At 51.5% G+C, this 56,098-nt stretch carries 59 protein-coding genes and 1 tRNA gene (2 of these 60 running past the window's edge); 7 read left to right on the forward strand and 53 right to left on the reverse strand.

The window, feature by feature from the left end; translation table 11 throughout:
• From B9Z32_RS02525 to B9Z32_RS02560, 8 genes are all read right to left on the reverse strand, one after another.
• A protein-coding gene (locus B9Z32_RS02525) for a hypothetical protein (RefSeq protein WP_108419795.1) crosses the window boundary here: on the reverse strand, positions 1-1,295 show its 5' portion. The gene continues 382 nt to the left of window position 1, outside the view; only the first 1,295 of its 1,677 coding nucleotides appear in the window; the start codon lies at positions 1,293-1,295; its stop codon lies off the left edge, out of view.
• Complete coding sequence (locus tag B9Z32_RS02530) at positions 1,288-1,734, reverse strand: hypothetical protein (RefSeq protein WP_146179442.1); 447 nt, start codon at positions 1,732-1,734, stop codon at positions 1,288-1,290. The genes B9Z32_RS02525 and B9Z32_RS02530 overlap by 8 nt, the downstream gene beginning before the upstream one ends.
• A 71-nt stretch (positions 1,735-1,805) precedes the next feature.
• Positions 1,806-2,219, reverse strand: a complete 414-nt coding sequence (locus B9Z32_RS02535) for a YkgJ family cysteine cluster protein (protein ID WP_108419797.1) — start codon at positions 2,217-2,219, stop codon at positions 1,806-1,808.
• Between the two features lie 10 nt (positions 2,220-2,229).
• Entirely contained in the window at positions 2,230-2,613 is a 384-nt protein-coding gene (locus B9Z32_RS02540) for a VOC family protein (protein ID WP_108419798.1), read from the reverse strand.
• Between the two features lie 34 nt (positions 2,614-2,647).
• The gene (locus tag B9Z32_RS02545) at positions 2,648-3,631 is read right to left on the reverse strand and encodes a Bug family tripartite tricarboxylate transporter substrate binding protein (protein ID WP_369909347.1); all 984 of its coding nucleotides are present in this window, start codon (positions 3,629-3,631) and stop codon (positions 2,648-2,650) included.
• A gap of 26 nt (positions 3,632-3,657) precedes the next feature.
• Positions 3,658-4,536, reverse strand: a complete 879-nt coding sequence (locus B9Z32_RS02550; protein WP_108420940.1) for an oxaloacetate decarboxylase — start codon at positions 4,534-4,536, stop codon at positions 3,658-3,660.
• A gap of 57 nt (positions 4,537-4,593) precedes the next feature.
• Entirely contained in the window at positions 4,594-5,907 is a 1,314-nt protein-coding gene (locus tag B9Z32_RS02555) for an aminotransferase (RefSeq protein ID WP_108420941.1), read from the reverse strand.
• 123 nt (positions 5,908-6,030) lie between these two features.
• A tRNA-Phe gene (locus B9Z32_RS02560) sits at positions 6,031-6,106 on the reverse strand.
• A gap of 88 nt (positions 6,107-6,194) precedes the next feature.
• Here B9Z32_RS02560 and B9Z32_RS02565 point away from each other — a divergent pair.
• A complete protein-coding gene (locus B9Z32_RS02565; protein ID WP_233248032.1) occupies positions 6,195-7,442 on the forward strand; it encodes an MFS transporter in 1,248 nt (415 codons plus the stop codon).
• A gap of 80 nt (positions 7,443-7,522) precedes the next feature.
• Positions 7,523-8,128, forward strand: a complete 606-nt coding sequence (locus B9Z32_RS02570) for a hypothetical protein (protein WP_108419801.1) — start codon at positions 7,523-7,525, stop codon at positions 8,126-8,128.
• Between the two features lie 6 nt (positions 8,129-8,134).
• Here B9Z32_RS02570 and B9Z32_RS02575 read toward each other — a convergent pair whose 3' ends face one another.
• Complete coding sequence (locus B9Z32_RS02575; RefSeq protein WP_108419802.1) at positions 8,135-9,436, reverse strand: carbonic anhydrase family protein; 1,302 nt, start codon at positions 9,434-9,436, stop codon at positions 8,135-8,137.
• Between the two features lie 64 nt (positions 9,437-9,500).
• Positions 9,501-10,445: a hypothetical protein gene (locus tag B9Z32_RS02580; RefSeq protein WP_108419803.1), complete on the reverse strand. Its 945-nt coding sequence runs from the start codon at positions 10,443-10,445 to the stop codon at positions 9,501-9,503.
• Between the two features lie 46 nt (positions 10,446-10,491).
• Here B9Z32_RS02580 and B9Z32_RS02585 point away from each other — a divergent pair, with 46 nt between their 5' ends.
• Positions 10,492-10,947 (forward strand): surface-adhesin E family protein, encoded by a 456-nt coding sequence (locus tag B9Z32_RS02585; protein ID WP_108419804.1) that lies wholly within the window; start codon positions 10,492-10,494, stop codon positions 10,945-10,947.
• Positions 10,948-10,961: 14 nt separating this feature from the next.
• On the opposite strand, the gene B9Z32_RS02590 is transcribed toward B9Z32_RS02585, so the two are convergent.
• From B9Z32_RS02590 to B9Z32_RS02720, 27 genes are all read right to left on the reverse strand, one after another.
• The gene (locus B9Z32_RS02590; RefSeq protein ID WP_108419805.1) at positions 10,962-11,681 is read right to left on the reverse strand and encodes a hypothetical protein; all 720 of its coding nucleotides are present in this window, start codon (positions 11,679-11,681) and stop codon (positions 10,962-10,964) included.
• A complete protein-coding gene (locus tag B9Z32_RS02595) occupies positions 11,678-12,136 on the reverse strand; it encodes a flagellar export protein FliJ (protein ID WP_108419806.1) in 459 nt (152 codons plus the stop codon). The genes B9Z32_RS02590 and B9Z32_RS02595 overlap by 4 nt, the downstream gene beginning before the upstream one ends.
• The gene (locus B9Z32_RS02600) at positions 12,133-13,461 is read right to left on the reverse strand and encodes a FliI/YscN family ATPase (RefSeq protein WP_108420942.1); all 1,329 of its coding nucleotides are present in this window, start codon (positions 13,459-13,461) and stop codon (positions 12,133-12,135) included. The genes B9Z32_RS02595 and B9Z32_RS02600 overlap by 4 nt, the downstream gene beginning before the upstream one ends.
• Positions 13,454-14,497 (reverse strand): FliH/SctL family protein, encoded by a 1,044-nt coding sequence (locus tag B9Z32_RS02605; RefSeq protein WP_108419807.1) that lies wholly within the window; start codon positions 14,495-14,497, stop codon positions 13,454-13,456. The genes B9Z32_RS02600 and B9Z32_RS02605 overlap by 8 nt, the downstream gene beginning before the upstream one ends.
• Positions 14,490-15,545 (reverse strand): flagellar motor switch protein FliG, encoded by a 1,056-nt coding sequence (gene fliG, locus B9Z32_RS02610; protein ID WP_108419808.1) that lies wholly within the window; start codon positions 15,543-15,545, stop codon positions 14,490-14,492. Before fliG ends, B9Z32_RS02605 begins: the two co-directional genes overlap by 8 nt.
• Positions 15,546-15,554: 9 nt before the next feature.
• Positions 15,555-17,450, reverse strand: a complete 1,896-nt coding sequence (gene fliF, locus B9Z32_RS02615; protein ID WP_233248034.1) for a flagellar basal-body MS-ring/collar protein FliF — start codon at positions 17,448-17,450, stop codon at positions 15,555-15,557.
• 50 nt (positions 17,451-17,500) lie between these two features.
• Positions 17,501-17,872, reverse strand: coding sequence for a flagellar hook-basal body complex protein FliE (gene fliE / locus B9Z32_RS02620; protein WP_108419809.1), 372 nt, complete (start codon positions 17,870-17,872; stop codon positions 17,501-17,503).
• Positions 17,873-17,881: 9 nt separating this feature from the next.
• On the reverse strand, positions 17,882-19,375 hold the full coding sequence (locus B9Z32_RS02625; RefSeq protein WP_108419810.1) for a sigma-54-dependent Fis family transcriptional regulator: 1,494 nt from the start codon (positions 19,373-19,375) through the stop codon (positions 17,882-17,884).
• A 132-nt stretch (positions 19,376-19,507) separates the two neighbouring features.
• Positions 19,508-21,805 (reverse strand): flagellin, encoded by a 2,298-nt coding sequence (locus tag B9Z32_RS02630; protein ID WP_108419811.1) that lies wholly within the window; start codon positions 21,803-21,805, stop codon positions 19,508-19,510.
• 98 nt (positions 21,806-21,903) lie between these two features.
• On the reverse strand, positions 21,904-22,374 hold the full coding sequence (locus B9Z32_RS02635; RefSeq protein WP_108419812.1) for a M48 family metallopeptidase: 471 nt from the start codon (positions 22,372-22,374) through the stop codon (positions 21,904-21,906).
• Positions 22,375-22,620: 246 nt separating this feature from the next.
• On the reverse strand, positions 22,621-24,387 hold the full coding sequence (locus tag B9Z32_RS02640; RefSeq protein WP_108419813.1) for a flagellin: 1,767 nt from the start codon (positions 24,385-24,387) through the stop codon (positions 22,621-22,623).
• A 135-nt stretch (positions 24,388-24,522) separates the two neighbouring features.
• Positions 24,523-24,921 (reverse strand): flagellar protein FlaG, encoded by a 399-nt coding sequence (locus B9Z32_RS02645; protein WP_108419814.1) that lies wholly within the window; start codon positions 24,919-24,921, stop codon positions 24,523-24,525.
• 226 nt (positions 24,922-25,147) lie between these two features.
• Positions 25,148-25,510: a hypothetical protein gene (locus B9Z32_RS02650; protein ID WP_108419815.1), complete on the reverse strand. Its 363-nt coding sequence runs from the start codon at positions 25,508-25,510 to the stop codon at positions 25,148-25,150.
• Positions 25,507-25,809: a DUF6516 family protein gene (locus B9Z32_RS02655; RefSeq protein ID WP_108419816.1), complete on the reverse strand. Its 303-nt coding sequence runs from the start codon at positions 25,807-25,809 to the stop codon at positions 25,507-25,509. Before B9Z32_RS02655 ends, B9Z32_RS02650 begins: the two co-directional genes overlap by 4 nt.
• Positions 25,810-25,894: 85 nt before the next feature.
• Positions 25,895-27,754 (reverse strand): flagellar filament capping protein FliD, encoded by a 1,860-nt coding sequence (gene fliD, locus B9Z32_RS02660; protein ID WP_108419817.1) that lies wholly within the window; start codon positions 27,752-27,754, stop codon positions 25,895-25,897.
• Between the two features lie 18 nt (positions 27,755-27,772).
• Complete coding sequence (flgL, locus tag B9Z32_RS02665; RefSeq protein ID WP_108419818.1) at positions 27,773-28,696, reverse strand: flagellar hook-associated protein FlgL; 924 nt, start codon at positions 28,694-28,696, stop codon at positions 27,773-27,775.
• A 22-nt stretch (positions 28,697-28,718) separates the two neighbouring features.
• Complete coding sequence (gene flgK, locus B9Z32_RS02670) at positions 28,719-31,490, reverse strand: flagellar hook-associated protein FlgK (RefSeq protein ID WP_108419819.1); 2,772 nt, start codon at positions 31,488-31,490, stop codon at positions 28,719-28,721.
• Positions 31,487-32,005: a rod-binding protein gene (locus tag B9Z32_RS02675; RefSeq protein WP_108419820.1), complete on the reverse strand. Its 519-nt coding sequence runs from the start codon at positions 32,003-32,005 to the stop codon at positions 31,487-31,489. The genes flgK and B9Z32_RS02675 overlap by 4 nt, the downstream gene beginning before the upstream one ends.
• Before the next feature lie 108 nt (positions 32,006-32,113).
• The gene (locus B9Z32_RS02680; RefSeq protein WP_108419821.1) at positions 32,114-33,250 is read right to left on the reverse strand and encodes a flagellar basal body P-ring protein FlgI; all 1,137 of its coding nucleotides are present in this window, start codon (positions 33,248-33,250) and stop codon (positions 32,114-32,116) included.
• 62 nt (positions 33,251-33,312) lie between these two features.
• The gene (locus B9Z32_RS02685; protein WP_108419822.1) at positions 33,313-33,996 is read right to left on the reverse strand and encodes a flagellar basal body L-ring protein FlgH; all 684 of its coding nucleotides are present in this window, start codon (positions 33,994-33,996) and stop codon (positions 33,313-33,315) included.
• Between the two features lie 11 nt (positions 33,997-34,007).
• Positions 34,008-34,790, reverse strand: coding sequence for a flagellar basal-body rod protein FlgG (gene flgG / locus B9Z32_RS02690; RefSeq protein WP_199219925.1), 783 nt, complete (start codon positions 34,788-34,790; stop codon positions 34,008-34,010).
• A 49-nt stretch (positions 34,791-34,839) separates the two neighbouring features.
• The gene (locus B9Z32_RS02695; RefSeq protein WP_108419823.1) at positions 34,840-35,607 is read right to left on the reverse strand and encodes a flagellar basal body rod C-terminal domain-containing protein; all 768 of its coding nucleotides are present in this window, start codon (positions 35,605-35,607) and stop codon (positions 34,840-34,842) included.
• Positions 35,608-35,659: 52 nt separating this feature from the next.
• On the reverse strand, positions 35,660-38,164 hold the full coding sequence (locus B9Z32_RS02700) for a flagellar hook-basal body complex protein (RefSeq protein WP_108419824.1): 2,505 nt from the start codon (positions 38,162-38,164) through the stop codon (positions 35,660-35,662).
• A 53-nt stretch (positions 38,165-38,217) separates the two neighbouring features.
• Positions 38,218-38,961 carry a flagellar hook assembly protein FlgD gene (locus tag B9Z32_RS02705; protein ID WP_108419825.1) on the reverse strand — a complete coding sequence of 248 codons (744 nt, stop codon included), beginning with the start codon at positions 38,959-38,961 and terminating at the stop codon, positions 38,218-38,220.
• 40 nt (positions 38,962-39,001) lie between these two features.
• A complete protein-coding gene (gene flgC, locus B9Z32_RS02710) occupies positions 39,002-39,427 on the reverse strand; it encodes a flagellar basal body rod protein FlgC (RefSeq protein ID WP_108419826.1) in 426 nt (141 codons plus the stop codon).
• Between the two features lie 5 nt (positions 39,428-39,432).
• Positions 39,433-39,816 carry a flagellar basal body rod protein FlgB gene (gene flgB, locus B9Z32_RS02715; RefSeq protein WP_108419827.1) on the reverse strand — a complete coding sequence of 128 codons (384 nt, stop codon included), beginning with the start codon at positions 39,814-39,816 and terminating at the stop codon, positions 39,433-39,435.
• 274 nt (positions 39,817-40,090) lie between these two features.
• Positions 40,091-41,335, reverse strand: coding sequence for a hypothetical protein (locus tag B9Z32_RS02720; protein ID WP_158268165.1), 1,245 nt, complete (start codon positions 41,333-41,335; stop codon positions 40,091-40,093).
• Between the two features lie 34 nt (positions 41,336-41,369).
• On the opposite strand from B9Z32_RS02720, the gene flgA reads away from it, so the two are divergent.
• The 3 genes from flgA to B9Z32_RS02735 all read left to right on the forward strand — a co-directional run bounded on the left by flgA (position 41,370) and on the right by B9Z32_RS02735 (position 43,078).
• A complete protein-coding gene (gene flgA, locus B9Z32_RS02725) occupies positions 41,370-42,239 on the forward strand; it encodes a flagellar basal body P-ring formation chaperone FlgA (RefSeq protein ID WP_158268166.1) in 870 nt (289 codons plus the stop codon).
• Between the two features lie 142 nt (positions 42,240-42,381).
• Complete coding sequence (flgM, locus tag B9Z32_RS02730; RefSeq protein WP_108419830.1) at positions 42,382-42,705, forward strand: flagellar biosynthesis anti-sigma factor FlgM; 324 nt, start codon at positions 42,382-42,384, stop codon at positions 42,703-42,705.
• Positions 42,698-43,078: a flagellar protein FlgN gene (locus B9Z32_RS02735; RefSeq protein WP_108419831.1), complete on the forward strand. Its 381-nt coding sequence runs from the start codon at positions 42,698-42,700 to the stop codon at positions 43,076-43,078. Before flgM ends, B9Z32_RS02735 begins: the two co-directional genes overlap by 8 nt.
• Before the next feature lie 3 nt (positions 43,079-43,081).
• On the opposite strand, the gene B9Z32_RS02740 is transcribed toward B9Z32_RS02735, so the two are convergent.
• The 5 genes from B9Z32_RS02740 to B9Z32_RS02760 are packed head-to-tail and all read right to left on the reverse strand — an operon-like array spanning position 43,082 to position 46,736.
• Entirely contained in the window at positions 43,082-43,435 is a 354-nt protein-coding gene (locus tag B9Z32_RS02740; protein ID WP_108419832.1) for an EscU/YscU/HrcU family type III secretion system export apparatus switch protein, read from the reverse strand.
• Positions 43,432-44,484, reverse strand: a complete 1,053-nt coding sequence (locus B9Z32_RS02745; protein ID WP_146179443.1) for a flagellar hook-length control protein FliK — start codon at positions 44,482-44,484, stop codon at positions 43,432-43,434. Before B9Z32_RS02745 ends, B9Z32_RS02740 begins: the two co-directional genes overlap by 4 nt.
• A complete protein-coding gene (locus tag B9Z32_RS02750; protein ID WP_108419834.1) occupies positions 44,466-44,906 on the reverse strand; it encodes a hypothetical protein in 441 nt (146 codons plus the stop codon). Before B9Z32_RS02750 ends, B9Z32_RS02745 begins: the two co-directional genes overlap by 19 nt.
• Positions 44,907-44,925: 19 nt before the next feature.
• Positions 44,926-46,254, reverse strand: coding sequence for a hypothetical protein (locus tag B9Z32_RS02755; RefSeq protein ID WP_108419835.1), 1,329 nt, complete (start codon positions 46,252-46,254; stop codon positions 44,926-44,928).
• A 2-nt stretch (positions 46,255-46,256) separates the two neighbouring features.
• A complete protein-coding gene (locus B9Z32_RS02760; RefSeq protein ID WP_199219926.1) occupies positions 46,257-46,736 on the reverse strand; it encodes an LPP20 family lipoprotein in 480 nt (159 codons plus the stop codon).
• A gap of 203 nt (positions 46,737-46,939) precedes the next feature.
• On the opposite strand from B9Z32_RS02760, the gene B9Z32_RS02765 reads away from it, so the two are divergent.
• The gene (locus B9Z32_RS02765) at positions 46,940-48,127 is read left to right on the forward strand and encodes a sigma-54-dependent Fis family transcriptional regulator (protein WP_108419836.1); all 1,188 of its coding nucleotides are present in this window, start codon (positions 46,940-46,942) and stop codon (positions 48,125-48,127) included.
• Positions 48,128-48,138: 11 nt separating this feature from the next.
• Here the strand turns inward: B9Z32_RS02765 and B9Z32_RS02770 are convergent, their stop codons facing one another.
• The 11 genes in view from B9Z32_RS02770 to B9Z32_RS02820 are tightly spaced (at most 57 nt apart) and all read right to left on the reverse strand, a layout consistent with a single transcriptional unit that may run on beyond the window.
• Positions 48,139-49,005, reverse strand: a complete 867-nt coding sequence (locus tag B9Z32_RS02770) for a hypothetical protein (protein ID WP_108419837.1) — start codon at positions 49,003-49,005, stop codon at positions 48,139-48,141.
• A gap of 11 nt (positions 49,006-49,016) precedes the next feature.
• Positions 49,017-49,556, reverse strand: a complete 540-nt coding sequence (locus B9Z32_RS02775; RefSeq protein WP_108419838.1) for a hypothetical protein — start codon at positions 49,554-49,556, stop codon at positions 49,017-49,019.
• A gap of 22 nt (positions 49,557-49,578) precedes the next feature.
• A complete protein-coding gene (gene flhB, locus B9Z32_RS02780; protein WP_108419839.1) occupies positions 49,579-50,727 on the reverse strand; it encodes a flagellar biosynthesis protein FlhB in 1,149 nt (382 codons plus the stop codon).
• 12 nt (positions 50,728-50,739) lie between these two features.
• A complete protein-coding gene (gene fliR, locus B9Z32_RS02785) occupies positions 50,740-51,510 on the reverse strand; it encodes a flagellar biosynthetic protein FliR (protein WP_108419840.1) in 771 nt (256 codons plus the stop codon).
• 1 nt (position 51,511) lies between these two features.
• A complete protein-coding gene (gene fliQ, locus B9Z32_RS02790; RefSeq protein WP_108419841.1) occupies positions 51,512-51,781 on the reverse strand; it encodes a flagellar biosynthesis protein FliQ in 270 nt (89 codons plus the stop codon).
• 14 nt (positions 51,782-51,795) lie between these two features.
• The gene (fliP, locus tag B9Z32_RS02795; protein WP_108419842.1) at positions 51,796-52,563 is read right to left on the reverse strand and encodes a flagellar type III secretion system pore protein FliP; all 768 of its coding nucleotides are present in this window, start codon (positions 52,561-52,563) and stop codon (positions 51,796-51,798) included.
• Entirely contained in the window at positions 52,553-52,903 is a 351-nt protein-coding gene (fliO, locus tag B9Z32_RS02800; RefSeq protein WP_108419843.1) for a flagellar biosynthetic protein FliO, read from the reverse strand. Before fliO ends, fliP begins: the two co-directional genes overlap by 11 nt.
• A 36-nt stretch (positions 52,904-52,939) precedes the next feature.
• A complete protein-coding gene (fliN, locus tag B9Z32_RS02805; RefSeq protein WP_108419844.1) occupies positions 52,940-53,248 on the reverse strand; it encodes a flagellar motor switch protein FliN in 309 nt (102 codons plus the stop codon).
• Between the two features lie 17 nt (positions 53,249-53,265).
• The gene (fliM, locus tag B9Z32_RS02810) at positions 53,266-54,255 is read right to left on the reverse strand and encodes a flagellar motor switch protein FliM (RefSeq protein ID WP_108419845.1); all 990 of its coding nucleotides are present in this window, start codon (positions 54,253-54,255) and stop codon (positions 53,266-53,268) included.
• A 54-nt stretch (positions 54,256-54,309) separates the two neighbouring features.
• Positions 54,310-54,885 (reverse strand): flagellar basal body-associated protein FliL, encoded by a 576-nt coding sequence (gene fliL / locus B9Z32_RS02815; RefSeq protein WP_108419846.1) that lies wholly within the window; start codon positions 54,883-54,885, stop codon positions 54,310-54,312.
• Positions 54,886-54,942: 57 nt separating this feature from the next.
• Positions 54,943-56,098 carry the 3' portion of a flagellar hook-length control protein FliK gene (locus B9Z32_RS02820; RefSeq protein ID WP_108419847.1) on the reverse strand. Its footprint extends 305 nt past the window's final position, so the window shows 1,156 of its 1,461 coding nt (coding positions 306-1,461); its start codon lies beyond the right edge, outside the window; it ends in the stop codon at positions 54,943-54,945.

Raw genomic sequence — 56,098 nt, forward strand, 5'->3', positions numbered from 1 at the left:
CGCAAAAGCATGAGCTCACTTTCTAGGTCGGCTTGCATGCGCGCGGCCGCACGCCAAGCTTGGTCTTCTAAAGACTTTTGCGGCGTTTCCAAAGGCGTGTTCATGGTTTCTTGCAACAACTTTGACTGCTCAAGCAGTCGGTTGAATTCTGCAATGAGCTCTTCTTGCTGGGTAATTGAGGTGGCCAGAGGTTGGGAGGCCTCGCGCAAGGTGTTCTCTAATTGCTGAGTAAGAGCCAGCCATTTTTGAGACATGAGCTTCAAATGCCGCTGGCCAGAAATGTGAGTTGCCAACAGCACGGAGAGACCAACAATTAAAAGTGCCATGGCACCCATCAGGCCCTCTGCCGCATTGCCAGGAAAGGCCAATTGAGACCAAGAAAAAGGTGCTGGCGGCACAAACACTTTGGGCACCGGTGGCAACTGCTCAAGCGATGCCAACAAACGCTCGTGAGCCACCCAAACTTTGCTCATTTGTTCATCAGTCGATCGAATTGTTTGCGTCAAGTTATTGGCATTCAAGGCCGTCAAAAGAGTTTGAGCCGCTTTGGCTTGTGCTGCCGTGGTGTTGTCGGTGAGTTTGGACTCGGCCTCTAAGGCATCCACTTGGACATTGATTTGGCGCAAAGGCACTTTGGAACTGGCAACAAAGCCCCAAGTGATGGGGGCAGAGATTGCAGGAGACTTTGCAGCACTTGCAGCACTTGCAGTACTTGCACCGACGCTGCTACTGGCGTTAGGCGTTGTGAGCTTCACCCACTCGGCCACGCCTGTATTGAACTCACGAAACGCTGAGAGTGGCACGGATGCCTGAGGAGAAACAGGGCCCTTGGGTTTGTACAGCGCGCTCAAACTATCGCGGGTGCTCATCAAATTGAGCGTGGGCTCTTTGGCCAAGATGAGGGTGTTGAGGTCGTCCAATATCAAATTGGCGCGGCCCGGCCAAATTTGTGGATCGCGAGAATCGGCTGCTGCCTGAGTGGCCTTGGCTGAGGCTTGCGCAAAGCCATCTAGCAAAGGAACCAATTCAGCCAGTTCTGCAAAGAGCTCAGGGCTAAGAGTTTGATCGGCAGCCAAGCCGCTCTTTAGTTTGTTAACACCTTCAAGAACTTTGTCATGTGCTTGCGCCATGTTGTCTTGCGACTTGTCGGGCGCTGGTGGCGCAATGGTCAAGCCAATCCACAGGCTGGCCAGCAGACTCACACAGCCTATTCCTATGAGCAAAGAAAGAGTTGTCCAAACGCGGCTGTTGCTGTCGCGCTGCATCTCAAGGCTGAGCTTTCGGCCTTCAAGCATGCGACTCTCCAGACATATCGCCAGACCGATAAACCACCGCCCATGCTTGGCCGTCGTGGTCTAAAGTGGCCAAGCCGGCCTTGGCCCAAAACGGACCCACCACCGATTGCACGCGGCATCCTGTGGCAGACGAAATAGGCGGATTCAACACAATGGCCCATTGAGTTAACTCACTTGAGTTTTGTAAGTGGCCGTTTGGCGGAAGGGCAAAACAATCAGAAAAAGACTTCATGAAGATGGCGTTGCCATCGTGCACAGCCACATCCAACTGAATAGAAGACGCGCTGGGAGCTGCTGCTTGAGTGCTTTTAAAAACAGCTGAAATGCTGTTGAGAGAAATGGCGTAGTTGGCACCCTGCCATTGCACGCCTAGCCATTGAAACAAAGGCCCGTTTGAAAGGGGCCTGTTGTCAAATTCAGATGGTGTGTTTTCAAGCATGGTTGAGCGCCATTTTAAGCGATGGCTTTCACTTGGCGCAAAAAATCACTTAAAGGCAAACATCTTGCGCATCACAATTTAGAGCGGCTTTGCGCCAAAGCGCCATAAGGGCAAAAGCCAGGCTTGGGCCCTACCTGCGGATGCGTTCTGCAGGTATTGGGCCGATTGTCATACACCGTGCAATGCCGGCCCTTGGCATCTAAAAACTGACAATCGCCGCTGCTGCGCCTGGCCAGCGTGAAAATGCTGTTCTTGAAATTGAAATGGTCAATCAAGCCTGCTTTGCTCAGGCGCTTGGCTATTTGTTTGGGCTCTTCGTTCTCTGCTTCAAACGTACTGACCAAGTTCAGCCGAATAAGGTCGGGCATTTTGACCTCCACCGGCATCGTGCAACAGTTGGCCGCGCAGGTGTCGCACATGCCCGCTTTGTAGCGGGTCCAGCTTTCTGGGCGATCAACATCAACGATGTTGATGGGAGATTTCATGCGGGAGATTTCATGTGCTGCTTGGACGGTGCAGCGCGCAAATTTTGTTGCCGTCTGGGTCGCGCAGGTAAGCCAAATAAAGCTTGCCTGCGGGGCCTTCTCTAAATCCGGGTGGGTCTTCGCAGGTGGTACCGCCATTGGCAATGCCCGCTGCATGAAAGGCATCGCCTTGTTCGGGTGACTTCACGGTAAAACCAATGGTGCTGCCATTGCCGTGGTTGGCAGGCTCACCATTGATGGGCGTGGAAATGGCAAAGGTGCCGGTGGGGCTGCGATAAAAATAACGGTTTTTGTTGGCCACGCCAGGTCCATAGCCCAGTGTGCCCAACAAGGCGTCGTAAAACTTTTTTGAAACTTCAAGGTCATTGACCCCTAGCATGACGTGACTGAACATTTTGATTTCCTTGATTGTGAAAGCTGTGATTGGATTATTCTGCTTTGATGCCAGCCGCTTTGACCACGGGGCCGTACTTCGAAAGATCTCTACTGAGTTCGGCCCCAAAACTCTCGGGCGTGCCGGGTGCGGCTGTAATGCCCATGCCGTTGAGTCTTTCCCTCACTTCAGGGTCGTTAAGGACAGCATTGAGCTCGGTGTTGAGGCGCGTCACAATGGCGCGCGGTGTTTTGGCAGGTGCTAGCAATGCAACCCATGAGCTGGCTTCAAAGTCTGAGACGCCGTTTTCTATGAATGTGGCCACATCGGGCAGAGAGCTGGCGCGCTTGCTGCTAGACACTGCAATGGGCAACAACTTGCCCGACTTCACATGGGGAATGGCACCGGCAATGGCGGTGTAGACCAAAGGAATGTTGCCACCCAAGACATCGGTCAGAGCTTGCCCGCCACCCTTGTAAGGCACATGAACTAAATTTGCGCCTGTTCTTTGGCGCAACAACTCGCCCGCAATGTGTGGTGTGCCGCCCGTGCCTGAAGTGCCATAAGACAAGCCGCCCGCTTGGGTTTTAGACAGGGCAATGAGGTCCTTGAGGTTCTTGGCGGGAAAGCTGGGGTTGGCCACCAAAATTAGAACGGCATCACCAATTTTGCCGATGGGCGCAAAATCTTTGAGGGTGTCAAAGCCTGTTTTGGGAAACACATGCGGGTTGATGACCAAGGTGCCGTCAAAACCCAAAAGCAAGGTGTAGCCATCGCCTTCAGCGGCGGCCACTTGCTGTGTGCCTATGTTGCCCGATGCGCCTGGCTTGTTGTCCACAATCACTTGTTGGCCCAAGCGCTTTGACAATTGCTCTGCAATTAATCTGCCGCTGGTATCGGTCACGCCACCAGGGGTGAAGGGCACCACCAAACGGATGGGCTTGCTGGGATAGCTTTGGGCAATGGCCGAGCCCATCAAGGTGAGTGAAGCGCCCAAGAAGGCAGCTTGTAGCCATTGCCTGCGAAAAATTTTGCTCATCATTTTGTCTCCAGTTAGATTTAAATTCAGTTTGGTTCAGCGTATCTTTTTTCAAATTCCCAGACGTCTTCAAAGCCCATTAGCTTGGTGAGATCGGCAAAATCATAGAGCTCGGTAGCGCCCTGGCTAGAAGAGCCTTGCGCCTGAAACTCTTGATACACGCGCTGCATGGCATGAACGCCCGCCAACAACGCAGTGACAGGAAAGATGGCCAGTTTGTAGCCAATCGACTCCAGCTCGGCACGCGACAACACAGGTGTGCGGCCACGCTCCACCATGTTGGCCAGCAAAGGCACATCAAACGATCGGCCAATTTGCCGCATCTCTTCCTCCGATTCAGGCGACTCCACAAACAAAATGTCGGCGCCTGCTCGCGCATAAGCTTCTGCGCGGTGCAAGGCTTCATCTAAGCCCAGCGTGGTGCGAGCATCGGTGCGGGCAATGATGAGAAAGTTGGGGTCGGTACGTGCATCAACAGCCACCTTGATTTTGCGCACCATGTCTTCCATGGCAATCACCCTGCGCCCTGGTGTGTGGCCACACTTTTTGGGAAACTCTTGGTCTTCCAATTGAATGGCTGCGGCGCCTGCGGCTTCATAGCCACGAATGGTGTGGCGCATGTTGAGGAGGCCGCCATAACCTGTGTCGGCATCTGCAATGAGCGGCGTTTTGGCCATGCCCGCCATGGCAGTCACGCGGCCTACCATGTCACTGTAAGTGGCAAGCCCCGCATCGGGCAAGCCCATGTGCGAAGCCACCGTGCCGTAGCCTGTCATGTACAGAGCATCAAAGCCAAATGAATCGGCCAAGCGAAGTGAGACCATGTCAAAAACGCCGGGTGCCACAACCAGGCCAGGTTCTTGTAGGCGTTGGCGCAGCCTTGCGCGAAGCGTTGTTTCTTTCATATCGGCAATGTTAGATGTTTGAGTTAGGGTTTTGGCCAAAGTCAAGAATTCAAGATTTCAAAGTCGGTTGAGGGCTTTTGTAAATCGTGCCAACAATTCTTGAATTTCAGCCTCAGAAATAATCAGGGGTGGACAAAAGGCAATGGTGTCACAAATGGCGCGCACAATCAGCCCCTCTTCTTCTACCAGCTTGGCGCATTCACGGCCATGGTTGGCTGTGAGCTCAACGCCCGCCAGGAGCCCAATGCCACGCACTTCTTTGACTTTTGGGTGGCTTTCCAATTGCTTCAAGCCATTCACAAGGCACGGGCCCACTTGCCTTACGTGTTCAACAATGTTGAGTTCTTCGTAGATATTCAGTGTTTCCAATGCCACCGCAGAAGCAACGGGATGTCCCGAATAAGTCATGGTGAGGCCAAACATGCCCAGCTCACCACTTTGTCTTGCAATGGGCTCGTAAACTTGCGGCGAAATCATGAGTGCAGAAATGGGGATGTAAGCACTCGACAAAGCTTTGGCACATACCAATAGATCGGGCTGAAGCTTCATGGTGGTTGAACCAAACATCTCACCCGTTCTGCCAAAAGCTGTAACCACCTCGTCGCAAACCAACAAGATGTCGTACTTCTTTAAAAGCCGCTGCAATTTATCGTAGTAAGCCGCGGGCGGCACAATGATGCCCCCAGCCGCCATGACCGGCTCTACAAAAAAAGCTGCGATGGTGTGCGCGCCTTCGGCCAGAATGCGCTGCTCAATGTTCGCAATTAGCCGATCACAAAATGCTTCTTCTGTTTCACCTGCTTGCCCATTTTTGGTGAAGTGAGGCGTGGTGAGATGGATAAAGCCGGGCAGCGGCAAATTGAATTTGTCGTGCGCGTAGCTGGCACCAGTTAAGCTGGCTGCGGCAATGGTGTTGCCGTGGTAGGCCAACAAATGCGACATGAACTTCTTCTTTTCTGGCTGGCCTACAGCGTTCCAGTAATACCAACACAAACGGGCCGCACAGTCGATTGCCTCTGAGCCTGTGCTGGCAAACCATATTTTGGACATGGGAGCGGGCGCCATCGACAACAATCTTTCGGCCAAAGCAATCACAGGCTGGTGGCTTTTGTGGTTGGTAAGCGGGTAATAGGCCAACTCCAACATTTGCTTGTGGGCTGCATTGGCCAAACGTTCATTGCCATAACCCAAGGCAATGCACCACAAACCAGACATGCCCTCAATGTAGTCGCGGCCATGAATATCCTGAACCCAAACACCCTTGCCAGATTGAATAACGCTGGCGCCGCGCTGCGCATGAAGGGACAGATTGGTTAAGCCGTGAACCACAGCTCTGGCGTCTCTCAAGGGAAGAGAGTTGATGTCTGACATGTATGACTCCTTCAATGTCGCTGTTTGCAACATCTTAGGGGATTCTTTAAAAACCTCGGACATCAGGTAAATGACACTACAAACTAAAACACCGTAAGCACTTGCGTACTTACGGTGTAAATTTGGTGGCCTGGACTGGAATCGAACCAGTGACACGCGGATTTTCAATCCGCTGCTCTACCAACTGAGCTACCGGGCCTTGGAGAAGCGGGATTATAGCATCAGGAAAATGCCTGCTTTTAGGGAAATCAGGGAGGAGAGATCGGTCCTGGGGGTGATAAGGTGAGTTGGTGAATACTGCAACATCCAACCAGGCCGACGCCTCCCTTATTGACTCGGCCTACGCCGCCCGGCGCCTCTTCATCACGCTTCTCCTCATGACTTTGGGTGGCAGCAGCATGTATGTGGTGTCGGTGGTGTTGCCCGAAGTGCAAAAAGAATTTGACGTTTCTAGGGCCGATGCGTCTCTGCCTTACACCCTCATGATGCTGGGCTTTGGTGCGGGGGGGCTGGCCATGGGCAAGTTGGCCGACAAATGGGGCGTGCATGTGGCCCTCTGGATTGGCGCCGTGGGCGTGGGCAGTGGCTTTATTTTGGCCGGCATGGCTTCCAACATTTGGTTGTTTGCATTGGCGCACGGCCTGCTCATGGGCTTGTTGGGCAGTTCATCGACATTTGCGCCCCTGCTTGCCGACACCTCTTTGTGGTGGGACAAGCGACGCGGCATTGCCGTGGCAGTGTGTGCCAGTGGCAATTATTTGGCGGGAAGTATTTGGCCCGCGCTGGCCCAGCAGGGTGTTGAAACTTTGGGCTGGCGCGAAACCTACATTTGGATTGGCATTGTGTGTGGCCTGGGCATGCTGGCCTTGTCGTTCTTAATGAAGCAACGTCCGCCCATGATGGTGGTGGCAGCGCCTGGCAGTGTTCAGTCTATGGCTTCAGAACGACCGTTTGGTTTGCCGGTTAACACCGCGCATGCTTTGCTTTGCGTGGCGGGTGTTGCCTGTTGTGTGGCCATGGCCATGCCGCAGGTGCACATTGTGGCTTACTGCACCGACCTTGGCTTTGGAGCAGCGCGCGGTTCTGAAATGTTGTCACTCATGTTGGCCTGTGGCATTGTGAGTCGGCTTATTTCGGGGGCCATTTGTGACCGTATTGGCGGGCTCAAAACTTTGGCGCTTGGATCATTGCTTCAGGGCGTGGCATTGCTGCTCTTTTTGCCGTTCGATGGCATGGTTTCTTTGTATGTGATCTCGGCTTTGTTTGGTTTGTTTCAGGGCGGCATTGTGCCTGCCTATGCCATCATTGTTCGCGAGTATTTTCCTGCCAAGCGAGTTGGGGTTTTGGTAGGCGCTGCCATCATGGCCACCATGATTGGCATGGCGCTGGGGGGCTGGATGTCGGGCAAGGTGTTTGATTTAACAGGGTCTTATCACGCAGCCTTTGTAAATGGTGTGCTTTGGAATGCTTTGAATTTGAGCATTGCTATGTTTTTGTTGTGGCGATTGAAGAAAGTGGTACAGCCTAAGGTCTAGCCCTGTCAATTTTTCGATGGCATGTGTCTTGCAGGAGGGAGTGTCAAAACCCTTGATTTCTCCCTTTAGGAGTCGAAACCTTGACACACGCCTACCGCCCCATTTTTGCAGCTGCTGTTCTGGCCTTTGGTTTAGCAGCAACTCCTAGCATTCAAGCTTCCAGCTTGGTGAATTGGGAGGGCCTCAAGTCAAGTTTCACCTACACCCCCATCGTGGGCGAATCGCTGGAGCGAATCATTGCCAAAACCATGCCAAATCATGACCTCAAACCAGAGGTTTTGGCAGAAGCCTTTAAAGCACTCAACCCCTTGCACTTCAGCAAGGACGTCAACAGTGTGACCAAGCTGAGCACGGCCTTGAAGGTGCCCAATCAGAATCAAGTGTTCAATATGGTGGAAGCGCAGTTGGGTGACAAATTGACTCAAGTTGCAGCGGCTCAAGCTCAAAAATTGGCTGATGCAAGCCCATCAGACACAAAGACGCCAGCCAAAGGAATGTTGGCAGGTACAAAAACCACCAAACCCAAAATCAATCCTAAAACTGAAAGTTGGGTGAGGTTTCCCGCTACCAGGTTTGCCTTGTCTAAAAAGGCCGAAGGCTGGGTGATGTTTCCAAGTGCCATTGCACCGAGCCCCGTCACAGCCGAATGGGTTCACTACCCCAGCAACACCAATCAAGAACTCTGAGGCCTTTTAATTTGAATAAATGGGCCGACCATTGGAAGGTTGGATGGGGCGCGCATTCATCTTGAAGGGGAAGTCGCTTATTTGCTCTTTGCTGATGCTCACTTGCGTCTTCAAAATGTAGAACTTCACTTTTTCTGTGCAAGGCGGTGTGGTGAGTGAGCCGTCGTAGTGGAAAAAATCTAGTTCTTTAGGCAGCAAGCTGGCTGGGTTGAACATGACGCCGTCAGGCAGAACTTCGGAGCCTGCATTTTTAGGTGCATGCGTCCATAAAGTTTTGATGACTGGATTTTCGTTGCCTTCGCGCAGCATAACGGCTAGAACAGCCAGTTCACCTTCCATGTTTTTGTGGACCAAGTGAATCACCATGGCGGAAGGTTTGCCGTCGATGTGTTCTTCGCTAGGGCGGTGGAAGTGAAACTGCACCAGTTCAAAAGGCCTGCCATCAATTCGAATTTTGGAACCATTGGGCACATTGACTTGAATGGTGTGGCCATTGTTCACAATTTTCAGCTGGCCTTGTTTGTAATCGGGCGCCAAGCTGTAACGAACCTTTTCATACGGACCTTTGACACTCAAAGGTGCTTGCGACTTGCCTCTGCCACAAGTTGGAAATTCTTTGCCCCAGTTTTCTGGGCCCATTGCGCCTTCGTATTCCCAATGCACAGGTTGCGCTTCGGCATGCCCTTGGGCACTCTTGTCTAATTTTTTATCATTTTTTTTTTCGTCAGAGCCCTTGGCGTCTTTACTTTCTGCTTTGTCGGATGGGGCTCCTTTGGAGCCCGTCTTACTGTCACCTTTGCCAGGGCCAGCCTCAGGTTGGCATTCGGACATGACCTTCACTTTTTCGCCAGCCGCAGCCAATGCATTTTGAGCCGCGCAAATGACTTTTTGTTGGCCTTTCCAGTCGGTCATTTCCAAAGCTTTTTGGAACGCCTCAACAGTGGCGGGATCTTTGGTGCCATTGGTTAAGAGGCGAACACCAGCCAAGCCCAGCTGACGCTCGGTAGAAAGTGCTTTTTTCTCTTTGGCATAAGCTGCTTCAAGATCTTTCAAGACCATGCCAGAAGCAAAAGCTGCTTTGACAGCTTCGAGTTCTTGGGCTTTGGTCATCAAGGCTGGCAGCTTTTCTTTGCTAGCAGCCAACTCTTCCTCGGTAGCCTCGATCTTTTTATCTGCCTCTTCTACTTGTTGAGTTAGTTCAGCCACTTGCTCGGTCGCTGCAGCGCTCGACTTCTTTTGTGTCCAGCCAAAGTAGCCCGCACCAGCCGTAGAGATGGCGAGCAATATGATGGCGATAAGTTTGATCATGGTCTATTCCAGAATGTAATTTCCGAGCTTAGACAGATTCGTCAGCAAGCTTGAAAACTTGAATTTATCGATCGGCTTTGAAACTGATTCCTCGGCCATCGGAAGTAACGCCTACTAAGTAAAGGCGTTGGGTTTTGCCAGCAATAGGGCTAGTCGTGATAAAGGCTGAGCCGGTTAAATCTTTATTTCCTAAATTATTTTGAGTGCAAGCATTGGCGGCTGGAATACTTACCGACACTTTGTAAAGATTCGTGCCGTCAAAGTTAGGCTTTATTTCACCCTTAGAGAGTTGACAATCGCCCCAAAAGGACATGTAACTGCTGAGTGTCCCTGTCGATGAGATGCTGATCGAGTAGGCATCATTGGAGCCATTGCTGTAGGACAAGACGCCTAGCCAATTTCCTTGAACTGAACTCAGTGTTGCAGCTGTGTTGTAAATGTAGCTTGTTGGAAATTTGAGCTCTAGGTCTTTTATTTCCAGTGCATTCTCCGAGTTGATCAATGGAAAATTAAGCGAGGCATTCATTTTTCCAGAGCTGATGCTATTTAAGGTCCCAGTACCGCTTCGAATTAAAGGGGCGAAATAGCGTTGGTAATTGACTTGAGCCAAAGAGGCTGTGGCTTTGCCAGTGATTTGCCCAGTACCGCTGTAAATGTCAGGGTTGGCGTCGTCGTAATGCAAGGCATAAAACTTGGTGACGCCGCCAGACGCAGGCTCTGTTGGCAGCAAGATTGTGACAAAGTCTTTTGGCAGTTTGTCCAGTTTGCCAGCCAAAGTGCCAACATATGCGCCAGCCGTGATGAGTGTGGCTGGTGGTACCTCGGGTGTTGTGGCTGGTGGGTTGACACTGATGGCCTCATTGCCACCCCCGCCGCCGCAGGCCGATATACCCACTGCCAAAAGGCAAGCCAAAAGTGAAGCCGAAAGAGAAGACGTAAAAGAAGCCGACAGAGGCCTCGCCCAGAAACTCAAATTTTGGGTGTTGTTGGTGTGAGTGAGGTTGTTCATGGCATGGCTCTTTTCAAGATCAGTGCGCTACTTTATAGTAGGGCGCATGAATACCAAACACCATCTTGTTAAAAATACGGCCGCCCCACAAGGATTGGGTGCTGTTTTGAATGTTGGCTTGGCGCTTGTCGCCAGTTTGCTTGTTCTTTGCGCGCCACTTTCTGCTCAGGCCGAATGGAAAAAAATAACCACTACCGATTCGGGCATTATTTATGTCGATGACGGCACTATCAAGCGCAATGGCCCCATTCGATCTTTCTGGAGTTTGCTCGATTACAGAACGCCTCAAAAAGCGCAAAGAGGGGCTTTCTTTGTGTCTACACGCACGCACATGGAAATGGATTGCCGCAAAGAAATGGTTCACATCTTGCAATTTTCCATGCACAGTGGCCCCATGCTCACGGGCGAAATTATCGACTCGCAGGGGGTGATGCGCGAATGGCAAACCATTCCTCCCGACACGCCCTTGGTGGCGCTTTACAAATTCATTTGCGGCAAATAAGCCCTTCAAAACATTCATGGCCGCACCCACCCGGCCTGAAGCCAGTGTCTGTAGTTGGCTGAAAAATTCCAAGCAAAATTTTGCACCGACACGCCAGTTGGAAACACGTCTTGCGTTAAGTGATCGAGCCAGGGGCTTTGTGCATCCAATTGCGTAAGCCAATGTTGGTCATGCCAATCGGGATGCCGAATAGGCAAAGCACTGTCAAGCGCTATTGGCCTTGTGCAGGGCCCCGACATTCGATCGTGTAAGCTGCCCCATTCTCTGCCTTTGAGTTGCACCTTGAGTTGTTTGAGCCGGCGCTCTACTTGTTGCCAATCGGTTGCTTGGTTTTGAAAGCGCAACTGGCCCAATACATTGTCAAAAAATACACAGGCCTTGGGGTTTGCCGAAAGCAAAGCAGGCAAGTCTTGCAGGGCATCGCGCGTATGGCAATGAAGCTCTGTGCCATTGGCTTGAAGTGCTTTGCCATGGCGCCATTTAAACAACAGGGCAGCCCTAGGGTCGATGTCAAAAGTGTCAACCTTGGCAAATTTCTGAAGCCATAGGCTCGACATCATCCAGCCCGCACTGGCACCAATGAGTAGCAGGCTAGGGCGGTTTTCTGGGTTGCTGGGTGAAGAGGTTTGAGCATTAGATAAGAGCCAATTTTCAATGGCCAGTGAAGTGGGTGCCCAGCGGGCCTCAGAACGCCACGCCAACCAATGCCAAGCCAAGCCACCCGTGAGGTTCATGCTTGTGGCTTGAGGTTGAACTGCATCACACCCAAGGCATCCATGCGGCGTTGGTCTTTTTTATTTTCTTCACGCTGCACAGCCATGGCATTTTGATCGGCCAAGGTTTGCATTTTGATGCGCTCGCGCTCTTGCACAATGAGTTGTTCTTTAATGCCAATGATGGTGTTTTCGGTGTACAAAATATCGGTTTTAACGCGCTGCATCAAGCTTAAAAGTTGTGACATGAACTGACGTTGGTTCATGGCTTCCCGCATGCCTACGCTTTGGGCGTCTGACTTGGTCAAGCCATCGCGGTATTCATCGTACATTTTTTGAATGCGCTGTTCACTGGTTTGAAGGCTTTGCAGACGTTGGCGCGCCAGCATCATTTCATTCTGAATGAGCGCAATTTTATCTTCGGCCTTTTGCGCCAAGATGGTCCAGCAGGGGCGAGCTACTACAGAGTCGTTCATATCATGGCCGCCATCATGTTGCGAATGTCTTCGCGTGTGCTGGCTTCGTCTTTGCCTTCGTGCATGTCTTGGCGCAAATACTGCTCCATAGATTCACGCAATCGAATGGCTTCATCCAAGGTGGGATTGCTGCCAACTTCGTAAGCGCCCACTTGAATCAGGTCCATGTTTTGTTGGTACAAAGACCACAGGCGCCTGAACTTGTTGGCCATTTTCAAATCTTCGGGCGACAGCAAACTTTGCATCACCCTAGAAATAGAGCCATTCAAATCGATGGCGGGGTAGTGTGCAGCATCGGCCAATTTGCGCGACAGCATCACTTGGCCATCTAAAGAAGCGCGGGCAATGTCCACAATGGGATCGTTGGCGTCGTCGCCTTCGGCCAACACCGTGTAGATGGCGGTAATCGAGCCGTGACCATGACGGCCTACGCCTGCTCGCTCAATCAAATTGGGCAGCAAGGCAAACACCGATGGCGGATAGCCTTTGGCGGTGGGCGGCTCGCCAATGGCCAAACCAATTTCGCGTTGGGCATGGGCCACGCGCGTGAGGCTGTCGACCAACATCAATACATTCAAGCCTTGATCACGAAAATATTCTGCAATCACATGGGTCATGTGCGCAGCCTTTAAGCGAAGCACAGGCGATACGTTGGCCGGTGCTGCTACCACCACTGATTTGGCCAAGCCCTCTTCACCCAAAGATTCTTGAATAAAGGCCTGCACTTCGCGGCCTCGTTCGCCCACCAAACCAATCACCACCACATCGGCTTTGGTAAAGCGGGTCATCATGCCCAAGAGCACGCTCTTGCCCACGCCAGAGCCGGCTACCAAGCCTACGCGCTGTCCGCGACCCAGTGTCAATAATCCGTTGATGGCTTTTACACCCACATCCAGCACGCTGTCGATGGGGCCGCGCTCCATGGGGTTGATGGGCAGGCCCAACAAGCTCAAGCGCGCTTTGCAGGCTGGCTTGGGTTTGCCGTCCAAAGGCTCGCCGCGGCCATCGATCACGCGGCCTAAAAGTTCGGGGCCTAAGCAGGCAGTGCCCAAGTCATAGGCCATGCGCACCGATGCGCCAGGGCCAATGCCCACAGGCTCGGTGAGTGGCATGAGGTACAAGGTTTTGTCGTTGAAGCCCACCACTTCGGCTTCAATGCGGTGGCCATCTTGACCAATCACTTCGCAGCTAGAGCCCACAGGCGCCATGATGCCGCGCGCTTCCATGCGCAGGCCCACCAATCGCACCAGGGTGCCGCAGCGCTCTGGGCTTGAGGCCCGTGCCATCGACATGCTGCGAGCAACTTCAGCTGCAAAGTTAGTCATGTGTTGGCCCTGCATTGTCTTCATCTGTCTTGGGGCTTGTTTCGGGCAAGTCCAAGTCAGGCAAATCAAGCGACGATAAATCTAAAGGCTCTGCTGTTTCAAACCTAGCGCTGGCATCGCGCGGCAATGCATCTTCTACGGTTTCGGCTTTGCCTCTGCGAGCGGCTAAACGCTCGGGTTGGAAGGCTGTTTGCGCTTGCCATGGCTTGGGGTTTTCCAATAAGGCATGCGCCAGAGTTTCAAGGCGATGTTCAATGAGATCGCTCACCACGGCATCGTCTGCGCGCACGCGCACACTGCCGGGCAGTAAATGAGCGTCTGCCACCAAGCGCCATTGATGTGTTTTTTCACCGGGCGCGGCTTTGTGGTTTTGCAACACAGCCATGTCGTTGGGGTTGAGTTCTACCACCACACTGGCAGCCGATTGAACATCCAAGGTTTCAATGCAGCGGTCAATCATGGTTTGAATGGAACTGGCAGAAATACTCAGCTCAGTGAGGGTAAGTTGTTCGGCCAAATGCAAAGCCAAGCGCTTTAAAGGCTCGTTCCAAGCAGCAGGGTTCTCCTGCAATGCTGCAACGCCTTGCTCAATGTTGACCAAAAGTTGGTTGGCTTTGTCGGCCAAGGCCGCCAAGCTGTCTGCCGCTGCTTGTTCAGCTTCATGTACTGCGGCTTCTTGCTGCAGTTTTTGGCCATCTATTAAACCGCGCTCGTAGGCTTCTTTTTTAATTTGTTCTAGGGTTTCGGCGTCCATGCCAGAAAGCGCCGCTTGTGCGGATAAATCGGCATCATCATAGTTTTTGTCCACCACGTCTGTGATGGTGAGCTCCTCGGCTTCTTGCGCAATTTTTCCGGCAGCCAGTTGCTCTTCAACCGTCCACAATGAGAAATGTGCCGATTTGCCCTGCAGATATTTTTCTTGCACAAACCCTGCGTTTTGTAATTCAACGGGTTTGAGGGGCTTGAGGGGTTGCCACACGGGCGCACCCTTTGGCAAACCCAATTTGGCTGTTGGGCCAGAAGATGCGTTATACAAAATCGCCTCCGCCTAAGACCAACTCACCAGAGTCAGACAACTTGCGGGCAGAGCGCATGATTTGTTTCTGCGCTTCTTCCACATCCGACAAGCGCATGAGGCCTTTGGCATCCATCTCGTCTTTGAACATGCCACGGGCACGCTCCGACATGTTGTCGAAGAAACGTGCTTTGACATCTTCGCTGGCGCCCTTCATGGCAATCATCAGCTGGTTGTTGTCCACCGCACGCATGAGCACCTGAATGCCTTTGTTGTCCACAGCGCTGAGGTTCTCGAAAGTAAACATATTGTCTTGAATGCGCATCATCAAGTCGGCATCGATGCTCTCCAAGCCCTTCATGATGGACGCTTCCAAGGCAGTCTTGGTGGAGTTCATAATTTGCGCCGCCGCCTTGATACCGCCAAAGCTGGAAGACTTGGAGCTGGTGTTGTTGGTGAACTGCAGCTTCATAATTGACTCAAGCTCTTGCATGGCCGAAGGCTGCACAGTTTCTAAGCTGGCCACACGCTGAATAATTTCTGGGCGTGTTTCGTCGGGCAAGAAGTTGAGCACGTCGGCTGCCACTTGGTGGTCGAGCACCGACAAAATAATGGCCGTCACCTGTGGGTGCTCGGTTTTGATCATGTCGGCAATGGCGCGTGCGTCCATCCACTGCAAAATTTCGAGGCCTTTGGTACTTTGGCCTGGCAAGATGCGGCCCAACACAGAGGCTGCTTTGTCGTCGCCCAAAGCTCGTTTGAATACTTTTTCGACATAGTCGGTGGTGCCCAAACCCAAGCTCGATTGCTTTTTGATGGTGGACACAAAGTCGTCCAAGATTTCGTTCACAGCTTCTTGCGAGACATCAGACACCGCCACCATGGCGCCGCCCAAAGCCTGCACTTCGCTGGGATTCAAAAACTTGATAATTTCTGAAGCTTGTTGTTCGCCCAGCAACAACATCAATACGGCTGCACGCTGCGCGCCACTGATGTTGGACATCTCGATGCGCAGTTTTTCTGCAGCTTCGATTTCTGCGGGTGTTTTGGTGATTTCTTTTTCGGCCATGGTATTTCCTTAGGCTACTTTGATCATCTTCTTCAGCACACTGGCCACACGCGAGGTGTCTTCCGCCACAATCATGCGCACCAGCGCAACCTTGTCGTCGTAAGTATTGGCTGTGTCCAACATCTCCATGGAGATGCTCGATTTCTTGGGCTTGAGCTTAGCCTTGATTTCTTCCAAGGTTTCGCCTTCGCCCAACTGGATGGCATTCATGTCTTCTGGTGACAACTCGCCATCGGCCAGTGCAATCTTCTCGGCTGCCAAGGCTGCAGCTGCAGCTTCGGCTTCCAACTCGGCTGGCGTTTTGAGCAAGCCCAACATACGCAAGACCGCAGGGCGAATGACCATCATGATAAACGCCAGGAACATCACACCCAACAAACCACTCTTGATGTAGGTTTGCAAGGATTCATCTTTGTACCAAGGAATGCTCAAGTCATAAGCAACAGTTGGCTCAAATTTGGCCTGAACCACAGTGACCACGTCACCGCGCTTTTCGTCATAACCCACCACGCCGCGCACCAAATCTTGCATGCGGGTAATTTCTTCTTCGCTATAGGGGTTAGGCTTTGAGTCGGTTACTTCGCCCTTTTCATTTTTGGTGGTGGTGGGTGCACGTTCATTGATCAACACAGCCACGCTCAAGCGCTCTACAGTACCCGTTGCATTTTTCACATGGCGAACAGAACGGTCTAGTTCATAGTTGCGAGTGCTGCGTGCGGTTGTGCTGTTGGTAGTACCACCAGATCCTGCGAGTGTGGAAGCTGCAGAGTTGGTGGTTGCCGAAGGTGCTGGTGGCGGGGTGTTAGACAGTGTGCCAGGAATACCGGCGGCTTCTGCGGCACCGCTCTTGTCTTCACTCAGCGCTTCCGAACGGGTTTTGGGTCCTTTTTCGCGAGTGTCAAAATCTTCGGTAGTCACTTCGGTTTGCGTAAAGTCTAGCGCCATATTCACTTGTGAGCGCACGTTGTTATCCCCCACAATGGGAGACAAAATTTGCATCACGCGCTGGCGATACACATCTTCCATTTTTTGCTTGTGATTGCTTTGCGCTGATGTAAGGCCCAAGGCTGCAGCATTGCTGGAATCGGTAATGAGTTTGCCTTGGTTGTCCACCACAGCAACGTTTTCGGGGGTCATGAGGGGCACGCTGGATGCCACCAAGTGAACCAAAGCCTGCACTTGATTTTGTGACACAGAGCGGCCGGCATGCGGCGTGATGATGACGGAGGCTTTGGGTGGTGTGCGATCGCGCACAAACACCGATTGCTTGGGCATGGCCAAGTGCACACGTGCTTGTTGAATAGAGTCAATTTGCATGATGGTACGTGCCAACTCTTGCTCCATGGCAGCGGTATACCGCACTTGCTCCATGAATTGGCTGGTGGTCATGGCCGATTGGTCTTTGAGAGAATCAATGCCCGTGTTGCCTGTTTTGGGCAAGCCCTTGGAAGCCAAGAAAATGCGGGCTTCGTGGTACTTGTTGGAAGGCACTGTAATTTGACCGGTCGATGGATCGAGCACTGGCTTGAACTCGCTGGCTCTCAAAGCTTCCATGGCCGTTTGCTGATCGGCTTCGCTCATGTTGACCATGAGGGGCCGGTAGCTGGGCATATTGATCAATACATACAAAAGTGCAAACAACAAAACAGCCAAGGCCATCAAGATGATGGGCATGGCTTTTTTGACGCTAGGCTGTTGCAGCATTTGTTGCACAGAGGCCAAGGGGCCGCCATTGCCTGCACCGCCATAATTGTTGCCATTGCCTTGTTGCACATCCATGCCGGGCGTGAAGGTTGCCAATGCACCGCCGGCGTTAGAGCCTGCGCCGCCAGTGGTAGCAAGTGCAGTGCTGTTCGAGCCACCCGTGGCCAAGGCCGGGGTGAAGGGAGCTGTTGTAGTGGCCATGTTTGAAATCTCTCAGTCGTATCTTTTAAATTAGCTACTCGGAATGAGCCTTAAACAGGCATGTTCAAAATGTCTTCGTAGGCCTTGAGCACCTTGTTGCGCACTTGCAAAGTGGCTTCAAAGCTCAAAGACGACTTCTGCATGCTCAGCACCACATCGGTGAGCGGTACGCCTTCGCCGCGCTCATAAGCGGATGCCAGTTTGGATGCATTTGTTTGGTTTTCGTTGACCTTGTTCACCGTTTGGCGGACCAAATCACCAAAGCCAGAAGGACCTTCTGTGCCTTTGGAGCCATTCAGGCCATTGAGGTTGCCAACTTTGTTGCCTTCATCGTCCATGCCGCCAGCAGCCTGCGATTGGTAAGAACGAAGCGTTTGCAACATCGATTGAATGTTGCCTTGGGAGTTAATTTTTTCCATCATGTGTTCCCCTTAAGCGGCCCAGGCCATGGTGCCGTTCTCAGCTTTGAGCTTGGCGAGTTTGTAACGCAGCGTGCGTGGGCTGATGCCCAACTTGGCGGCAGCTTCCATTCGGCTTTCGGTGGTTTGAATGGCTGCCAAAATCATTTGGTGCTCGCTGGTTTTCACAGCCTCTTGCAAGTTAGACGCTATGACCGCGCTGTCTTCGGCGTTGCTGGTGTCTGGGTAGCGCAAAGCCTCTGTGGGCATTGCAAACGCATGGACAGGTGCTTCTGGCAAGTCGGATGCCATGCTCATTTGAATGTCGGCAGTGTCGTCAAACATGAGGTGTTGGATGTCAATGTGCTGGTCGGCACACAACACCACAGCGCGTTGCACCACGTTTTCTAATTCGCGCACATTGCCTGGCCATGGGTAAGACAAGAGCTGCGCTTGAGCTTCATCGCTCAAAGTGAACTCTTGTGCATTGGGTGCGTGGCGCAGCAGCAAGCTGGCCACCAAAGGCAGAATATCGCCTTTGCGTTCGCGCAGAGGCGGCACGCGCAATTTGAATGTGCTGATGCGGAAATACAAATCTTCGCGGAACTCGCGCTCGGCAATGGCCACGCGCAAATCTTTGTTGGTAGCGGCAATGATGCGCACATCAATGGCCACTTGGCGCTCAGAACCCAAGCGCGTGAGCAAGCGCTCTTGCAATACGCGCAGCAACTTAGACTGCAAGTGCAAAGGCATTTCGCCAATTTCGTCCAAGAACAAAGTGCCACCTTGGGCTTGTTCAAACAAACCCTTGAAATCTTTTTGTGCGCCTGTGAACGCGCCTTTTTCGTGGCCAAACAACATATCGTCAATGAGGTGCTCTGGCAAAGCTGCGCAGTTCAAACCCACAAACGGGCCACGTGCACGCTTCGAGGACTCGTGCAACACACGGGCCAAAATTTCTTTACCAGCACCTGTGGGGCCTTCAATGAGGGCGGTTACGTTGGCTTGGGCCACACGCTGTGCCAAAGCAAGTAAGTGACGGCTAACAGGGTCTACATACACCACGCTCTTTTGCGGTGCCGCTGCAGCCACTACCTCGGTGGGCGGCGCCATGCGCGCCACCATGGAAGCTGCAGAAGAAGACAAACGCAAAGCTTGAATGGCTTGATGCGCCATTTGCCAAGAAGCGGCAGACCAGTCGTCGGTGGCCAACACATGTGCGGCACCTTGGCGCATGGCTTGAACGGCCAGCTCTAAATGACGGCGATCGACGCGGCACACCATAGGCACAGCACAACCTGCACGAAGCATGATGTTTTGGCAGCTTTGCAGCAAATCTAAGGTGGTTTCGTGGCGAAGCACCAAAGCCGCTATTTGGCCGTGGCTTAAGGCGGACTGAAGTTCGTCAAGCGTGCTGATACAGCGAACAGACAAACCCGCCGCTGTGAGTTGCGCGTGCTCAGGCGCATCTAAAGGCTGGATGGGGTCCAGCCACAGAACTTGTTGCGCGGTATGAATAGAGCTCATTGCTTTCTGGTGCCTCATGTGCATGTGAATGCATGAGTAGAAGCAATGAGCGTGCCACCTAAAATTGAATACTTAAAACCTAATAAATGAGGGTTTTAGTCAATTAATCGACAGGTTGAAGCGGGCTAGGGCTTAGCCCTGCAACAGCTTGAGCACCGTCTGCTGTGACGTATTGGCTTGTGCCAACACCGCAGTGGCGGCCTGCTGCATGATTTGCGTACGGGCCAATTCGGTAGAAGCCTGTGCGTAATCGGCATCTTCAATTTGGCTGCGTGATGCTTCTGAGTTCATGACCACGTTGGTCAAGTTGTCAATCACGTGTTCCAAACGGTTCATGACCGCACCCATGGTGGCACGCGTTTCGGCAATGCGGTCCAAGGATTTGTTGACGTTCATGATCACATCGTTGGCAGACTGCATGCTCAACAAGTTGGTTGGCGCTAACTGGCTGGTAATAGGGCCTGTGATGTCACCATTGGGGCCAAAGTCGGCCATGTCAATGTTGATGAGCTGATTTGCAGCTGGACCCACTTGAAAGCTCAAACGTCCAATATTCTTTGCATTTATGGTGCCTGATTCGAACCCTAAACTTGTGAAGTTGGAATAAGTTGGGTCGGCAGCTGGTGACGAGCCAACAGGAGTGGCATTAGCACCAGGCTTGATGATGAATGGGTTGTTTGACGACAAGGTTACTGTGCCATAGGCTGTTGAAGCGGCAACAGTATTGCCCTGCGTTACCAAAATTGAGGGTGAGTAAGTTGATGAAACCGTCAGGTCTGTTGCAACATCACCATTGGCCGTTGAGGTGGCCGAAATATTTGCGCCATCATTTGCACCAGTGGTGAATCCGGAAGCTAGGCTACCAGACATTGTTCCCTTGGTGGAAGTTGGCAAAGGTGTGGTTGTGGGCGTCAGTGAAGAAAAAAGTCTTGCAATTTCAGTACCAGTGATGGGGGCAGAAGCCGTGAAAGTTAAGCCACCAAAAGTAACAGCTTCAGAGGCTGCCAAGTCATTGAATGTTACTGTTGCAACTTCTTTTGAACCTGTTGCACCTTGAATCACTGAAAGTACGGGACCAGAGCTTGTAATGTTGCCTACATTGCCTTTGCCGGTAGCGGTGGCAGTGACTATTTCAGTAGCAGTTCCATTGGCTGCAAGATTAGAACCAGTGGTAAAGCCTTCGAAAAATGTACCGCTAAAAGTGCCAAGTGCTGCACTGATTGGGTTGGCAGCGGTTGCTGCAACACCAGTCATGCCTGAGCGTAAGTTAGAAAATGCGCCTGCTACTTGTTCTTTGGTTGAGGAGCCCGTAGAAGTAAACGTCAAGCCATTCAGCGTGATTTTTTGTCCAGCCGTTAAGGCTTTGAATGTGATGGCTGAAGTTTCGGCCGAACCAGCTGAAACTGCACTTGAACCGGTAATGCCCGAAACACCAACAGGCGTTGAAGGTGTGGCCGTGTCCATGCCCAAGCCAAAGTCCATACCCTCAAGGGTGGTGTTGTCATACCAAACAGAAAGATTGCGTCCATCGACGGTTTTCAAAGTCAAACCACCGCCACCGCCATCGCCAGCAGTGACGCCATGGACGGCAGTACCCGCATTGATACTTTCCATCACGTACTGGCGGCGTTCGCTCGAAGTTTGACCTGCAGACAGACTCAGAGAAACTTTCTCACCGTTCACATACAAGTCAGTTTGAATGGATGTTGTACCAACGCGTGTCTTTGTTGCTGTAACCACCGCCGCATTGGCAGTTGCATTGACACCAGTGTCTCCAATTCGAGAGTTAATGGCTGCTGCAATTGCAATAGCGCTACCAGCTTTGTTGCTAGAGAAGGCCAGTGCGCTACTTTTGGGATCGCTTGACGACAAAGAGGCTGGGATAGGAAAGGAGCCTTTGTCTGTTTGAATGGAAAGATCACCATCCTTCAGACTTTTGCCAAGCTCATTGGCCGCAACACCAACGCGAGTGACAGTATCGACCTTAGGCGAACCTACAGGTATACCGGCCTTACCATTCAAGATGGGGAAGCCATTCCACTCATGTGTGTCAGAAATTCGCACAATCTCTTGCTTGAGTTGCTGAAATTCTTGATTTAAATAGCCACGCTGCTCATTAGAGTAGGTGGAGTTGGAAGCCTGCACAGCCAACTCAGACATGCGTTGCAGCATGACCGTAATTTCTTGTGTGGCGCCCTCAGCCGTTTGAATCATGGAGATCGCATCACCTGCATTGCGAACCGCTTGCTTTAGGCCTTGGATGTTTTGAGTCATCCGCGCTGCAATGGCCAAGCCGGCGGCATCGTCTTTGGACGAATTGATGCGTTTGCCGGTGGACAACTGCTGCATGGCAACTTGGCTGTCACGGTTGGACGTTCTAAGCGCCGTTTGTGTGTACAAGGCTTTGACGTTGGTATTGATGACGGTCATGGGAATCTCCTAATGGGGCGAGTGGCAAGGTATTGCGATGGGTTGCTTTGTGGCAACACGTTGCCGCTTTGATTGCCGTTAGTTCAATTACTAATTAATTAGTTGGTTAAGGTAGATGCAGGCATGGCGTCCTGAACTGCTGCGGCCATGGCGTTGCGTTCTTGAATCAAAGTGGCATCGTTTGGCCACTTTTGCAGGGCAGTCTCAAGCACTTGGTGTGCTTCAGCCACGTCGAGGTTGCAAGCCAATGCACGTGCCAGCATTTGATATGTCATGGGCTGAACGCGGTCAACTTGAATGGAAACCAGGTCTTGCAAAATTTCTACAGCAAGAGGCCAGTCTTCACGGGTGATGGCCAAGAGGCCTGAAATTGCCAGAATGTCTTCACTCAATGGATATAAAGCCAAACCTGCTTCGGCCAAGGCTTGAGCAAGGTCGGGTTGGTCTTGAGCAACGAGCCATTGAATGCCCAGGCGGAAATCAACGGGGGTAAAGCGTGAAACCTCTTTGAGGTTCAAAGATTGTTCGCTGACCAAATGTTGCATGGCCTGTTGTAATTCAATGTGCATGTCTAGCTCCTTTAGTGAATGAACACCAGCAAACTGAATGAAATCAAGGCTGCTGATGCGAATACAGGGTATGGAGCAAGAGGTGTGCCAGCTTTTCCTTGCCACTTTGTGTCGAAAGCCTGACGTTAAGTGGCAGTGCGTTGCCGTTTTGGCTAAAAAAGTGGCAAAAAAAAGCCACTGGCAGTGATGCCAATGGCTTTTAGAGGGGCTTGGTGGCTAGAACCAAGCCATCCTTGGAGCGTTAGCTTACTTGAGCAAGGCCAAGACAGACTGAGCTGACTGGTTAGCTTGAGCCAACATGGCTGTAGCAGCTTGGGTAATGATCTGAGACTTAGCAAGGTTTGTAGTTTCCTTAGCGTAGTCAGTGTCCAAGATGCGGCTGCGTGAGGCAGACAAATTCATAGAAGTTGTTTCTAAGTTTGAAATTGCAGCAGTGAGACGGTTTTGATAAGCACCCATTGAAGCGCGAGTATTTGTAACCGAATCAATCGCTTTATCCAATACGGTGAGTGCACTTTGTGAACCATTAGTGGTTGATAGGTCAATTGAAGATACACCCGCACCACTTGAACTTGCAATTTGAGCAGCAGAACCCAAAATAGCCATTGTTGCCTGTGATCCACCCAAATTGATACCTGCAGAGCTGGTTGACTTAAGGGTAATAGTTCCATAAGCAGTTGAAGCAGCAGAAACTCCAGTAGCACCTGTAGTAGGAACTTCGATTCTGATATTGCGGCCGTCTGCTGCAGTTAAAGTGTAAGCACCTGCAGTACCAACTGTTGCAACCACACCAGTATCCTTTGAAACTGCGTTTATAGCAGCTGCAATCTCACTTGCTGTACCTGTAGCACCCCCGGTAGAGCCAGCAACGCCAGCTGTACCAGTAGCAGTGTAAGCAAGTGTCATTCCATTACTTGCAGTTTGCACACCTAAGTTGCCAACATCACCAGCCCCGATAACGCCTGTTCCACCAGCAGTATAGGTAAGTGTAAGTACACCTGCATTTGTCGTAATGTCAGTGAGTCCCAGGGCTTTGGCCGCAGTGCCTGCCAAAATAGCGGCTTTATTCGCTACGATAGCAGTACCAACTTGAGTAGCGGTTGCACCTGTTGCAAGACCGGAAGTAGCAACTCCAAATATTTCAACTGAGCCAGCAGCAGTTACAGTTCCTGTAAGTGTTGCGGTTTGTACCTCAGCAACTGCGGCAGTTGAGGTGCTACCAGTTACGCTTACGCCGTTTATACGCAGTGCATACGAACCACCAGCAGTTGTTGCAGTGAGTGATGCTGTTGTAGGACCAACTTCAGCGGTGACACCAGTTTGGCCCGAAACAGAATTAATAGCGTTAGCCTTTGCAAGTGCGCTACCAGTTGACTCTACAGTTGATACACCATCCGTCACTGAAGCGCCGACATTGACTCCATTAATTGTTATGCCACCATCTGTTAGGGCCGCACCGGAAGTCAAAGCTGCCCCAGTAATTTTAGGCGAAGACACCCCTAGTGCAGATGACTTTGCGCTTGAAATTGAAATGCTAATTCGATCGTTACTATCATTGCCTGCACCCACCTGAAGTGACTGTGCTGTATACGAACCATCAATTAATTTGATACCGTTAAAGGCCGTATTGTTTGCAACACGATCAATTTCAGCAACTAATTGTTGTGCTTCAGCGTTAAGAGCAGATCGGTCAGAGCTGTTGTTACTACTGTTTGAAGATTGCACTGCTAATTCACGAATACGCTGCAAGTTATCTCCAATGGCTGACAAACTTCCCTCAGCAGTTTGCGTCAATGAAATACCATCATTTGCATTACGAATTGCAGCAGAAATGCCGCGAATATTTGCGGTCATTCGTGTACTAATAGCTAGGCCAGCGGCATCATCTTTCGCATTGTTAATGCGGATACCTGTGGATAGGCGCTCCATTGATGTTGCTTGTGCAATACCAGTTTTACGCAAAGAGTTTTGAGCAGCCAATGCGCTGATGTTTGTGTTGATAGATGTTGACATGGATTTTCTCCTTCAAGGGTTTATAACGAAGTTACAAGAAATCCAATTTGAAATCTTGTTACTTGCTGATTCGGTAGTTGTTGAATGAACTTGAGTGCGTTAATTGAAATAATGCAAAGTCTTTTTGTTTTCACATCAAGCTTTAGCATTTAGTAACAGGCCTTTGACCTTCTCAATGTTGTGCGCTACACGCACTACTACTTCATTGGGAATTTGCCGAACCACTTCACCTGTCTCTGCGCTACGCACAGTGACTACAGGGCCGCCAACGGCCTCATCAATCTGGAAGCCCAGACCGCGTTTGGTGGATGCCATTTGTTGATTAAGCATGCTCACTGCTTCTTGCAGGTTCTGCCTTACTTCTGATGCATCAAACTTAATGGCCACTTGTTTGGGGGCTATAACTTTGGGTGTTTCAGGAATTTGAATGGCCGAACTGCCAGGTGCTTGTGAACTTGCAGGCGCAGGGGCACTCGGCCGCGCTGCTGCGACGCCGGCACCCCCTCTAGCAATGTTGCTGATTTCGGAAACCATAGTTATCCGTCCTTTTCTTCATAAGCATGCTGAACATGCCGAATACCACCGGTCTCCTGTGCTCAGAGAGCATCAAGAGAAGTTCAGTGGTTGGTGAATCGGCAGGTCCGCGGAAAACTTGAGGGGCAGGATTGAAACTTTTTTCGAAGTTTTTTAGTTAACTATGGGGAATCGGTCAAATTGCACACTTCTTTAGGGCATCCTAGTGGCTAGTACCTCTGGGGCCTTAAACAGAAGCCCTAAGGGTTTTCCTTATATCGATCTCGTCGTAAGGAACATAAAGAGTGGCGTTTTGTACTTCAATCAGCCCGATGCTCATTAGTCTTTGAACATCGTCATAGACATTTTTGTAGTCTCGTTCTAGCTCAATGGCCAATTGTCGAATGCTAAGGCCTTGATTGTTGGCCACATACTCTAGGAGTGCCATGCGCTTTTCTGTCAGCATGCTGTGCAGCACTTTGTAACTGGCGAACCTTAGCTTGGGTGTTGCAGCTTTACCTTTGTGTCCTTTGTCTAAGTTACTGGCCCAATTTAGCAAATGGGCTTGTTCTTGTTTAGGATTGACCACCTCTATTTCGATTCGTTTCATTTGATTTCTCCTGAGAGGTGTTCTATGTCAGATACAAAGTCAATGAGAAGCTGTTGAAGTGATTTAAAAGTGTAAGCAATCTCAACTTCTGCTTTGCCAACATGTTTGTGGTCACCCTTACCAGATTCATTGTCGTATCGCACAATAGTGACCCCTGAATTACCGCAGTACAGGCTGTACTTAAATCCGTGCTTGTGACTTGCATCTTGTCTTGCAAGTTGCCAAATTTTTCTTTGAATTAGTCGACCATCCGCAAGGATGGTTTTGCTGTCTAAGATTAAAGTGGATTTATTTGACATGATGGTATCCTATGCCATCACTCAAAGCAAGCCTTGTCATTGGCTTGCAGACTTCAAGAATATCTAATTCTTTTTAACAGCTCAATTATTTGTTGGTGTAGGTGGCCATCATGCCGTCAAAGGTGCTCTTTAAGCTGGTTTGTAGGCTCTTCGATTGGCCCACCATCGATTCCATGGCTGCAAATTGTTTGTTATAACGAGCCAAAAGCTCAGTCATTCGGGTATCTAGTTTGTCCAATTGCTTTTTGTACTCACTTATTTTGCTAGTGAGGTTGGCGCTTTGGGTGGTCAAAGGGGCCGAGGTGTCTAGCAAAGCGGTCAGTTTTTTAGCGGCTTCGCCTGCCACACCTGAGGGAGCCAAGCTAAATTTACTTTGATTTTCTTGGTTGCCTGTTATCAGGGTTACCACGTTGTCATAGTTGTTTTTGAGCGAGTTATCAAGTTTGGTTTTGTCTATAGACAACACACCTTTTTGATCGATATTGAAACCAATATCGCGCAATGCTGTTAATCCACCTGCTGGCGTAGTTGAGTTGCCGCTAATCAATTGGCGCATTTGACTGCGCACAGAACCCACAATGGAGTTGCCCACCAGCGTAGCACCATAAGTTTCGACGGTTGATTTTGGGTCTGACACCACGCCCAGCATGGTGTTGGCGTCGTTGTATGCAGTAACCAGTGCATTCAACTTGGTTGAAATTGACGATGTGTCTCTTGAGAAAACCAAGTTGGCGGGTACGTTTGCGGTGGTGGTGGCTGTCAAGTTCAGTGTGGCGCCGGCAATTGCATCGGTCACTGTATTTTTGCTCGACGTCATGTCCATGCCGTTGACATTGAAGGTGGCGTCTACGGCAGACTGCAATTTTTTGCCAAAGCTCACACCGGTTACTTCGCCGCCGCCTAATTTAAGACTGGTCAAAGAAAAGGCATTGCTTGCACCAGTAGAGCCCGTAACCATAATTCGGAAAGGCGTTGCAATGTTGCCAGTATTGACGAGCTGGGCAGATATGCCTAAGTTGGCAGAATTAATAGCGGCCACGATGCCCGCGGGAGTGCTTGCACTGGCAGCCACTGCAATGGTGTTTGAAAATTGGGTGCCAGCAGGCGTTGCAATGTCTGCTGCGTTGTTGGTTGTAGACGTCAGCGTAAGCACGCCGCTGTTGTTAACACCCGAAGAATAGCCCGTTGCAAATTTACCAGCAAACGTGCCGTAGATTGCCAGCGCATCACTGTTAATGGCGCTTGCCTCTACGCCGCCCGCAGCCACGGCAGCTACAGTGGTGGTGTCTAACTGATCAAACAGTTCACCAACTTCCGAGGCGCTTAAGGACTTGTTGGCCGTCAATGTGAGGCCGTTTACCGTAACGGTGTCGCCTTTGTTCATGGCTTTGAAGGTGACAGTCGATGTAGAGGGCGAATTGACTGTGCCCTGTGTAAACACCTTGGTAGGCGTTGGGTCAATGCTGTTTTTTAAAACTAAGCTAAAAGCTTCCCCACCGTTGACTTGCGAAAGTGGTGTGGCGAAGCCAGGCACATTGTCTGCAGAAATACTTCTTTGCTGCTGCGCCAATTGGGTCACCGATATGGTGTGGCTGCCAGCTGTAGCAGATGTCGTGGTTGTAACGCTGACTGCATTAGGTTGGCTAATTTGCGGCACTAAGGTGTTGAAAGAACTTTGGTTCTTTAAACTGGCAAATGCCGACTGCAAATCACCTAAAACAAACTTCATGGCGGCATACCCAGAAATACCACCTTCTGCCTTGGCCACTCTGGCATCTATTTCTGCTTTACGGGGTGCCTTTTCGGCTTCAACCAAACTGTTTGCCAATGAGTTTACGTCCACTCCCGAACCCGCACTCAAGGTGCTGATAATTTTGCCAGCCGCGGCTTTGGCCGAGGTGGCGGTAGCTGCAGTAGAGGTGGTTGACGAAGTGGCGGTAACCATGGTTTATTTCAACTTTATTTACTTAATATAGTTAAACAAATTCAACTGACTCACCTTGGCAAAGCTAGCCTGCGCCGCTTCCAAGCTCATCATTTGTTGGTTCATTTTGGTAATGGCGCTTGCATAGTCCAAGTCTTCAATCGAAGACAAGGTGGTTTTTAAATTGAGGGTGGTGTCTTCCAAAACAGCTGTTTGCTGATCCACCACATTCAAGTTGGTACCAATTTGGGCTTGTGCCAAGCTCACGCCTTGTGTTAGCGCATCCAGTTCACCCACGCCGCGTCGAATGTCATTGACCTTGACGTTGTTCAAGCCCAAAATTAAGTCGTCGAGTACTTGGAAAAAGCCCACTCCAGTGGCTTTACCATCGGTATCTGGGCGAGCTACGGGCACAAATGCATCGGTGCCTGTGCGGTTAATGGGAATGCTGCGCTGATCGCCCACTCGCACATTCATGCGAGTTTGGTCGCCCATGTACACCGGGCTACCATTGGCAGTTTCAACAAAGGCAGGCTGCTTCACGCGGCTGCCAGAGAACAAATAGTTGCCGCTACTGTCTTTGGTGTTGGCCAAGCTGAGTAGTTGGTCGCGCAAAGCTTGCAGTTCTGTGCCCAAGGCTTTTCTGTCTGGCACACTCAATGTGTCGTTGGCACCTTGTACGGCAATTTCTTTGGCGCGAACAAGCAAGGTACTTGCGCTGTTCAAGGTGGTGTCTTCCCCTTGAAGCCTAGCCTTTATGGTGTTCAACGAGCTTTGATAGCTGTCTTGTTTGTTCAAAATACTTTTCAAACGCTGAATGGTGGCCGCTTGGTTGGGCGCATCACTCGCGTTGATAATTTGTTTGCCTTGTGCCAGCTGCGCTTGGGTTTGCGTCAACTTGGTTTGCACATTGCTCATTTGAGCGGAGGCTCGGTCAAATAAAAGGCGGGTTGAAATTTTCATGATGGTTTAGCTTTCACGCACTTCAACGAACTTGCAGCACGCTGTCAAACAGCTGGCTGGCCACTTGCAAAATTTTGGCGGCGGCTTGGTAGGCTTGTTGGTAGCGCACCAGGTCGGCTGCTTCTTGGTCCAAGCTCACACCCGAAACCTGGTCGCGTGCGGTCAGGGCTTGGTCAAAAACCACTTGCAGCGCCGATTGGGAGATGGTGGCTTGACGGGCAATGTTGCCCATGTCATTCACGTTGTCGATGTAGGCTGCGGCGAAAGTTTTACCGCCGCCCATTACAGGCTCTGACTCTAAGTCAATCAGTGCCAACATGTTTTCGTTGTTGCCGGTGCCGTCTTTGTTGCCATCAATGACAAAAATATCGCCCGCCTTGGGTGGGTTGGACAGCGAAATTTGAATGCCCTGGTAGACAAAGGCAGGCTCAAGGTAGTTGGGGTCAAATTTGCGCGAAGCCACCACGGTGTCGGTCTTGATATCCACAATGCTGAACTGGGTGGGTGAATCAAAGCGCACTTGCAAAGGGTTGGTTCGCAACGCCTGCTTGGCATCAACGGGCTTGCCGGTATAGCCTGTAGAAATTTTGGCTTCGCCAGGGCCTGTTACAAATACCAACAAATCTTCATTGGCCGTGCCCGACAAATAAGCACCTGTTTTGAAACCCATTTTGGCCAAGTCGGCGGGAGCGCCGTTGGCAAAGCCAAGTTCAATGGGGGTATCCATACCATCTACCAATGCGCGGCTAATGCTAATTTGGCCGCCATAAGTGATGGCCTTCAAACCCAAGGCGTTGGGTGAGGCAGAGCTGTCAATGGCAATGTCTTTGCCTTCGTTGCCTGTGGTGTTGGTCAATACCAAATTGCCATCGTTGCCCAAGAAGGCTTGTACGGCAGTGGTGCTGCTTTTGCTGTTGATTGCATCGATCAAGCCTTGCACACTGGTGAGGCCAGTGGGTACCGCTTGAATCACGGTAAAGCCAGCGGCATTGCCACTCTTGAGTGACAAAGGCAAATCCAGTTTGAGTTGACTCACTGGAATACGAATTTCGTTTTTGGCGCTTGCTGTAATTCCTGAAATGCCGGCAGCTTGAATTTTGGTGGCAATGTCGGACGCTTGCAGGGTGCCGCTTGTAACGGCAATTTCTGGCAACGTCACGCCATTTAGCTTGATCAAGCCCGCTGCAATGCTGGTCAGGCCAGTTTGAATGCGATCGCTTTGCAAGGTGGCCGGCACTGCCACTTTGGCCAAAGTGCTGTGTTTGGTGGGATCTGTTTCGGTGCTATCGGCCTGAATCACAGAGCCCACGCTGGCTTTGGCGCCATAAAAAACATTGATGTCTTTGTAGCTGTTAGCGCCATTCACATTCAAGTAAGCATCGCTGTAGCTGGCGTTGGCTGCAAAGCCGTTGGCTTCAGTCAAGATCAAACTTTGGGTGGCAGCGTCTACCGCTTTGCCCGCCAACTGCCTGCCATCACGCGTGAAAATTTGCAGCTGTTGGCCAGGATCTGCTTCGCCCATCAGCACGCTGATATTCTCTAAACCATTGGGAATGGTGGCCACCGCTGCCACAGGGCGAGAGATGGTGGGCTTGACTGTGATAGCGGCTGACGAACTGGGGTTGTTGACCAAGGTCAGGGTGAGATCGGGTGGGCCGTTGGTCGGCTTGCCCACATAGGAAATGCCAGCATCGGCGCCGCCAGTGTTGTTGGGGGCTTCAATGACCCTGAACTGCGCTGCAGCAGAAACTTTGAGGGGGTCGTTCAAATTCACTTTGACGGTACCGGCTGAGCCTACCGAGTTTTTGTCAATGTTAAATAGCGCGAGGCCTGTATTGCCATAGGCATCAATGCCACTGGTATGAATGGCGTTTACTTCTTTCACAAAGTTGTTGGCCAGGGTGTCCAATGAGCTGCGGCTGCTGCCCAGAACTTGTTCCCTGAAGCTCATGATGCCCGAGAGCTTGCCGCCACTAATGCCTGAAAGCGTGGTGGAAGCACCGTAAGGGTCTAAAACCAAGCTGACTTTTTCGGGCGCAGCTGAATTGAAGTTAGTACCCAGCATGAAATAATTCACACCATCCACCACCACATCGCGTGTGAGGGAGGGGCCTAAACTCACAGTCACTGCGCCGTTTTCTGCAAAGCCTGTTTTGATTTGAGCATAGCCAGACAAATCTTTGAGCAACACATCGCGTTGATCCAGCAAGTCGGCGGGCTGTAATTCGGCAGTCTTCTGCTTGGTCATTTGCGTATTGACCGCAGCCAGCTGCTTGAAAATGGTGTTCATCGAATTGACATAGCTTTTCACGGCTTCGTCGGTTTCGTCTTGAACCAAATCGAGTTGGCCCGACAGCTCGCCAAAGCGGGCCGCCAAATTTTCGGAATCGCGCAAGAAGCTGCCGCGCATCACGGTGGAGGCAGGGTCGGACGATAAATCGCGCGCCGCATTGAAAAACTGATCGAGCGCACCACTCAAGCCCATGGAGGTGCTGCCCATGATGTCTATCACGCGGTTGGCGTAGTTCACCATCGGCTCTTGGCTGGTGAGCTGGCTGTTACTGTTGCGCAAATTGCTTTCGGCAAAGGTGTCGTACTGGCGTTTGACGCTGTCTACCGTCACACCGGTTCCCAAGAACACCGTGCCCACCTTGGCCACCGGGTTGGCGGCCATGACCACTTGTTGGCGTGAATAGCCTTCGGTCGATACGTTGGCAATATTGTTAGACACTGTGCCCAGCGCACGTTGGTACGACTGGACCGCATTGGAGGCAACACTGACTAAATCGCTCATTGACCACCTCCGTTACTCATAGGCTTGGGTGGTAAATTGAGTGGCAGAATTTGAGACTTGGGTAGAGCAATGCCGCCTGGTTTCTCATTGAGCTTGTCGAGTGAGATGCCCATTGTTTTCGGATTCAATGCCATGCCTTTGGCAGCGGCATTGAAAGCGGCAGGATCTTGCCGCTGTTTCAAAATATCGGCTGTGGTGGCAAGGTTGGCTTGATTTTGCTCAAGGCTTTTCACCAGCATGTCGGCCAAACCCAGTGAATTCTTTTTGGCCAGTTGCACCGACACCTCTTTGTCGAACATGCCCTCAAAGGTTTCCATGGTGCTCGACTCAGACAATTCGCTTTTTACAATCGATTCGCGCATCGACTTCATCATCATCTGCAGGAACAGAGCCTCAAATTGCTGCGCTGTTTGCTTGATGGCACTCTTGGCATCCTGACGTGCTTGTCCCTTCAATTGACCCAGACCGTCAAAGTCTAGGTAAGAGCTGGGAGAAGGCGTGTTGATGGCGTCCATGATTTTTTGTTTGAGATGCTGATGTCAGTCTTTGATTCAACGGAATATTTGAAAGTTAATCAGCAAATCTTGTGCCAGCTTGTAGGTCGATGCATTGCCGCTGTGTGCTTAGATCACAATCAACTCTGCACGCAAACTGCCCGAGCTTTTGAGGGCTTCCAGAATGGCAATCAGGGAAGAGGGTGATGCGCCCACTTGGTTCACAGCATCCACAATTTGACGCAGGTCAACACCGGGCTGAAACAAGAACATGGGCTTGTTGGGTTCACTCACCGATACTTCGGCGTTTTGCACGGCAGCCGTTTGGCCCTGGCTGAATGCGCCAGGCTGAGAAATTTCATTGGTGGCTGCAATCGACACACTGATGGTGCCATGCGTGACCGCCGCCGCCGTCACTCGCACATTGCGGCTGATCACCACCGTACCTGTTTTGGCATTGATCACCACGCGGGCCGTGGGCTCGCCTGGCATGACATCGATGTTTTCAACCATGCTCATAAAGGCCACACGTTGTGTCAAATCTACGGGGGCTTGCAATGTAATGGACACGCCATCGAGGGCACGCGCTACGTCGTTGCCAAATCGGCTGTTGATGGCATTCACAATGGCGTTGGTGGTGGTGAAGTCGCTTTCACGTACGTTTAAAACAATGCGATCGGCTTTATCAAATGGGTTGTCCACAATGCGCTCTACAGTCGCGCCAGAGGGGATGCGCGCAGAAGTGGGCACACCAATAGCAACCTTGGAGCCGGCAGCTTGCGCATCAATGCCAGTGGCCGTGAGTGAACCTTGGGCCAAGGCATAGATTTCGCCATCAACGCCGCGCAAACTGCTGAGGAGCAAGGTGCCACCACGCAAATTGCTGGCCCTGCCAATGGCTGACACACTGACGTCAATTTTTTGACCTGGCTTTGCAAACCCAGGCAACTCGGCGGTAACCATCACAGCCGCTACGTTGCGGATGTCGACTTTGCCGGCGCTGGCCACGGTTTCAAAGTCAGACAAGGGGCCTTCCAAGCGAACCCCCAAGCGGTTGAGCAATGTCTTCATGCTTTGCGCCGTAAATGCCACGTCTGAGCCATCACCAGTGCCCTGCAAGCCCACCACCAAACCATAGCCAATGAGCTGGTTGGTTCGCATGGCAGCCACTGTGGTGAGATCTTTGATTCGATCAGCCATGGCATTGGTGCAGCTCAGACCAAGCAACAGAGCCAAAACGGACCAAGACTTAAAGATTTTGTTCATGATGAGATGCTTTGTGAGTTGACTCAGTGCCTTGAAATTTCAATCAAGCAGATACAAGGGGCTTAGAAGGGCCAAAGTTTGAGAAGGGCACTGGTGCCCCAGCCTGCGCGCGTAGCATTGGCCAGGTCGCCAGAGCCGCGATATGCAATTTGTGCGTTGGCCAAACGACGCGATTGAACCGTGTTGTTGGGCGACACATCTTCGGGCCGAATGATGCCGGCCACTTGAATCACTTCGGAACCTTCAGTGAGGGCCAGTTGTTTTTCGCCACGCAAAACCAAATTGCCATTGGCCATCACCTCAACCACCGCAACAGCCACCGAGCCATTCAAGCTGGCCGTTTGATCGGCTGTGCCTGTGCCTTTGTTGCTGATGTCGGTTTTCGAAAAGTCGGTGCCCTTCATGACGCCGCCCAGCTTGTTGCCAAGCACAGCCAAACCTGGTGCGAGCATGTCGTTGGTTGAATTGCGAGTGACGGAGCCCACTTGGCTGCGAGCAGCTTGGGTTGATTCATTGAGCAACACGGTAATGATGTCGCCCACTTGGAAATTGCGCCCTCTGCCAAACCAACTTTCACTTTGGCGGCCCACATAAATAGCACCTGTGGCAATGGGCGCTTGAACTTGTTGAATGGGATAAACAGGCTCAAACTGAGGAGAGTGCGTCATGGCTTTTGGCGGTATGACGTTGCAAGCAGTTAAGGAGCCAGCCAATAAAACCAAAGCCGTAGTTTTGATGAATTTCATGATGCTTCGCTTTAGAGGTTGTTGTTAATGAACTTCAGCATGCCGTCAACTGCTGAGATGGCTTTGGAGTTAATTTCGTAAGCGCGCTGGGTTTCAATCATGTTGACCATTTCTTCCACCACGTTCACATTGGATGCTTCTAAAGTGCCTTGCATCAAATTGCCAGCGCCTGTCACGCCTGGTTGCAAAACTTGAGCCGGGCCTGAAGCGGGAGTTTCTTTGAGCAGGTTTTGACCTCTGGCTTCGAGGCCACTTGGATTCACAAAACGGGCCAACTGAATTTGTCCAATGACCTGTGAGCCACCTGCTGCCAATTCAATCGACACTGTGCCGTCACGACCAAAAGTTACTGATGAAGCCGTGTTGGGAATGGTGATGGCTGGCTGCAACAATGCACCCGAGGCGGTCACAATTTGCCCAGTGTTAGAGCGTTTGAAATTTCCATCGCGTGTATAGGCAATGGTGCCGTCGGGTTGGGCAATTTGGAAAAAACCTTCACCAGTAATGGCCAAATCCAATGGATTTTGGGTGTTCACCATATTGCCTTGCGCGTGCTGCTTTTCAGTGGCCACAATGCGCACACCGGTACCCAGCATCAGGCCAGTTGGCGCTTGCGTATTGGCACCCGTTTGACCGCCCGCTTGGCGAATGTTTTGATACAGCAAATCTTCAAACACAGCGCGATCGCGCTTGAAGCCTGTCGTGTTGACGTTGGCCAAGTTATTGGAAATGACGTTCATGCGCGTTTGCTGCGCATCTAAGCCTGTTTTGGCGACCCACATACTTGCGTCCATGGCGAGCTCCTTTTAATTGTTCAGTTGTTCGTTAAAAAAATGAAGACCATTAACCCGAGGCACGCATCATGGTGCCGCCCGATTCGTCAACGTCTTTGTTTTGTTTGATCACGTTCACTTGCATTTCAAATGAGCGGCTTTGGTCCATGAGTTTCACCATGACTTCCATGGCATTCACGTTGGAACCTTCTAATGTTTCGGGCGTGAGAGTAGCCAATTTGCCGGTCACAGGAATGTCTTCACCCCTGGGCTTACCTACAACTTTGTAAAGACCGTCTTCACGGCGCTCCAAGCCCACTTGGCTGGCATCGCGCAACAATATTCTGTCAATCAGTACGGGTGCTGCAACACCTACTTGCGCAGGATTGGTTGCATAAATAGAGCCGTCTTTGCTGATCTTCACGAAGAATCCTGGCGGAATGGTGATGGGGCCGCCGGCTTGACCGCGCACCAAGGCGCCTGTGCCCATTTCTAGTACACCCGAGCCGTTGAGTTTCAAATCACCACGGCGCGTGAAGGCCAGTTCGCCGTTGGTTGCTGTGACGCCCATCACCGTTTGTTCATCCATGGCCACATCCAAATCGCGACCTGTTTTCACAATCACGCCGGGCTTCATGTTGATGTTGTCGCTGGCAAAGGCTTGGGGTTGCAAACGCGATTCAAAGCCTGCGCCTTGAACTTTCATGGTCAACATGGCTGACTCAAAGCTGCGCTTGAAACCTGGCGTTGCCACGTTGGCCAATTCGTTGGTCGTCATCTGGCGAGCAGTTCGCATCTCGTTGATGGCGGCAGCGGCGTTAAAGGCTAAACGATCCATGGTGAAGTCCTGTTTGAGGCTTAGGGGCTTAGTGGCTTAGAACTTGAGCGGTTTAAGAGCGCAAGTTAATGATGGCCGACGTCATGGTGCTCGACGTCTCAATGGCTTTGGCATTGGCCTGGAAGTTACGTTGAGCGGTAATCAGGTCGACCAATTCTTGAGTCAAGTCCACGTTGGCTCGTTCTGTGGCACCAGCACGCAAGGTACCGAAACCAGCAGAACCTGGCGTACCCAAAATTGGCCTACCGGAAGCTGCAGAAGCCAAGAAGCTGGAGTCACCAATCTGACGCAAACCCACTGGGCTTGAGAAGTTGGCCAGCAAAATTTTGGCCAATGATTTTTGGGAACCGTTGGAGAAAGATGCGCTCACCAAGCCGTCGTTGCCAATGGTCACGCCCACTAGGTCACCCTCTGGGGCGCCATCTTGAGACTGTGAAAGCACCGCAAACGCTGATGAAAATTGTGTAGAGGCTGAATAATCGATGTTAATTCTCAAAGCACCTTTACCACCTGCCAAGTAAACAGTTTCCAACTGAGTACCTTCGATGGGTGACACCAAGTTTCCGCCGGTGTCAAAGGTCAGCTCGCCTTTGTCCAAGTAAACAGGCGACCATGCTGGCAAGCCCACATAGCCATCAGTGCTGGTGGTTTCGTTGCCTTGTGCATCGATGTACTTAGGCTGCGGTGTGCCATTGACCACGTCAACGCGCTGTGTGGGCAGAATCCATGTAGACGTTTCGCCACGGCCTGCTTCAACTGTAGACAAACCCCAAACAGGCTCGCCTGAAATTTTGATGAAAGAATCAGCACCCGATGTACCGCTGGTAAATTTAAAAGCCCTTTTGGTGTTGTCGAATTCAACCTTCACACCACTGATTTCTTTGGGCGTGAGACCGTCGGTTCGCACTTCTTTCATGTTGTTGATTTCATTTTCCAAAGCTTGCGTGAACTCAGCCAAAGAGTATTCACGAACAGGCAGGGTGACCGTTGACTTGATGCCATCTACGGTCACAATGAACTTGTTGTTGGTAGCGTCTACACTGAAATTGGTGGCTGTATTCACAGTGGGTGTAATACCAAAAGTGATTGCAGGTTTAGAAGGAATACCACGTGTTGCAACTGCCTCTGGCGCAACTGCTTGAGATTTAAGGCCCATGGCCGTGGCTGCAGCAGTGCTCACTGCTGAAAGTGCAACGCTAGAGGTGTCGCCGGTGGTGCCAGACTCTATAAAGAACTGTTTGTTCACCGCATCAAAGCCCACCTTCATGCCATAACGTTCATTGCTTGCTGGCTTGGTGACGGTGGTTGTGATCGTGCCAGGCGATGTCAGTGTGCCTGCGGTGGTGACCACTGTGGTTGTGACGCTACCGACGGTGCTTGTCACTGAACTCGCCTCTGTTGCACCTGTGGCTGTTACGGATGTCGATGTGGTGGTAGTGCCTCGAGAAGTTCCAAACTTGCTGATCAATTGGTTGGTTGCTTCTTGGGCAATGAGGTCGCCTGTGATGCGTGTTGTGGCTGGCAATGCTGCCAACTTAGCCAAACTCACTGTGACGGGAGATCCGCTGTTGTCAACATCCACTGTGAATGCGTTGTCGGTTAAAAGACCCGCCAGTTTGGCGTCGCCTTTAGGCAAACCTGCCACCCAGTCGTAGCTGCTGGCGCCGGTTTCTGGCACGATATTGCCAGTGGCAGTGGCTGCGATAGATATCTTCTTGTTAGTCAATTCATCCAAAGAAAACAATTGTGTTTTGGCCGTGGTCAATTCGTCCTTTACTTCGCTGTAAGGCTTGGTTTGACCGTATTGGTTCACATAGATTCTTTCGTTATTGGCATCGGTGGCTTGCACCAATGACGCTGCCACTTGGTCTTCACCCACAAATACGTTGGTTTGCCATTTGTTGAATGGTACGTTTTGGTTGGCGTTCGATGTTTTGGTGTAATAAATGGTGGCCAAATAACCGTTACCCCCGTTGTCGTACACCGTGAAGGCGGTTGACTTGTTGTACGTGGCAGGGTTGGAGCGATTGAAAGGCTCGGTAATCACTTCCGCATCGGCTGGGAAGTTCAAGCCCAAAGACACCAAAGAAGTTTGTTTGGCATCGCCCGATGTTTTTTGTGGAATGGTGAGCACCACGCGTTCGTTGATGTTCGCAGAACCTGTCGAGTCAACTGTCGCTGCCATCAAACGCTGGCCTGAAGAGTTCACCACGTTAAATTGCTCGTTCAACAAGAACGAACCGTTACGAGTAAACAACTCTTGCAAACCATCGGCTGAGCGCATGGGGAAGAAACCGTCACCAGTCACGGCCAGGTCAAGTGCGTTGGACGAGAAAGAAATGTTACCTTGGGAGAACTCCTGCGACACTTGTTTCAGAGACACGCCCTGACCCACTGTGGAAGAAGCTTTTTGCAAAGGTGAGGTTGCAAAAATGTCACCGAAGTCAGCGCGTGAACGCTTGAAGCCGGTGGTGCCCACGTTGGAGATGTTGTTGCTGGTTACGCCCAACATGGCGGTGGCAGCATTCAATCCGGTCAGCGAGGTATAGAAAGACATGGTGGTTAACTCCTAGGGTTGAGTTGGGTCTTGATAAATTGATTTAGAAATACTTAGGTGCCGATGCGTTGCACGTCAGTGAGCTTCACTGACTTGCCGCCGGTCACTTCCAACAAAATGGTTTTGTCGGCTTGTTGGTTCACACCAGTGACGGTAGACAACACATTGACCACTGGGTTGCTGGTCTTGCCTTGGCTAATGACAGTGGCTCTGAAGGTGTAGACACCATCGGGTACTTTGCTGCCAGCATCGCTGGTGCCGTCCCACGCAAAAGGCATGTCGCCAATGTTTTGTGCACCCAAGGTATTGCTGGTGACCAATTGGCCTTTGTCGTTGAACACTTCGAGCTTCACGCCTTCTGCGCCAGTTGGCAAATTGATAAAACCTTGAGCGGGTTTGCCGCCCTGCGTAATAATGGCGGGAGCACCTGGCACAGCAACAGTTTTGCCAATCATGCTGGTGCTGCTCATCATGCGTTCGCCGGACATGCTGTCGACATAGGACTTCAGGGTGTCCGACATGGTGGTGGTGGCTTCAAGCTGCGAGAACTGCGCAAGCTGCGCCACGAAGGCTTCATTCTTTACAGGGTCTAAGGGGTCTTGGCATTTCAGCTGTGTGGTGAAAAGGGTCAAGAAATCTTTTTGACCCATGCCGCCGGTGGTGCCAGCTTTGGTCATCAAAGCTTCGTTGGCCGCTTGTGAAGTCGTTTTGAGACCGGCAGGCGCGTTGATTGTTTTGCTTGAATTGACGGCGTTGGCCGCTGCATTCAATCCGGTGTTGTTGGCTGATAAAAACATGATGGAAGTTTCCTGATCGTTGATTTGTGTTTTTTACAAATCAAGTTTTGATGATGTCGATGGTGCGCATCAACATCTGACGCGTGGTGTTCACTACTTCGACGTTGTTTTGATAGGAGCGAGAAGCCGCCATCATTTCCACCATCTCGGTCATCTCGTTTACATTGGCCAAGTAGACATAGCCGTCTTTGTCGGCCATGGGGTTGTTGGGCTCTGACATTTTGCGAATGGGAGATGGATCGTCCGTGATCTTTTCAATCCGAACACCACCCGCAAAACCTTGCTCGTGAGGCTTTTGTTGTTGTTCCAAAATGGTTTTGAACACGGTGCGTTTGGCTCGAAATGCTTCGTTTTCTTTGCCTGTGACGGTGCCCGAGTTGGCCAAGTTAGAAGCCGTGGTGTTCATGCGGGTGGTCTGCGCATTGAGCGCAGAACCCGCGATATTGAAAATACGATCAAGTGCCATGTTGATTAATCTCCACGCAACGCACGGCGAATGCCACTCACGCGGCTTTCAAGGATGTTCAATGTGGCTTGGTAGTCGGCAGCCACTTGACCAAACTTGGCTTGCTCGACGTTCATCTCAACGGTATTGCCGTCGAAAGATGCATTGAATGGAATGCGAAACTTTTCGCCGCCAGGATCCTCTTCCATGGGCATGGGCATGTGCAGATTGCTGGTGGTGTTTAAGGCAGATTCTTTGGTTTGCTTTAAAACTGACTTGAAGTCGATGTCTTTGGCTTTGAAGTGGGGTGTGTCGGCATTGGCAATGTTGCGCGCAAGGATTTCCATGCGCTTGCTGCGCAATCCCAGAGCCTGTGCGTGAACGCCCAATGCTTTGTCAATCATCTCCATGATGTGCTCTCCTTCACGAAACTTTCAATGCCGGATATCCGACAGCCCAAAGAATTAAAGTTCTTTGCAAAGTGTTCGATTGCAAGAGCCGTGCCATGCTTTTCTTGCCGTTTGTCGATGGATTTTTGACGGGTGCTTAGGCCGCTTTGAGAGGGGAAATGCGGGTTTGCGAGTACCCAGCGATTCAGACCTCGAGCGCAGAGAAAAGCGGCAAACCCTTGCCGCTTTGAAGAAAAAAGCTATGTGAGTTGAAGCAGGGCGAAGCCTAGTTGGCTTAGCGCAACCAAGTTTTTGGGGCTTCTAATGCGTCGTAGTCAGCCGCTTTTTGAACTTGCAGTCTAATTCGCGCAGTTGAATTGGGATGCGAATCTGATGCAGGGTTCAAGGCTGAACTCAACGCTGGGTTCAGCGCTGAATTCACGGCGTTGTTGGCCGATGGGGCCGCCGAAGTGTTGACAGTAGAACTGACAGGCACACTGTTGGTATTGCTTCGGAAATTTTTAAGTCCTAAACGATCTGCGGCGTTCTGCATCAAGCCTTGCGTGATAGAGGCGCGAGTCATGGGTGCTTGAGGGTCGCGGCCTTCATACAAGTATTTGGCTTGTTTGCCTGGGATCCCTAAGGGCTCTTCAGGGCGTTTCTCGCCTCGGGCAGCCGGTTGCAGCACTGCCAAATAAAGTTCGTCCAAAGGCACAGCGCCTTCTTTCTTCAGACCCACTTTGTCAAAGTAGGTGTCTACCAAATGCAATTGTTGATAAACGCTCAGGCCCAAAATGGATTTGGGTGATTGGCCAAAGCCCACTTCAGCCGCACCGCGCGCTGGGCCATCGCAAAACTGAATGATGCCGTGGCAGCGCGTATTGGTGGCCTGCGGGTTCATGCCGTCGCTTTCCATTAGAGTCAGCCGGGCAAAATCGTCAGGCGAAAAGTTGTGCTTGTTTGCCACTTGCAAAACTTTGTTGTAAACATCTTGCTTTTCCACCTTGGGAATAAAGCCTCTGCTCACAGCTCTATCGAGGGTTTGGCTGAGCACTGGGTGGGCCACAGCGTTGATGAAGTTGCCTTTTGGCAGAGAGGGTACAGTTCTGTTGGCAGTGATGGTAAGGGTTTCAAGTTTGTTCTGGGCTATGGCTGGCGTGGCTTTGGGGCTTGTTTGTGCCAGGTTCTGTGCAGTGTTTAGTGCCGTGTTTTGCGGCTGAGTTTGTCCCGCCTGCCATTGGCTCAACATCTTTTGCAATAGAACTTTTTGGCCCGGGAAAATGGCATTGGGGTTTTGAATGCCGCTGTCAGTTGCTAAATTTTGCGCCCATCTAAATTCTTCTGAGGGTGTGAGCTTGACGCCTTGCAATTGGGCTTGCTCTTTCACAATGCTGGTGAGGGTGTCACCCGCTTGAATGACCTTGACATTGGCCGGCTGCACTTGCTCCAAAGCTTTGGCAAATCCAGGCCGCGCAGATACCGCCGGACCATTGGACGTGTTGTTGGCAAGGTTATTAGGTAAATTGGCTTCAATTCTCATGATGATGTGGCATCTTTATTGCATGAACTCCGGTATGTTCAAACCAAGTGTCAAAACATCTACACCTGCTCAAGCACTGATGCAAATCCTGTGCCTGACGGTTTTTTGGCTGTGTGTAAGCTTTATGCTTCATTCAGCCAATGCATCTGCCAATACAACAGCCAATACATTAGCCAACACATCGGCCCCTGCGAAATCCAACCCAGCTGCCGATGCGATGGGCCTACAAGTGCGTCAGTGGATGTCTCAAACCCATGGCGTCAATACCAAAGATGTGATCATTGCGCCTTTGGACGATAGATTAAAAGTTCAAGGCTGTCAAAAACTTTTGAACGTTGATCACCCCTTTGCCTCGAAAGAAACGGTACGTGTTCGTTGTTCCGAGCCTGTTTGGCAACTCTATTTGCAAGTCACGATGCCCACTGCGCGAGCCAATACCCCGGTGGCAGGCACGCCCGCGGGTGTTCCAAATGCAGGGGGAACGCCAAGCTCAGCCGCTCCGCAAAATGTGGCCAGTGCGCCCAAAACCCTGGTGGTTGCCCGACGCTTGTTGCAAAGAGGCATCATTGTGCAGCCCGATATGTTGGAAGAAGTTCAAGCTTCCCCTGGAAATGCCGATACTCAGTTACTGAATACAGTAAAGGATGCGCATCACGCCGAAATCACCAGAGATATTCCTGCAGGACAAGCTCTGAGGGTGTCAGATATTCGCCGTGCCGTGCTAGTCAAGCAGGGCCAAACGGTGATGTTGTCGATTGGGAATAAGTCAGATTTTGAGATTTCCATTCGAATGGAAGCCATGCAGGATGGTCGACTTGGCGATCAAGTGAAGTTGAGAAACCCTGAGTCGGGCCGCCAAGTTTCGGGCATCGTGACTGGGCCGAATGCGGCAAAGGGGCTTTGAAATGCAAAAAAGCATTTTTTTTGCACTTTTAAGCCAATATTTTCAAAAAATGATTCAAGTTCTAGAATCTACTGCCGATACTGAGCATGTCCAACCCCCTTTTTCGGGTTGATGTGAGAAGAAATTAGAAAGTGAGTTAGGTATGACCGATGCAATTTCAAACTATGGACAGCGCGCCCAGTCGGACGCGTCGTTGCGCAGCGCATTGGACAAAGCCAACCGCAAAAGCAGCTCAAAAGACAGTGTGGCCCTCGATTCGTCAGCGCCTGCTGCTTCAACTGCCAAAGCGCCAGGTGCCGATGAGTTGCGTTTGAGCAATGTGGCCGCACGCGCCATGGCCGAGCCCGACTTTGATCGCGCCAAGGTGGAGTCCATTAAGCAAGCAATTCAAGATGGTCAATATCCATTGAACCCTCGCAAAATTGCTGAAAGCTTCCATGCCATTGAGCAAATGATTCGTGAGTGAGCGTGCACTTTTCGTATCCGACCAGCTGATCCAGCTGTTGGCTTTGGAGTTTGAAGCTCTTAAAAGCCAAGATCTGGATCGGTTTGAATCTTTGCAAGATGGCAAAAACGATCTTTTGACTGAGCTCTCGGCACTTTGCCCCTCCCCAGAAGACCTCCAAAATCTCCCCGAGTGGGATGCTTTGCGTGAATCGCTCATTCAATGCCGCGATATGCACAGACGCAACGCCGTTCTCATCGAGCGCAAACTAGACACCATCCGCGGTGCCTTGCACAGTTTGCGAGCGGGTGAATCTGGCAGCCCCGTTGAAGTCTACGACCGCTTAGGCCAAGTGGCCCGCTTCAGTCGCGGCAGGGGATACCAAGAGGTTTGAGCTTTAGCCGTTCACTGGCTCAACAGGTGGCGGGCTGGGGTTCATTGATTCCAGAGGATCGATGTCATTCTGAGAATTGGCATTTGCCTTTTCATCGCCAGGGCGCATGCCTTTGAGCCAATACACCCAAGACAAGACAACCGCCACAGCCGTGTAAAGCTCTTGTGGAATTTCTTCATCGACTTCCAATCGGCTGAGCAATGCCAGAAGCTGGGGGTCTTCCGAAATGAACACGCCTTGTTGGCGTGCTTCTTCAATCATGCGCAATGCCAAATCGTCGTCGCCCTTGGCAGTGACCACGGGCACGGGGTTCTTGCCATAGGCAAGCGCAACGGCTTGACGCATGTAGCGGCTCATGCTGACACATCCACCACCAGGCCTCGGCCCGAGGGCGTCCAGTCGCTAGCTTCTGGCGGCCGCGCGCCGTGCACAACGTTGAAAGCGCGCATGTTGAGGCCTGCAGCGCGCAACTCATCGCCCAGCAAGTAAGAGCGAGATCGGGCCTGCGTCACCACAGACTCGTTCTCAGCCCACATGGTGAGCTCAAGTTGTTGGGCATTCATGAGTTGGGTCTTCAACCAAACTGGTCCCAAGTCTGCTGTTTTGGAATGCACATTGATGGTCAGCACCGCCTGTTCTCCATCTTGGCGCGGGCCGCGTCGAACGGTGAGTTCAATGGGGTTGGCATCGACAAAGGGCAGCGTCATGCTGAACAAAACTTCTTGTTGGGCCTGCGCTTGAACAGCTTGCACTTGGCGAGCTTCAATGTCGTCTACTGCCCGGGTGAGTTTTTCAATGAGGCCTGTATCTGGCTCTTCATCGTTGCGCGCCACACTCAATTCAGCAATGAGTTTGCGCATCAATTGCTTCACATCTTGAGGTGGCTGCATACCTCTGGCTAACCATACCTCGGCACCCATGGCAGCCATCATGGCCTGTTGCAAATTGCCAGGTGTGAGCTGAGACATGGACAATTGCATGCCTCGCCATTGCGCTTGCAAGTCGGGCCGTTGGACTTGGTTTAACAACTCATCCAAAGTGCCCGGCTGAAAAAGCTGCGGCAGCACCGAATTGACATTGGGTCTGTAAAGCAAGCTTGCGATGCGCGACACAATGGGGGGCGCGCTGATGGGCACCAGGTTGCCACCTTGCGCGCGCAACCAAATGGATTCGCCCACTTGTGTGGCCAACAGGCCGGGTGCGTGCAATGCTTTGCCTTGCAGCATGAGCATCGGTTGGTCTTGCTGTAGCCTGACGGAAGCCTGAACCACTTGCCCGTCTTTTAACCCCAACTCTGCGGCGGTGCTGGCCTGCAAAGGCAGCAATTTGCCTTCCAGATAGATGGTGGGGATTCGGCCGGGCGCAGCAAGTGCGTCGGCCACCGAAATCATGGGAAGCGGACCCAAGGCTTGCGAACGGCAGCGTCGCGAGCTGAAGGGCCGGGGTCTGAATTTTTAGCAGTATGAGCTGCTGCAAAGGGCGTCAAAACCGTAACGGCAATGTGGCCATGATCGGGCACAGCCAGCGTGGTACCTGCTTTGACACGCTGTTGAGGATTGCCTGAAATGATTTTGGGATTGGCATCTTGCAAGGCCTTGCGCAACACGCTGCTGGCAATGGGGCTGTTGGGATAAAACTTTTGCACCAGTTTGTCGACAGCCGTACTTTGATCGAGTGTGACCTGAACAACAGCCACTGGTTCTGAAGGTTCAGCTGGGTTGTCGGCTGCGCGAACGTGAGTGGCTGCAACACATGACAAGGCACCCACCAGCAGCCAAGAGGAGGCTGTTGTGCTGTTCCAAAATGCAGGATGTGAGGAAGTGTTCATGTCAAACTCAATTCAATCATTAGGGTTTCAAAGTGGCTTTTTCGGCAGGCCATGCGCGCCAATTTGTTTGAACAATTTGCGCGGGGCCAGCCACAACCGTGAGTTTGGCACCGTGAGGTGTGACGGACTGCACCGTGGCCAGCAAAGTTTGGGGTGCGCCTTCACGGCTCATGAGCTCGGCAGGAAATTGTGCGGGATTGGCGATGAGCCACTCATCGCCTTTGCGAACACCCGACATAGACCCTGCATTGATTTCAACTTGCTGACCGCTGACGGATGTGACCACCGGATTCAGGGCTTGGCAGTTGAGCCAGTCGTGTGATGTGTTGCGCCAAGCTTGAAGTTGTTCTTGAATTTTTGAGACACTGGCCGCTGTCAATTTGGGCGGCGCCCATGATGAGCGCTCAAGCTCCAATTGGAGGGTGGCTTCTTGGTCAAGCTGAGCAGGCTTACCGTCAGTGCTCACCAATTGAAACTCAAGTTTCATCAGGAAGTTTGGATTGGACGCGCCCATGTGAGCCTCTACAGCGGTGGGCGGCAAAGACTCTGTTTGCACCTTCAACATGGCGTGCCATGGCAGTGTTGTTGGCCTGTTACCAACCAGAGCTCGCTCATAGTTCGTCATGCTGTTGGCCATGGAGGCAGCGGTCAAATTGTTGACAGCACGCCAAGCATTAGGCTTGCCATTTTGGGCAATCGCTTGAACCCATTGCGCCTGAATTTGGGGCACCAATGCCTGCAATAAAAATTGTGGGGCAAGAGGTTCGATTTCAACTTCTAGGCCAATGACGTGGTTCATGCGCGCGCCCACTTGAGGGGTGCAGGCGGCTACAGCTGGCACCAATGCTTCGTCAGACATTGAGTTTTGTATGGGAGCCAAAACCTTGCTTACCATGGATCGCAACTTTTGCGCCGCAGCTTGTAAACCATTTTCATGGCTGTCTGATGCATCTGGCTTAGGCCCTTTGGCCTCAGGCTCTGGGTTGCTGGGATATTGCAATGTGGCTTTGGCTTGGCCGTTTTCATCGCGCTCAAATCTCAGTACTTTGACGCCGCGAACTTCGATGGCATTTTTAAAAGTGCTGTTTTCACGCAAGCTACCCTGTGAGTCAACCCAACTGGTGGAGGAAACGCGGGTGGGGCTTTGCAATGAGGCCTCGACCAGGCTTTGACGAATGGCATCGAGCCTCTCTTGGGGTGTGAGAGGCGCTTGAGGTGCAACCGAGCCAATTGGCAACTTTTTGCTTGCCGCCGGTGCTGTGCTTTGGGCCGAAACCTGCACGCTCATGCCAGCGCTCAACGCGAGGCACAAGGCGTTGATGTGAAGGAGTTTGTGACCCAAGCGCATGATCAGCGACCTTTGGAAACCATCTGACCCATGAACAAAATGCGCAAATCTTGCACCACATCTTTGTCGAGCGACAAAGTGGTTTCGTAAGTGTCATCACCCACGGGGGTGATGCTGACCAAACGAGCGCCATAAATCACACCTTCTACTTTGGTGCGAAAGGTATCGTTGGTCACCACCATGTCGGCCACGGTTGTGCTGGAATCCAGTTGCTGACCATAGACCTGCTCGGTCAAGTTGCGGTAGGCATCGAGTTTGGAGGCCCGAATGGCCATCAAACGTTGCTGCGCTGGGTTTCTGTGGTTTTGCACAGCAACCACTGCATAGCCTGTGGCGGTGATGGTTTCCCGTTTTTCAATCAACGGTGAAACCATGGCGGTCTGGTCTTTGGTGTTGGGCGACAACATTGCCAAATCCACAGATTTACAGCCAGTTAGAGCCACCAAGCCAAATGCCAAGCAGAGTGAGGTCATGCGTTTCATGTTCAGTTCCTTGTTAGAAGGGAGGACTTGAAGTCCTTCACCCTCTGATTCGGCTTCAACTGGCGAAGCTTGAGACTTTGCGAAGCCGCTTGTTGCGAAAAGGCGAAGCACCTTGACGGTTTTCCGACATTTAAGACATTTTTAACCAAAATTGCAATACAGTGCTGTCTGGAGACATTTCATGACCATTGCAACCATAGTCCATGGCTAAAAAGAGCCCTTCAAAAGCTTTTATTGGCGCCAGTGCTGGCGCTGAGGCCATTCGTCATTTGATTGAACGCGTGGCTTCATCTAGCGCCACGGTTCTAATTACCGGTGAAAGTGGCACGGGCAAAGAGTTGGTGGCCAGGGCTTTGCACGATCAATCCGACCGGAGTGGCGGAAATTTTGTCCCCATCAATTGTGCTGCCATCCCCAAAGATTTGCTGGAAAGTGAATTGTTTGGCCACCGTAAGGGTGCTTTTACAGGGGCGATGGCCGATCGCATTGGTAGGTTTGAGTTGGCTCACGGCGGCACCATTTTCTTGGACGAAATTGGAGATTTGTCTTTGGACATGCAGGTCAAACTGCTGCGTGTGTTGCAAGAGCGAACGGTTGATCCTGTGGGTGGCTTGAAATCGGTGGAGGTGGATGTGCGTGTGGTGGCCGCCACGCACCGAGATTTGGAGGCGGAAATTGAGGCAGGTCGATTCAGAGAAGACTTGTATTACCGTCTCAATGTGCTCCCTTTGAACACGCCCGCATTGCGCCAAAGAACACAAGATGTACCTGCCTTGCTGGCCCACTTTGCCGAGCATTTTGCGGTCAAAGGTCAGACGCCTATTTCGTTCACGGCAGACTTTATAGAAGCATTGAAAGATTATGCGTGGCCTGGCAATGTGCGGGAATTGTCCAACTTGGTCGATCGCTTTAACACCCTGTTCAGCGGCCAACTTTTGAGTTTGGCAACGGTGCCCTCTTCCTTGTTGCCCAAGGGCTTGCGCGCGCTTCAGGCCCAGCGCGTTAGCACTCCCATTGTCGACTCGCTTGAAATTGTGGCGCCCTTGGCCAAAGAAATGCAGCACAGCGCCAATGCAGACATGATGAACCCCTTTGCCAACCCTGCGCCACCTTTAGAGATGGACCTGCACAATGAAGTTGAGGACATCATCATGTTGGCGCAAGGTTTGCCCAGCTTACCGCCTGAGGGCTTGTCTTTGAAAGACCGCTTGGCCGATATTGAGAAAGACCTTATTGTGCAAGCTTTGAACCGCACAGACGGCAATGTCTCTCAAACTGCGCGGCTTCTCAATTTGCAGCGCACCACCTTGATTGAAAAGCTCAACAAGTACGATTTGCGGCAGGGCACCTTGCCTGTTGCAAACTCTGATCTTGAAAGAGACGTGGGCTAAGCCCAACTCAATCAGGGTTTGGAACTCAAGACGCCACTTGCACCCGCAGGTGTTGTTTCTTGTTGAGGGCGTGGGTATTGAACCATGCGCTCGCGTTGTTTGGCAGCCGCAAGTGCGGCTTGGTTGGCAGCATTGGCGTTGGCGTTCGATTTGATCGTGACTGCATTTTCAGCAGCCTGACGTTCCTTTTGCAAGCGCGCCAGTGCTTCCATTTCTTTCTTGAATGAACCGGTTTCTCCCACCGCACCTTGAAGCCCGCCCACCTGATTGGCCAAGGCATTCAAAGCTTTTGACTGCTGCACAAATCGGCCCTCTAAAGACTTCACTTGAGCGGCCAAGGCTTGGCCTTTTTCACCCACTTGTTGAGCGGTTTTTTCAGGCACGCTTTCAGATTGTTTAATGGCCTCGTTCAGACGGGTTTCCAAACTGCCTTGCATTTTGGTAATGTCATCTTGTTTGGCCACCATGGCTTGAAGGCCCTCGTTGACTGAGCCAACCATTTCCATAGAGTCGTTCAGCTCAACCACGCGTTTGCTGAGAGACGCCAGCATGGCGTCCATTTGATTGATGCGGGACTTCAAGGTGAAAATGGATGTGCCAAAAATGATGGCCGTGACAAACATCAAGCCGCCAGCAATGCCCAACATGATTTGGTGCTGCTTCTTGTTGGCCTTCATGAGCTCTTCAAGATTGTGCGTGGCTTTTTTCATGTTTTCGCCCGCGCCCACAGCCAAGTTGGCCGAGCGGGTGGCAAGCTCAGCCGATTCGAGCGCCACCATTTTGATGCCCTCTAATTCGTCATTGTCTGACTGAGCATTGTGGGCGGCATGGTCTTGATGGCCATGATCGTGTCCGCCTGTTGTGGGTTGAGTGCTCATTGAGAGTTCCTTTACTCAAGCTTGTCCAGGCGTGCACGCAACTGGTCATTCTCGATTTTGATATTGATAACGCGAGCTGGGAAGTCCATCACGGGCTCCTCTTCATAGACTTGCTCTGAAAAAGGTGCCGCCGCTTCTTCGACCACAGCTTTACTTTCTATAGCATCGACACCAACTGCTTTCTCTTGAGGCTTCAAAATGCTGTCTAGTTTGGTGATATCGACCTGTTTGCGAACAGGCGGCGGTACAGCGGCGCTTTTTTCGTTTGAAACAAAGCGATCGGGCATATCGGCTGCGGTTTGATAGCCCTTGTAGTTTGGGTCTTGAGCATGAAAGCTATGTAACTGCTCAGCCTGTTGACTCACGCCGCCGTCCATTACCAGGTGTTCAACCGCATGCTGGTCGGGATCGGCCAAAACTTTGCGCACGGCAGGCGTACCTTCTTCCCCCTTTTTACCCACCGCCACATTGGTGCCTTCGGGCATGGTAACTTCGTGGGGGCGATCACTTTTGATGATCACAGGCTCGTTGGATTTGGAATTTTCGCTCATGGTATTTCCTGACTTTCTTGCTTTAAGAGGTCATCAACCTGCCGTCCGCATCAAATTGCATGGAGGCAGGGACTTTAGGGTTGGGTTTGGACATGGGTGCCACGCCTGGCCTGACATCAGCCAAGCTAAACACATAGGCAATGACTTGCGCAACGGCCAAGTACAAAGCCTCGGGTACGGGGTGGTCGAGTTCGGTCTTGAAATAAAGAGCACGCGCAAGCGGCGGCGCTGCAAACATTTCAACACCATGCTTTTGAGCCTCTTCGCGAATACGCGCAGCCATGTGGTCAGTACCTTTGGCTAACAAAATGGGAGCGCCATCGCCGGTGGGATCGTAAGACAGGGCAACTGCAAAGTGCTCAGGGTTGGTAATGACAACGTCTGCATCTTTGACTTTTTCAAGCATTCGGTTGTTGGCCATTTCGCGTTGGCGTTGGCGAATTTGTTGCTTGATTTCAGGGTTACCTTCCATGTCCTTCATTTCATCTTTGATTTCTTGCTTGGTCATGCGCATGCGCTTGATGAAAGAATATTTTTGGTAAGGCGCATCAATGAGCGCAATGACCAATAAGCTCAAAGATAACCACAAGGCCGATTCGCCAATCATCCAAGCAGCCGCAGCCAGAGCGGGTTCGACAGCCATTTGACCGAGCTGTAACATTTGATCCATTTGCCGGCTGACCAGCGCCCAAAGCACGGAAGCCACCAAAGTGAATTTCAAAATGGCCTTTAACAATTCCACAGCGGCGTGAGTGCCAAACATGCGCTTGAATCCAGAAAGCAAACTCAGTTTGCTGAACTTGGGTGCAAGGCTTTTCAATGAAAAGAGATAGCCGCCCGTGGCACCGCTGGACAACACGGCCAACACGGCCGTGACCAAGAGCACAGGCACGATGAGCAAGAAGCTCTCGCCCAACTGATGTGCAAAAGCGGTAATCATCAAGTCGGGGTTGTCTAAAGCTTTGCGGTCGAACTTAAAGCCGGATGCAAAAATTTCGGCTACTTGTTGAAGCCAGTAGCCGCCCATCATGAACAAAGCCAAGATGGCGCCAATGGTGACCGCTGCTGCAGGCAGCTCGATTGAGCGCGCCACTTGACCTTCATCACGGGCGTTGCGTAGTTTTCGGGCCGTGGGCTCTTCGGTTTTTTCGGCGCTGGATTCTTCAGCCATATTTCAGCTCTTTCAAGAGATACCAACCAAGGCGCGGACTTGAAAAAAGCCCTGCATCCAAAGCCACTGAATGCGTGCGCCAATGCTGGGCAAGGCCAGAATGAGCACGCCAAAACCAGCAAATATCATGGCTGGAAATCCGACGGAAAAAATATTCAAACTGGGCGCAGCGCGCGTGGCCACACCCAAGCCAATGTTGATGAACAGCAGGGCCACTAAGACCGGCAAGGCCGTGAGCAAGGCGCCCAAAAACAGCATGGAGCTCCAAGCAATCACATGCTTCATAGCCTCAGTGCTCATGAGATTGCTGCCAATGGGCAAGGTGTTGAAGCTTTCGACAACCAAATTCAACAGCAGAGCATGACCGCCCAGCCCCACAAAAATCAGGGTGGCCATGATCAAGAGAAATTGTGAAATGACAGGCACGTTGCCCATGTTTGGGTCAATCATGGTGGCCATTGACAAACCAATGGCATTGGCAATCGATTGACCGGCCAGCACAATGGCCGCAGTAACCACTTGGAGCATGAGCCCCATCAGCAAGCCAATCATGAGTTGATTGGATATTTCAAGGAGCCCAGCAGGTGTGAGCGGGTCAATAACAGGCCAATCGTGCAGAGGGTAGACCAACCAGGTGATGGCCATGGCAAGCACAATGCGAATGCGCAAGTTGACTGCACGCAATGAAAAAATGGGCGCAGCGACCAACAGGGCCGAGATTCGCAGCATCGGCCAAAGGAGCCCATAAAAGCGCTCCATCAGTTCGGTGACTGCGATGTCCATATCAGGTGAAGAGTCCGGGAATGCGCTGGAAAAGACCGCGCGTGTAATCCACCAAGGTGGTGAGTTGCCATCCACCCACCACGGCCAAGGTAATAGCCAGTGCTGCTAGCTTGGGAATAAAGCTGAGGGTGGCTTCATTGATGGACGTGGCCGCTTGCAAAATACCAATGATCAAACCAATAAACAAGGCAACACCCAGCAAGGGTGCCGAAATTAAAACGGTGATCCAGAGAGCTTGGCGACCTAAATCAACAACTGTGGCGGTGTCCATGTGAGGGCTCCAATTTAGGTGGCAAAGCTGGCTGCAAGCGATCCCAAGATCAAGCTCCAACCGTCGACCAAAACAAACAACATGAGTTTGAAGGGCATGGAAATCATCATGGGGGACAACATCATCATACCCATGGACATGAGCACGCTGGACACAATGAGGTCAATGACCACGAAGGGGATGTAAATCAAAAAGCCAATGGTGAATGCGCTCTTCAATTCAGAGGTAATGAAGGCGGGTACCAAGGTAGAAAAGGGCACAGCCGCCGCATTGACAGGCTCGCCTTTGTTAGCCATTTGCATGAACAAACCAATGTCGTCTTCGCGGGTTTGTTTCATCATGAAATTGCGCAGCGGTTCTTCTGCGGCGGCCAAGGCTTTGTCAAAGGCCATGCCTTTTTGCATATAGGGCACCAAAGCATTGTTGTAAATATCGTTCAAGATGGGGGACATGATGAACAAAGTGAGGAACAAAGCCAGTCCCACCAAAACAGTGTTGGGCGGTGTTTGACCTGTGCCCAATGCTTGGCGCAAAATAGACAACACAATGATGATGCGCACAAAGGCGGTCATCATGAGCAAAAACGATGGCAGCAAGGTGAGTGATGTCATCAAGGCCAACAGTTGCAGCGACAAGCTGTACTGCTGTTGGCCTTTAGGGCCACCTGTGACATTGATCATGGGAATGCCTTGTGCGGAGGCAGCCATTGGTAAGAACAACAAAGCCAAGGCAATGATGCCGGTGGCCAAGAACAGGGGTTGTTGAATCAGTTTACGCAACATGAGAAGCTCCGTTGTCGGAAGGGATTGCGTTGATTATGGCGGCAGAATCATTGGAAGCCGCAGCGGAGGAAGCTGAAGCAGGCCATTGTCCCAAGGAGCTCATTTGGGTAGGGGTGATGCCCACCAGAACTTCATTGTCGCCCACTTTAAGAAGCGCAAATTTCTGACGCGGGCCCACACTAAGAGTTTCCAGAACCTGCATGCGTTTGCCAGAATTTTGGCTGTTCAGGCGGGATTGCAACTTGCGCAAAGCCCACAAGAGCCCGGCCATGATTGCCAGCACCAAGATAAAGCTGCCGATCATCCGAAACAGGTCGGCGCTTTCAATACCGGGTGCCATTTGCTTCTCTTTGCTAGTGGTTTTGAAGCCTGAAGTTTAAAGGTTCTTCATGCGTTCTGATGCGGGAGCCACACGCGTGAGGCGAACACCATAGCGGTCGTTGACCAGCACAATTTCGCCCTGAGCCACCACGGTGTTGTTGACCAAGAGATCGAGCGGTTCGCCTGCAATGCGATCGAGTTCGACCACGCTGCCTTGAGTGAGGCGCATGAGATCGCGAATTTTGATCATGGCGCGGCCCACTTCAATAGACAGGGTGACGCTGATGTTTTGCAACACCTCAGGATTGATCTGGCGATGTGCGGCTTCGTTTTCGATAGCGGCTTCTGTGTTGTTATCGGTCATGTCGTTTTCCTGAAAATTTATTGCATACCGGGTATACAAGCCCGTTCAATTTGCACAGCAGTTTGTGCGCCAATGGTACCTACTTGAACATCAAAAGCTGGCAATCCATTCACAAGCAATCGGGCCAATTCGGGTTTTTTGAAGAACAGCACGTCACCCTCTTTCATGCTTTCAATTTCACCAAATGAAGACTCAATGCTGCCCAAAAGGACCCTTGCTTCTAAGCCGGCGCTGTCAACGGCTTCTTCAAGCTCAATACGCCACTGCTTGTCTGATTCATCGTTGCCATCGCCAGACTGTACTCGGCTGCGCAGCAGTTCGCGAATGGGTTTGAGTGATGCATAGGGGTACACCAGATCGATAAAGCCTTGGGAGTTCATGTTGCCTTCGGCTTCGAAGCGCGTCAAGATGACCAAGTCGTTTTCGTCGGCAATTTGTGCAAATTGTGGATTGATTTCAGAGCTGACCAATTCAAATTCAATTGGCAAGACAGCAGCCCAAGCTTCTGTCAGTGATTTGAAAAACACTTCCAAAATCATGTTGATGATGCGCGATTCGGTGGGTGTGAACAAACGACCAGGGGGCAAATTGCCAACACCTTTGCCAAATCCGCCAAAAAAACTGTCTAGTGAACTGAAAACCACCGTGGGGTCGATGACCACAATGGAATTGCCGCGTAAGGGGTTCATGCGAACCACATTGACAGACAAGGGGGCTTTTAAGCTTTTAAGGTAATCACCGAAGCGAACAATTTCAACTTGGTTGGGGTTGACTTTGGGGCTTGTACGCAGCATTTCGACCAAGCCCAAACGGAAGGTGCGAATGAAGCGCTCGTTGATCATGTCGATGGAGGTGATGTTCACCCCCAAGCTGCTGTCCTCGCTGGCCAGGTCGTGTTTCTTCACCCGTGCGGTGGTGTTGAATCCAGTATCGACTGGAATCGAACCATCCATCACGCCTTCTGCCAAGGCAGAGAGTTCGTCGGGTGTAAGCAAAGAAGTGGCCATGAAACTCAAACAATCAAAATGAAATAAAGCAAATACTTTGAACGATGGGTGCGATCACTGCACGATGAAGCTCGTGAAATGAACTTCTTCTATGCCACCAAAGTCTTCGTACTTCTCAAGCAAGGTGTTGATGCTGTCGCGAATTTTGACAGCTATTTCTTTGCGGAACTCAGGTTTAACCAAGTCTGCATCGGTGGTCTGTCTCATCACATCCAAAACGGCAGAGCGAATGGCAAAGTCGTGCTTTTTCACATTCTCAAAGACGCGCTCATCGTAATGGGTCATGACGGCAATTTGAACCGACATGACTTTTTTGGAACCACTCACATTGACCAAGAACTCGCGTTCAATTTGCAAGTAGGTGTACTCAAAGCGTGTGAGTTCTGGTGAATCTTTGGTTTTCTTGCCAGGCTTGTTGTCAGCTTTTTTGCCGCCTGCCGTTTCTTCAGCAAGCTCTGGGTCGACCACGGGCTTGGGGTTGAAGTAACCCGTAAAAAAGAGCGTACCTAGCACAATGCCCACAATGAGGACGATCAAACCGACAACGCCCCCAATGATCAGGACGATGGGCTTCTTCTTTTTCGGCTCTTCTTCAACGACTTCTGCTGCTTCTGGGGCTGCTGTTGCCATAGGGCACCTCTATAAAAACAAATTGTCACCGGTTGAACCGGGCGTTTTAGCTAAATCTTAAGCCAGTGTGTCCCAGGCGTCAGAAGATCTAAGTTCTTTGACGCGGGATTCAGCGGCTTTGACATCCGACACAGGGGCGCTGGCATGCTTGTCAGAGTCCGAGTTTTGTCGAGGTGTCGAGTTTCCGCCAGATCCACGCTGGTTTTCACTGTTCACCCAGACATTAGCAACTGTCATGCCTGATTCTGCCAAGCTGTCCTTGAGTTTGTTCATGCCTTGTGCAATCAGTTCGCGCGTGAGTTGGTTGTCAGTCTTGAAAATGGCGTCTAAGCCGTTTGAACTCATGTCAAGCTCAACATCAATTCTGCCCAAATGGGCGGGGTTGAGCTTCAACTGCAGTTTCCATTCTCCACGTTCCAACTGCTCTTGGAGTCTTTCTCCCATGGCTTTGCCCAGTTTGTCGGCCAAGTCCTGAATTTGAGCAGCGCGGTCGGTCAACTCGGGGTTGGCCAAGGCCGCACTGGTAGCGGCAGCGCCCAAAGTGCCTGTGCTGGCGGTGTTGCGAGCTGAATCAAGGCTGATGGTACCCGTGTTGCTTTGGTCTTGTAGGGTATCAAGTGCCGCTAAAAGAGCGGGGTCATTGACGCCCAAGTCCAGCGGCACCTCAGGCACATCGCCACATAGCACTTTGCTAGTTAATATGTTGGTGGTCAGTTGTCCCCAAGCGGCTGCTTGATCTGTGCCGTTCAATTTGGCCAACTGGCGGGTCATGTTTTCCCAAGCTGGCACCATGCGCATTCGCATGGCGTCTAAGGGGCCCAGTTCTGGTGAAACTTCGGCCAAATTGTCAGCACTGCCAAGTGCTTGTGAGGGGGCTGTGCCCATGTCTCCCAATGCTTTGAGTACGCCAGTGGCGCCCGCTGTGGCCAACAAGGCATTAACATCTGAGGCTTTAGGGTTTGTCGCCTGAGGGGCGCTAATAATTGCTAGATTTGGCGCTTGCGCCAATATAGAACTGCTGGCCTGATTCGAGACGCTTAAACTGCTTGCAGGAGATTGGATCCATCCTAGGGGGGGAGCGCTGGGCAACAGAGTCAAGGTGGTGGCACCCCCAGTGGCTACGGCGGGCGTAAGTCCGGTTGCCATGTCAGTGACGGGCTTCGTTGCCAGGTCTCCAAACAGAGCTTGCACTGCAGTCTCGCTCAAGCCTTGG

It is taken from the genome of Limnohabitans sp. MMS-10A-178, from assembly GCF_003063375.1.
Taxonomy (GTDB): domain Bacteria; phylum Pseudomonadota; class Gammaproteobacteria; order Burkholderiales; family Burkholderiaceae_C; genus Limnohabitans_A.

Coding starts and splice junctions, on each gene's coding strand:
- B9Z32_RS02530 (WP_146179442.1), bottom strand. CDS start 1,734: ATGCTTGAAAACACACCATCTGAATTTGACAACAGGCCCCTTTCAAAC.
- B9Z32_RS02535 (WP_108419797.1), bottom strand. CDS start 2,219: ATGAAATCTCCCATCAACATCGTTGATGTTGATCGCCCAGAAAGCTGG.
- B9Z32_RS02540 (WP_108419798.1), bottom strand. CDS start 2,613: ATGTTCAGTCACGTCATGCTAGGGGTCAATGACCTTGAAGTTTCAAAA.
- B9Z32_RS02545 (WP_369909347.1), bottom strand. CDS start 3,631: ATGAGCAAAATTTTTCGCAGGCAATGGCTACAAGCTGCCTTCTTGGGC.
- B9Z32_RS02550 (WP_108420940.1), bottom strand. CDS start 4,536: ATGAAAGAAACAACGCTTCGCGCAAGGCTGCGCCAACGCCTACAAGAA.
- B9Z32_RS02555 (WP_108420941.1), bottom strand. CDS start 5,907: ATGTCAGACATCAACTCTCTTCCCTTGAGAGACGCCAGAGCTGTGGTT.
- B9Z32_RS02575 (WP_108419802.1), bottom strand. CDS start 9,436: ATGATCAAACTTATCGCCATCATATTGCTCGCCATCTCTACGGCTGGT.
- B9Z32_RS02580 (WP_108419803.1), bottom strand. CDS start 10,445: ATGAACAACCTCACTCACACCAACAACACCCAAAATTTGAGTTTCTGG.
- B9Z32_RS02585 (WP_108419804.1), top strand. CDS start 10,492: ATGAATACCAAACACCATCTTGTTAAAAATACGGCCGCCCCACAAGGA.
- B9Z32_RS02590 (WP_108419805.1), bottom strand. CDS start 11,681: ATGAACCTCACGGGTGGCTTGGCTTGGCATTGGTTGGCGTGGCGTTCT.
- B9Z32_RS02595 (WP_108419806.1), bottom strand. CDS start 12,136: ATGAACGACTCTGTAGTAGCTCGCCCCTGCTGGACCATCTTGGCGCAA.
- B9Z32_RS02600 (WP_108420942.1), bottom strand. CDS start 13,461: ATGACTAACTTTGCAGCTGAAGTTGCTCGCAGCATGTCGATGGCACGG.
- fliG (WP_108419808.1), bottom strand. CDS start 15,545: ATGGCCGAAAAAGAAATCACCAAAACACCCGCAGAAATCGAAGCTGCA.
- fliF (WP_233248034.1), bottom strand. CDS start 17,450: ATGGCCACTACAACAGCTCCCTTCACCCCGGCCTTGGCCACGGGTGGC.
- fliE (WP_108419809.1), bottom strand. CDS start 17,872: ATGATGGAAAAAATTAACTCCCAAGGCAACATTCAATCGATGTTGCAA.
- B9Z32_RS02625 (WP_108419810.1), bottom strand. CDS start 19,375: ATGAGCTCTATTCATACCGCGCAACAAGTTCTGTGGCTGGACCCCATC.
- B9Z32_RS02630 (WP_108419811.1), bottom strand. CDS start 21,805: ATGACCGTCATCAATACCAACGTCAAAGCCTTGTACACACAAACGGCG.
- B9Z32_RS02635 (WP_108419812.1), bottom strand. CDS start 22,374: ATGCACATTGAATTACAACAGGCCATGCAACATTTGGTCAGCGAACAA.
- B9Z32_RS02640 (WP_108419813.1), bottom strand. CDS start 24,387: ATGTCAACATCTATCAACACAAACATCAGCGCATTGGCTGCTCAAAAC.
- B9Z32_RS02645 (WP_108419814.1), bottom strand. CDS start 24,921: ATGGTTTCCGAAATCAGCAACATTGCTAGAGGGGGTGCCGGCGTCGCA.
- B9Z32_RS02650 (WP_108419815.1), bottom strand. CDS start 25,510: ATGAAACGAATCGAAATAGAGGTGGTCAATCCTAAACAAGAACAAGCC.
- B9Z32_RS02655 (WP_108419816.1), bottom strand. CDS start 25,809: ATGTCAAATAAATCCACTTTAATCTTAGACAGCAAAACCATCCTTGCG.
- fliD (WP_108419817.1), bottom strand. CDS start 27,754: ATGGTTACCGCCACTTCGTCAACCACCTCTACTGCAGCTACCGCCACC.
- flgL (WP_108419818.1), bottom strand. CDS start 28,696: ATGAAAATTTCAACCCGCCTTTTATTTGACCGAGCCTCCGCTCAAATG.
- flgK (WP_108419819.1), bottom strand. CDS start 31,490: ATGAGCGATTTAGTCAGTGTTGCCTCCAATGCGGTCCAGTCGTACCAA.
- B9Z32_RS02675 (WP_108419820.1), bottom strand. CDS start 32,005: ATGGACGCCATCAACACGCCTTCTCCCAGCTCTTACCTAGACTTTGAC.
- B9Z32_RS02680 (WP_108419821.1), bottom strand. CDS start 33,250: ATGAACAAAATCTTTAAGTCTTGGTCCGTTTTGGCTCTGTTGCTTGGT.
- B9Z32_RS02685 (WP_108419822.1), bottom strand. CDS start 33,996: ATGAAATTCATCAAAACTACGGCTTTGGTTTTATTGGCTGGCTCCTTA.
- flgG (WP_199219925.1), bottom strand. CDS start 34,790: ATGGACGCAAGTATGTGGGTCGCCAAAACAGGCTTAGATGCGCAGCAA.
- B9Z32_RS02695 (WP_108419823.1), bottom strand. CDS start 35,607: ATGGATCGTTTAGCCTTTAACGCCGCTGCCGCCATCAACGAGATGCGA.
- B9Z32_RS02700 (WP_108419824.1), bottom strand. CDS start 38,164: ATGTCTTTCTATACCTCGCTGACCGGATTGAATGCTGCCACCGCCATG.
- B9Z32_RS02705 (WP_108419825.1), bottom strand. CDS start 38,961: ATGTTTTTATCAGCCAACAACACCGGATTGAATGCAGCGGCCAACGCC.
- flgC (WP_108419826.1), bottom strand. CDS start 39,427: ATGGCACTTGATCGTATTTTCAATATCGCGGGTTCTGCGCTCAATGCG.
- flgB (WP_108419827.1), bottom strand. CDS start 39,816: ATGGAGATGATTGACAAAGCATTGGGCGTTCACGCACAGGCTCTGGGA.
- B9Z32_RS02720 (WP_158268165.1), bottom strand. CDS start 41,335: ATGAGAATTGAAGCCAATTTACCTAATAACCTTGCCAACAACACGTCC.
- flgA (WP_158268166.1), top strand. CDS start 41,370: ATGTTCAAACCAAGTGTCAAAACATCTACACCTGCTCAAGCACTGATG.
- flgM (WP_108419830.1), top strand. CDS start 42,382: ATGACCGATGCAATTTCAAACTATGGACAGCGCGCCCAGTCGGACGCG.
- B9Z32_RS02740 (WP_108419832.1), bottom strand. CDS start 43,435: ATGAGCCGCTACATGCGTCAAGCCGTTGCGCTTGCCTATGGCAAGAAC.
- B9Z32_RS02750 (WP_108419834.1), bottom strand. CDS start 44,906: ATGAACACTTCCTCACATCCTGCATTTTGGAACAGCACAACAGCCTCC.
- B9Z32_RS02755 (WP_108419835.1), bottom strand. CDS start 46,254: ATGCGCTTGGGTCACAAACTCCTTCACATCAACGCCTTGTGCCTCGCG.
- B9Z32_RS02760 (WP_199219926.1), bottom strand. CDS start 46,736: ATGAAACGCATGACCTCACTCTGCTTGGCATTTGGCTTGGTGGCTCTA.
- B9Z32_RS02765 (WP_108419836.1), top strand. CDS start 46,940: ATGGCTAAAAAGAGCCCTTCAAAAGCTTTTATTGGCGCCAGTGCTGGC.
- B9Z32_RS02770 (WP_108419837.1), bottom strand. CDS start 49,005: ATGAGCACTCAACCCACAACAGGCGGACACGATCATGGCCATCAAGAC.
- B9Z32_RS02775 (WP_108419838.1), bottom strand. CDS start 49,556: ATGAGCGAAAATTCCAAATCCAACGAGCCTGTGATCATCAAAAGTGAT.
- flhB (WP_108419839.1), bottom strand. CDS start 50,727: ATGGCTGAAGAATCCAGCGCCGAAAAAACCGAAGAGCCCACGGCCCGA.
- fliR (WP_108419840.1), bottom strand. CDS start 51,510: ATGGACATCGCAGTCACCGAACTGATGGAGCGCTTTTATGGGCTCCTT.
- fliQ (WP_108419841.1), bottom strand. CDS start 51,781: ATGGACACCGCCACAGTTGTTGATTTAGGTCGCCAAGCTCTCTGGATC.
- fliP (WP_108419842.1), bottom strand. CDS start 52,563: ATGTTGCGTAAACTGATTCAACAACCCCTGTTCTTGGCCACCGGCATC.
- fliO (WP_108419843.1), bottom strand. CDS start 52,903: ATGGCACCCGGTATTGAAAGCGCCGACCTGTTTCGGATGATCGGCAGC.
- fliN (WP_108419844.1), bottom strand. CDS start 53,248: ATGACCGATAACAACACAGAAGCCGCTATCGAAAACGAAGCCGCACAT.
- fliM (WP_108419845.1), bottom strand. CDS start 54,255: ATGGCCACTTCTTTGCTTACACCCGACGAACTCTCTGCCTTGGCAGAA.
- fliL (WP_108419846.1), bottom strand. CDS start 54,885: ATGGCAACAGCAGCCCCAGAAGCAGCAGAAGTCGTTGAAGAAGAGCCG.